The sequence below is a fragment of the Halococcus sediminicola genome, assembly GCF_000755245.1.
GTDB lineage: Archaea > Halobacteriota > Halobacteria > Halobacteriales > Halococcaceae > Halococcus > Halococcus sediminicola.
In genome coordinates this window covers 172,438-222,407 of the sequence record NZ_BBMP01000005.1, presented here as the reverse complement: position 1 = coordinate 222,407, position 49,970 = coordinate 172,438, and the positions used below count along the sequence as shown (strand labels likewise).

37 protein-coding genes and 6 pseudogenes (1 of these 43 running past the window's edge) are annotated in these 49,970 nt (G+C 54.1%); 24 read left to right on the top strand and 19 right to left on the bottom strand.

From position 1 onward, the window contains the following. Positions 1-270 precede the first annotated feature (270 nt). The 7 genes and pseudogenes from ACP97_RS02890 to ACP97_RS02860 all read left to right on the top strand — a co-directional run bounded on the left by ACP97_RS02890 (position 271) and on the right by ACP97_RS02860 (position 7,961). Positions 271-603: a DMT family transporter gene (locus tag ACP97_RS02890; protein WP_049996329.1), complete on the top strand. Its 333-nt coding sequence runs from the start codon at positions 271-273 to the stop codon at positions 601-603. 95 nt (positions 604-698) lie between these two features. Then, positions 699-1,919 carry a digeranylgeranylglycerophospholipid reductase gene (locus tag ACP97_RS02885; protein ID WP_049996328.1) on the top strand — a complete coding sequence of 407 codons (1,221 nt, stop codon included), beginning with the start codon at positions 699-701 and terminating at the stop codon, positions 1,917-1,919. Positions 1,920-2,033: 114 nt separating this feature from the next. Then, a pseudogene (locus ACP97_RS20710) lies at positions 2,034-2,246 on the top strand (transposase); the annotation flags it as partial. Between the two features lie 553 nt (positions 2,247-2,799). Then, on the top strand, positions 2,800-3,849 hold the full coding sequence (locus ACP97_RS19675; protein ID WP_049996326.1) for a hypothetical protein: 1,050 nt from the start codon (positions 2,800-2,802) through the stop codon (positions 3,847-3,849). After that, on the top strand, positions 3,827-4,780 hold the full coding sequence (locus ACP97_RS02870; RefSeq protein WP_079977524.1) for a restriction endonuclease: 954 nt from the start codon (positions 3,827-3,829) through the stop codon (positions 4,778-4,780). The genes ACP97_RS19675 and ACP97_RS02870 overlap by 23 nt, the downstream gene beginning before the upstream one ends. 197 nt (positions 4,781-4,977) lie before the next feature. Next, positions 4,978-6,213, top strand: a complete 1,236-nt coding sequence (locus tag ACP97_RS02865; RefSeq protein ID WP_049996342.1) for an AAA family ATPase — start codon at positions 4,978-4,980, stop codon at positions 6,211-6,213. Beyond that, positions 6,210-7,961: a 5-methylcytosine restriction system specificity protein McrC gene (locus tag ACP97_RS02860; RefSeq protein ID WP_049996324.1), complete on the top strand. Its 1,752-nt coding sequence runs from the start codon at positions 6,210-6,212 to the stop codon at positions 7,959-7,961. Before ACP97_RS02865 ends, ACP97_RS02860 begins: the two co-directional genes overlap by 4 nt. Before the next feature lie 45 nt (positions 7,962-8,006). Here ACP97_RS02860 and ACP97_RS02855 read toward each other — a convergent pair whose 3' ends face one another. The 3 genes from ACP97_RS02855 to ACP97_RS02845 are packed head-to-tail and all read right to left on the bottom strand — an operon-like array spanning position 8,007 to position 14,295. Further along, positions 8,007-8,387, bottom strand: a complete 381-nt coding sequence (locus tag ACP97_RS02855; RefSeq protein WP_049996323.1) for a hypothetical protein — start codon at positions 8,385-8,387, stop codon at positions 8,007-8,009. A 2-nt stretch (positions 8,388-8,389) separates the two neighbouring features. Next, positions 8,390-11,101 carry a DUF1156 domain-containing protein gene (locus ACP97_RS02850; protein ID WP_049996322.1) on the bottom strand — a complete coding sequence of 904 codons (2,712 nt, stop codon included), beginning with the start codon at positions 11,099-11,101 and terminating at the stop codon, positions 8,390-8,392. Continuing rightward, the gene (locus tag ACP97_RS02845) at positions 11,098-14,295 is read right to left on the bottom strand and encodes an AAA family ATPase (protein ID WP_049996321.1); all 3,198 of its coding nucleotides are present in this window, start codon (positions 14,293-14,295) and stop codon (positions 11,098-11,100) included. Before ACP97_RS02845 ends, ACP97_RS02850 begins: the two co-directional genes overlap by 4 nt. A 147-nt stretch (positions 14,296-14,442) precedes the next feature. Here ACP97_RS02845 and ACP97_RS02840 point away from each other — a divergent pair, with 147 nt between their 5' ends. Beyond that, positions 14,443-16,230: a DEAD/DEAH box helicase gene (locus tag ACP97_RS02840; RefSeq protein WP_049996320.1), complete on the top strand. Its 1,788-nt coding sequence runs from the start codon at positions 14,443-14,445 to the stop codon at positions 16,228-16,230. Then, complete coding sequence (locus ACP97_RS02835) at positions 16,223-17,383, top strand: hypothetical protein (protein ID WP_049996319.1); 1,161 nt, start codon at positions 16,223-16,225, stop codon at positions 17,381-17,383. The genes ACP97_RS02840 and ACP97_RS02835 overlap by 8 nt, the downstream gene beginning before the upstream one ends. 86 nt (positions 17,384-17,469) lie before the next feature. On the opposite strand, the gene ACP97_RS02830 is transcribed toward ACP97_RS02835, so the two are convergent. Continuing rightward, entirely contained in the window at positions 17,470-19,125 is a 1,656-nt protein-coding gene (locus tag ACP97_RS02830; protein ID WP_049996318.1) for a restriction endonuclease, read from the bottom strand. Between the two features lie 297 nt (positions 19,126-19,422). Between ACP97_RS02830 and ACP97_RS18920 the strand changes: the two genes are divergently transcribed. Continuing rightward, the gene (locus tag ACP97_RS18920; RefSeq protein WP_079977523.1) at positions 19,423-19,743 is read left to right on the top strand and encodes a DUF5783 family protein; all 321 of its coding nucleotides are present in this window, start codon (positions 19,423-19,425) and stop codon (positions 19,741-19,743) included. Between the two features lie 123 nt (positions 19,744-19,866). Here the strand turns inward: ACP97_RS18920 and ACP97_RS02820 are convergent, their stop codons facing one another. The 6 genes from ACP97_RS02820 to ACP97_RS02800 form a co-directional block, all read right to left on the bottom strand. After that, a complete protein-coding gene (locus ACP97_RS02820; protein ID WP_202593540.1) occupies positions 19,867-21,834 on the bottom strand; it encodes a CocE/NonD family hydrolase in 1,968 nt (655 codons plus the stop codon). 91 nt (positions 21,835-21,925) lie between these two features. Then, complete coding sequence (locus tag ACP97_RS19670) at positions 21,926-22,102, bottom strand: hypothetical protein (RefSeq protein ID WP_154019919.1); 177 nt, start codon at positions 22,100-22,102, stop codon at positions 21,926-21,928. 225 nt (positions 22,103-22,327) lie between these two features. After that, positions 22,328-23,158, bottom strand: coding sequence for a transcriptional regulator TbsP (gene tbsP, locus ACP97_RS02815; RefSeq protein WP_049996315.1), 831 nt, complete (start codon positions 23,156-23,158; stop codon positions 22,328-22,330). Between the two features lie 238 nt (positions 23,159-23,396). Then, on the bottom strand, positions 23,397-23,735 hold the full coding sequence (locus tag ACP97_RS02810) for a DUF6788 family protein (RefSeq protein WP_049996314.1): 339 nt from the start codon (positions 23,733-23,735) through the stop codon (positions 23,397-23,399). 115 nt (positions 23,736-23,850) lie between these two features. Continuing rightward, positions 23,851-24,867: a hypothetical protein gene (locus ACP97_RS02805; protein ID WP_049996313.1), complete on the bottom strand. Its 1,017-nt coding sequence runs from the start codon at positions 24,865-24,867 to the stop codon at positions 23,851-23,853. 426 nt (positions 24,868-25,293) lie between these two features. After that, complete coding sequence (locus tag ACP97_RS02800) at positions 25,294-25,524, bottom strand: hypothetical protein (protein WP_049996312.1); 231 nt, start codon at positions 25,522-25,524, stop codon at positions 25,294-25,296. Between the two features lie 623 nt (positions 25,525-26,147). Here ACP97_RS02800 and ACP97_RS19665 point away from each other — a divergent pair. After that, positions 26,148-26,241: pseudogene (locus ACP97_RS19665) on the top strand (IS5/IS1182 family transposase); the annotation flags it as partial. A 105-nt stretch (positions 26,242-26,346) separates the two neighbouring features. Further along, positions 26,347-27,078: pseudogene (locus tag ACP97_RS02790) on the top strand (IS5 family transposase); the annotation flags it as partial. A 104-nt stretch (positions 27,079-27,182) separates the two neighbouring features. On the opposite strand, the gene ACP97_RS20705 reads toward ACP97_RS02790, so the two are convergent. Beyond that, the gene (locus tag ACP97_RS20705) at positions 27,183-27,659 is read right to left on the bottom strand and encodes a helix-turn-helix transcriptional regulator (protein ID WP_049996309.1); all 477 of its coding nucleotides are present in this window, start codon (positions 27,657-27,659) and stop codon (positions 27,183-27,185) included. A gap of 926 nt (positions 27,660-28,585) precedes the next feature. On the opposite strand from ACP97_RS20705, the gene ACP97_RS02775 reads away from it, so the two are divergent. Next, positions 28,586-29,914, top strand: a complete 1,329-nt coding sequence (locus ACP97_RS02775; protein ID WP_049996307.1) for a hypothetical protein — start codon at positions 28,586-28,588, stop codon at positions 29,912-29,914. 274 nt (positions 29,915-30,188) lie between these two features. On the opposite strand, the gene ACP97_RS02770 is transcribed toward ACP97_RS02775, so the two are convergent. Continuing rightward, positions 30,189-31,589: a cytochrome P450 gene (locus ACP97_RS02770; RefSeq protein ID WP_049996306.1), complete on the bottom strand. Its 1,401-nt coding sequence runs from the start codon at positions 31,587-31,589 to the stop codon at positions 30,189-30,191. A 103-nt stretch (positions 31,590-31,692) separates the two neighbouring features. On the opposite strand from ACP97_RS02770, the gene ACP97_RS18915 reads away from it, so the two are divergent. Beyond that, positions 31,693-32,817, top strand: coding sequence for a transcriptional regulator FilR1 domain-containing protein (locus tag ACP97_RS18915; RefSeq protein ID WP_079977522.1), 1,125 nt, complete (start codon positions 31,693-31,695; stop codon positions 32,815-32,817). 191 nt (positions 32,818-33,008) lie between these two features. On the opposite strand, the gene ACP97_RS02760 is transcribed toward ACP97_RS18915, so the two are convergent. Continuing rightward, positions 33,009-33,329: a hypothetical protein gene (locus tag ACP97_RS02760; protein ID WP_237561075.1), complete on the bottom strand. Its 321-nt coding sequence runs from the start codon at positions 33,327-33,329 to the stop codon at positions 33,009-33,011. Between the two features lie 1,303 nt (positions 33,330-34,632). Between ACP97_RS02760 and ACP97_RS18910 the strand changes: the two genes are divergently transcribed. From ACP97_RS18910 to ACP97_RS19660, 5 genes are all read left to right on the top strand, one after another. Beyond that, positions 34,633-34,869 carry a hypothetical protein gene (locus ACP97_RS18910; protein WP_079977521.1) on the top strand — a complete coding sequence of 79 codons (237 nt, stop codon included), beginning with the start codon at positions 34,633-34,635 and terminating at the stop codon, positions 34,867-34,869. Beyond that, positions 34,869-35,165, top strand: a complete 297-nt coding sequence (locus ACP97_RS02750) for a hypothetical protein (protein ID WP_049996304.1) — start codon at positions 34,869-34,871, stop codon at positions 35,163-35,165. The genes ACP97_RS18910 and ACP97_RS02750 overlap by 1 nt, the downstream gene beginning before the upstream one ends. 265 nt (positions 35,166-35,430) lie before the next feature. Next, a complete protein-coding gene (locus ACP97_RS02740) occupies positions 35,431-38,190 on the top strand; it encodes a hypothetical protein (RefSeq protein ID WP_049996302.1) in 2,760 nt (919 codons plus the stop codon). Between the two features lie 740 nt (positions 38,191-38,930). After that, a complete protein-coding gene (locus ACP97_RS02730) occupies positions 38,931-40,142 on the top strand; it encodes a Cdc6/Cdc18 family protein (protein ID WP_049996340.1) in 1,212 nt (403 codons plus the stop codon). Positions 40,143-40,455: 313 nt separating this feature from the next. Continuing rightward, on the top strand, positions 40,456-40,611 hold the full coding sequence (locus ACP97_RS19660) for a hypothetical protein (protein WP_154019918.1): 156 nt from the start codon (positions 40,456-40,458) through the stop codon (positions 40,609-40,611). A 176-nt stretch (positions 40,612-40,787) separates the two neighbouring features. Here ACP97_RS19660 and ACP97_RS02725 read toward each other — a convergent pair whose 3' ends face one another. The 3 genes and pseudogenes from ACP97_RS02725 to ACP97_RS02715 form a co-directional block, all read right to left on the bottom strand. Next, a complete protein-coding gene (locus ACP97_RS02725) occupies positions 40,788-41,657 on the bottom strand; it encodes a universal stress protein (protein WP_049996300.1) in 870 nt (289 codons plus the stop codon). A 194-nt stretch (positions 41,658-41,851) separates the two neighbouring features. Beyond that, positions 41,852-42,238, bottom strand: a pseudogene (locus ACP97_RS02720) (transporter associated domain-containing protein); the annotation flags it as partial. Between the two features lie 46 nt (positions 42,239-42,284). After that, positions 42,285-43,522 (bottom strand): annotated as a pseudogene (locus ACP97_RS02715) (RNA-guided endonuclease TnpB family protein). Between the two features lie 58 nt (positions 43,523-43,580). Here ACP97_RS02715 and ACP97_RS20980 point away from each other — a divergent pair. The 5 genes and pseudogenes from ACP97_RS20980 (at position 43,581) to ACP97_RS20700 (ending at position 47,136) form a co-directional block, all read left to right on the top strand. Then, a complete protein-coding gene (locus ACP97_RS20980; RefSeq protein WP_272913429.1) occupies positions 43,581-43,715 on the top strand; it encodes a hypothetical protein in 135 nt (44 codons plus the stop codon). 320 nt (positions 43,716-44,035) lie between these two features. Beyond that, on the top strand, positions 44,036-45,070 hold the full coding sequence (radA, locus tag ACP97_RS02705) for a DNA repair and recombination protein RadA (RefSeq protein WP_049996297.1): 1,035 nt from the start codon (positions 44,036-44,038) through the stop codon (positions 45,068-45,070). 18 nt (positions 45,071-45,088) lie between these two features. Continuing rightward, entirely contained in the window at positions 45,089-45,493 is a 405-nt protein-coding gene (locus tag ACP97_RS02700; protein ID WP_049996296.1) for an SWIM zinc finger family protein, read from the top strand. After that, a pseudogene (locus ACP97_RS21220) lies at positions 45,490-45,867 on the top strand (deoxyribodipyrimidine photo-lyase); the annotation flags it as partial. The gene ACP97_RS02700 and the pseudogene ACP97_RS21220, both read left to right, overlap by 4 nt. Positions 45,868-46,284: 417 nt before the next feature. After that, positions 46,285-47,136 (top strand): FAD-binding domain-containing protein, encoded by an 852-nt coding sequence (locus tag ACP97_RS20700; RefSeq protein ID WP_237561074.1) that lies wholly within the window; start codon positions 46,285-46,287, stop codon positions 47,134-47,136. 166 nt (positions 47,137-47,302) lie between these two features. Here ACP97_RS20700 and ACP97_RS02690 read toward each other — a convergent pair whose 3' ends face one another. The 3 genes in view from ACP97_RS02690 to ACP97_RS02680 are tightly spaced (each overlapping or abutting the next) and all read right to left on the bottom strand, a layout consistent with a single transcriptional unit that may run on beyond the window. Further along, positions 47,303-48,619, bottom strand: a complete 1,317-nt coding sequence (locus tag ACP97_RS02690; RefSeq protein ID WP_049996294.1) for an ABC transporter ATP-binding protein — start codon at positions 48,617-48,619, stop codon at positions 47,303-47,305. Beyond that, positions 48,616-49,692, bottom strand: coding sequence for an ABC transporter ATP-binding protein (locus ACP97_RS02685; RefSeq protein WP_049996293.1), 1,077 nt, complete (start codon positions 49,690-49,692; stop codon positions 48,616-48,618). The genes ACP97_RS02690 and ACP97_RS02685 overlap by 4 nt, the downstream gene beginning before the upstream one ends. Then, a protein-coding gene (locus ACP97_RS02680) for an ABC transporter permease (RefSeq protein WP_237561073.1) crosses the window boundary here: on the bottom strand, positions 49,689-49,970 show its 3' end. The gene runs 846 nt beyond the window's last position; the window shows 282 of its 1,128 coding nt (coding positions 847-1,128); its start codon lies off the right edge, out of view; it ends in the stop codon at positions 49,689-49,691. The genes ACP97_RS02685 and ACP97_RS02680 overlap by 4 nt, the downstream gene beginning before the upstream one ends.

The window sequence follows — 49,970 nt, the reverse complement described above, 5'->3', positions numbered from 1 at the left end:
GCGTGTTGTAGCTTCCTTGATGGTCCGGCACAGTAGATGTGTGTCGGCTCCGCTCAGCGCGCTTTTTTTTTTTTCAAGCAGAAGACGGCATACGAGATCAGCCTCGGTCTCGTGGGCTCGGAGATGTGTATAAGAGACAGACCTTCTCCTCGTAACTTGAGAGCCCAAGTTCGCCCAGTACCGTCATCAATTGTTGTTGGGCACCCAAACGAATTGTAAGTGCTGTTTTGTTTCAATAGGCGTATATCGAAGACTTCGGGATATAGCGATATGCATCCGTACATGCTGCTCGCTGGTGCAATACTCTCCGAACTAATCGGGACAACTGCCCTCAAACTCTCCGAGGGATTTTCACAATCGATTCCAAGTATTGGTGTTGTCCTCGGGTACGGAGCGGCGTTCTATCTTCTCTCCCTGGCGTTAGATGAATTACCCATCGGTGTCGTCTATGGGACGTGGGCTGCGTTGGGGATCGTCGGTGTGGCAGGAATCGGTGCCGTTGTGTTTGACGAGCCAGTCGATTTGGCGGGCCTCCTCGGAATATCCCTCATTATTGGCGGCGTCTACTGTGTTACAGTCGTGTCACAGATGTCTGCCCTGTAAGAATGTCTAAAACTCATCATGTATGAGAAACAGCCGAAAAGTGCCACTGTGTTTCAACATCTTTTCGCCCGTGTTTGCACATTTGTGTACCAGCAATGCCCGATAGTTATGATGTGATTATCGCTGGGGCAGGCCCAGCGGGGGCACAGTGTGCGCGAGATCTGGCTGAGCGCGGCTACGAGGTCGTCGTTCTGGAAACCGAAGCAGAAGGTGAGTTCCCGGCTCAAAGCAACAAATCCACTGGCGGAACGTTTGCGTCGATGATGACCTCTTTCGGCATCCCGGACGACACAGTCATGCACGCGACTGAATCAGTGGTTCTCGAATCTCCAAATGAGCATTTCGTCCAAGGCCAGCCAGGCTTCGTCTTGGATTATGAGGCGTTCAAGGAGTTCCTTGTTGAGGATGGCCGCCACAAGGGTGCTGAGTATCGGTTTGATGCTCGTGTTCGTGACCCAATCGTCGAAGATGGTGATCTTGTCGGTATCCGTTATAATAGTGATCAGGAGGTCTCTGGCGAAATCATCATTGATGCTACGGGCCCGGCTGCACCACTGGCCAAAGATCTGGGGATAGCCAATCTTGAGCGAAAGAACCACGCGATTGGTATCGAATACTTCTTTGAGGGTGTCGATCTCGACCATCCCGATTTTGCTGACCTCACCGACGCGATGATGTTGCGGTTGGATCACAGATACGCCCCTGGGGGATACTCGTGGATTTTCCACACCGGTGGGGACAGAGCAAAAGTCGGAATCTGTCACATCCAGAACGAGCGCTATCGAGAGCACGCCACCCAAAATCGCACCGTTGACGGCCATCTCGAACATTGGCTTGATACTGATCCACGTTTCAAGAACGCCAGACGAGTCGCAGATAATCAAGTGCGGGGTTCGGCACATGTACAATTTCCTGGATCGATGAGTACCGACTCATTCATGGCGATTGGTGATACTGTGCCATCAGTTGATCCTATCTGGGGACAGGGAATCTACAAGTGTATGAAATCGGCTCGAGCAGCTGCAATGACAGCCGATCGTTGTCTGACGAGGAAAATCGACACCTCTGCTGAGGAGATGACAGTTTACGACGACCTATGGATGGATCAAGTAGCACCCAGACAAGACCGTCGTTTAATGATGATGAGGTTGCTATATCTTGCCTCAAACGAACGGTACGACCGGCTCATGCAGGACCTAAACAAGCTTCCTCGAGATATTCTTTCGGATATTAACGATGGGAACATGCGTGAGATCGTGAAACTGTTATATCCCAGTGATCTATCCTACCTCTGGAAATATTGGCGAGGAACGTAATCTATACTGTCACGCTCTTTAAGTAATACTTCTTTCAATAGTGGGCCAATCTCTGCCCAGCTTGGACGTTTTGCTATTAGCACCAACGTGGCTATGACTCCTAAGTCGCGCTGCTACAGATCGGTCAAACGATTCATGGCTTCGACGATCTCGAAGCATTTCGGACTACGGTTCTTCTACTTCGCGTTCGCCTGTCTGCTATACTCAATCAGGCGTGCGATCGATCTGCTCGTGCAGGTGCAGTTGACCGATGAATACAAGCATTCGCTCATTGTGACAGTCAACAATACACTGACGCTGTTGCAGAAGCGAACCGGAGTCGGATAGCACTCAGTAGTTCGGCCGAAAGCCGCAGTCTGAGCCACAGCTTTCTCCAGCGTGCCTCTCAGATGAGGCTCCATTCAGATCATCAACACGAATCGAACACTCGACCCCGACTCAGCAACTACCAATCCCGCAATTCCACAGTGATCATGCATCACAGACCATCTATACCCGCTGTAGTCTCATCTTCCAACTGATAGCATTGTGTATATAGCGTTCTATAGTTTATGATCGGTACTTCAGGAGCTACTGTGCTCAAGATGGCCGAAATCGACGGATTTGGCAGATCCCCGGTTTACTCGTGCTTAGTTCAATAAGCACACGTAGATTTATCCGCAGCCCCGCCCTCACCCACAGCCAACGCAATGCCACGGCCCAGAACCACGGTTACTCGGCCCGAAGGTGTGATTAGCGCTCGAAGCGGTCGTCAGGTGGCTTCGGACGCCGATGCAAGCCTGTCGGGGCCTCGCACTGGGCGGTTCACTACCAGCGAGAGGCCTGAGAATCAATCGTTCTCACGACAACTATTAAGAGACTTACCCAAGAAATAGTTCTCATGTTCCGTGATCTGGGAGTAGATGAACAAATTTCCTATCTTAAGGGTTGTCTTCCTCTTCGCCAGTTCGAAGACGTGACCTCTATGCATGAAGATTATACTGAAAATACTGTTGAGGAACTGATTAACGAAGGGAAGGATATACTACGACTCCAGATGAAGGAAGGGCGAGATCATTGGGAGTATCTTAAAGAGAATAGTGAGGTTGTAAGTGAAGAGGAATTGATGGAGAGATCATATCGTGAATTGCTATACTACTCTGTTGCTATGGGGAATTCAAACTTAGAAACCCACCCAATTCCGTGTTCCTTCAACGAAGATCATGAAATAGCTACTATCTTACAAAATGGGCAACATACTGTAGAACAGCTGAGAAACCGGATGATCGAAGAAGGCGGGGAAGGCGCTGAGGCAGCGCTCTCCGAGGTAGGAAGAAACATTTGGGATGTTTTAGAGGAACATCCTCAAGTTCGGTTTATACATTTTGAGGATAAAAACCACATTTATTTTGAATTTTGGATTAAGGCTAAGGAAGATAAAGTATTCCATGAAAGGATGGGAGAATTTGTAAACTTCCCTGATATAAGAAAGCTTGATTGCCGATTACATCTTGATGATGGTGTGATCGAACTTCGCGGGAGAAATGACCGCCATAAGGATCGTGAAAAAGTGCTCAACTACATTGAGCGGATTTTTGGTAATGAAACCGTATTGAACGCAGAATCGGATGATTTGGATATCACCGATTCCATAATTAGATATTTCATGAATCATCCAGATTTCATGACTATCCCTCATGCCAGTAAAGATGGGACTGCGGAGTCAAGTTGGACATCTGACTCGGATGTCCGGGACGATGATGAATATCCGAATCATCGCCCGCACAACTATGGAAACATGGTATTCAACTCAGATACGATTGGCCGTATCAGTTTCCAGTTGTCAGCGGATGATAACTCATACAGGATTTTTGACCAAAAAATAACGCCGGACAAACACCGACAAATATCCGAGTTCATTTGGAATAATGTCAACAATGCAAATATCTAAGGAGAACCTTTCATCTCCCTCAGTTACTCTTTCTATTCTAGAGCTAGGTCTACATGGCGGATTTATTGAGCAAGAGGATATAAACGAAGAACAATTAGATTTTTGCGAACAAACAGATTGGATAAAGAAAGTGGTCAGATTCAAGTGCGGAACTTGCAATAACTGGCACACTATCTCTCCAGGTGAAAAGATATGTTTGCAAACACAACAATCGGCAGATTCGATCGAAGAAAAGAAAGGATATCGGGTGATAGTAGATTCCCAGTTAGATCTGAAAATAGAGGAGGATTATGATCTTTTTCTCAAGGAATCATCATCATCGATTGAGACAGCCACGCTTCCTTATAAGTCGATAGTATTCGTCCCTGACGAAAACGACATGGTTTTCTCCGACAGAGCAGGCAGCACGATTGTATTACCTTTAGAAAAATTGCCAGAATTCGTTGATGAGACATCACGCAAAGATTTTATAGAAAATATCAACGAAAAAAGAAAACGCCTTGTAGACTGGGATCGGTTGGATCCGGAAGGTGGCGATTTTGAGAAAATTCTTTTTCGACTTATGAAAAGAGATGGGGATTATTTTAACGGAAAATGGGGAGGAAGTGGGCCTGACCAAGGGAAAGATGGGTTCTGCTCAATCGATCTTGGAGGACGTGAAACCAGAGTATTGGTTCAAGCCAAGTTCAACAATGAGGGCAGCGCGATAAATGATAGACAAGTAGAAAAATCATGCCGAAAGGCAGAGCGACACGATTGCCGTGGTGTGATTATTGGGACTGTAAAAACGAGTGGTGATCTGGAATCCGAATTTGAGGCAGGGACCCTACAATCCAAAAGCGTTCACTATCTCCGAATCTGGTCCGGCCCGGAAATCAAAGAAAAATTGTCCGAGCATCCCGATATCATCGCAGAACTGTTTCTAGAGTAATATCTGGCATCCAACGTGTTGTATAGAAACAGATGTTCTACAGGGTTGGTGGTCATTTCGACACATCGTGCCCATTCTTGCTTGGCCCATTCGTATTCGGTTGGTCGAAAGAGGAGAGTGACATGGCCGAACTCATTCAGAAGCGGTCCGTTCTCTACTGGATAGAGTTTAGTGCGTAGGCTATGAATCTCGTCAAAATGAGCTCCTCGACAAGTAGTTATACGGTAGAGGACGCCCAGAATGAACTGAGCGTTCTCCGTGAAGTCTCGAACAAGGTCGTCAGTGCAATCAAGGATGCCGAAAGCGATGAAGTCTTAAACTACCTTATCCGGGAACAGAAACTCGATGTCTACCACGAGGGTGAGCGAGGTATTGGACAAATCCGACGTGCTATTCTAAGATCCCCAAAAGCTTCGCACGATCTCAAGCAGCTCGTCAGCACTCGCCAAGACAATACCCCGAGCGACGTTCTCGTCCCTGAAACTGCCTACAAAAACGCCGTCACTGCCTTGCAGGTGGGAAAACCAGTCGTACTCTACGGTCCAACTGGGACCGGCAAGACGACATTTGCTAAGCAGCTTGCTTTGGATCAGAGTACCACTTACACGCTAAGCACGGCCGATCCGTCGTGGACAGCCAAAGAAATCATCGGCGGAATCGGACCGGATCTCTCACATAGTGGCGTCGGAGGGCGACTCAATTACCGTACAGAGCTCGGCTGTGTGACGGATGCGGCCAAGAAAGCCCAGGAATACGACATCGACTACTCGGTGATTATCGATGAGATAACCCGAGCGGACATCTCACAAATCTTCGGCCCACTCTACACAGCTATCGAAAATCGTCACCAAACCCTCATCGAGACGGACGACGGTGATCCGATCGAGCTCGATCCACGGGTGAGTATTATCTGTACGATGAACATGTCCGATCGAACCGTCAACGAGCTCGATAACGCTATCACACGACGCTTCGCTATGATCGAGATCGACGAATACAGCGAGGACAACCGTGCGACGCTGTTCAACGACTGGATCGATCAATTCCTTGGCGACATTCCGTTGATCGACGAGGATACCCTGTTCGAACTATTCGAGCAGGACTATCGGGGCATCAACGAGGGGTCGCGTACCTCCACCCGCGGGTCGATCATGCGGTTCGGGCCGATGCACTATCGCGATATCGCTGTCTTTCTCGGTAAAGCACTTCAGGACGATAAGCTCTATATGGACGATCCGGGAGAAGCGATCGGACAAGCATTCCGGACCTACATTGTCCCACGATTGCTGAACGCAGCAGCATACCCACAGATCGAGCAAATCAAGGAACACTACAATGCCCTCGATGAAGAGTTCGAGGACTACAACCTCGCGCCAGCAGCGGATTTGGCGGCACGCCAAGTCGAAGAAGAGCAACGCCGCATGGGGACATGAGCACCGCTCCGGACAGATACACCTACGGGCCAGACACTTTCGACATCCCCGAGCACGGCGAGATCGTCATTGAGGAGTGTCCAGAGACAATCACGGATCGTCTTCGGCAGGCACAATTCGACGAAGAGTCAGCGAACACGTTCATCAAGACACAGCGCCCGCTCGATGATCGAGACGCTATCGAAGTCGTCGAAGTGACCGTCAGCGGTACAGAAATACAGGTATCAGCCAACGATGTCGTCGGGCGGATCAGTCTCACTGCTGAAGCCAAGCTCAATATCAAACCCAAACTGCCGTGGCAGTCCGTCCTCGATATGCTGCTGGCGGTGTACAACCGCGGGCGCACGGTCGACTACCACGGTGTCCCCATCGAGCGCTTCCTCGCGGACGACATTGACCTCGAAGACATCTTCCCAATTCTCGCTACGAACTACCTCCAAGGAATCGAGACAATCCACCGCCGAGGATTCGTTCGGGATGTGGTTACCCAGCGCGTTGATCTCGAAGAACCACGCGGTCGGATTGATGTCGGTCAGACTCTCGTCAACCACGCTGAAGGCCGTCTCGCCCAGCACTGTGTGGTCAACGAGATCGAGCACGACAACCCCGTGAATTCGTTGCTACACTATGCGGGGACGATTCTGCTCCAGTTGTTCCGCGAGCACTCCGAACAGTACGATTACCCGGCATATCGGCACATCTTCTCCCAGATTCAACGCGAGGTCGACCACCTCGAACAGTTGGGCGTCACGAGTGACATTCGACGCTTGCCGGAGTACCGTGCGTTCCTGTTGAACGATCTCCCCAAACAGCGCCACTACTACGAACGTGCTGTCGACGTTGCGAAGGCGATCATCTCCTCCTCGATTGGAACGCCAATGAGTGGTGGAGCGCAGGAACTCTCTATCGACTACGTACTGAACATGGAGTCGCTGTTCGAGCAATACTCTCAGGTCGTCATTTCCTCTCAGCTTGAGCGTATCCAAGAATATGACGTGCTTGAGACGACGACGAACGTCTCAGCGACCCGTTCACCGAAAGTCGAACCGTTCGAGGGTGAGACGAATATCTACCACCAGCCCGACCACGCCATCGAGCGGGGCGACGACACGATAGCGGTGCTTGACTCGAAGTACTACGCCGAAGGGCACAGTCCAGTAACCGACTCTTCGGCCCGGTCACGGTTGTTCAGTTATGCGTATCTTCTCAATACTGACCGACTCGGCTTTCTCTGTCCACTCTTAGAACCCGTGCAGAGACAAGTCGTTCAGACGAACGCAGAGCTACAGGTGATCTCACCCGCTGAGGAGTTCTCGCTCGATACTTACAATAAGGCAGTTCACGAGTTCATCCATCGAGTGCTTGCTGAAGAGTACCCTACGCTCGAAGTATCCCGAGCGGTCAGCGAGAACGCTCTCTGCCTCGATGGAGTGAGCGAGAGTGCTCTCGACCGGATTGCCGACCCGAATGGCCCATTCGATTTCGGGAACATACGGCTGTTCACACTCCGAGTCCTCAAGCGAGCTGCCGACGAACTTTCAATAGAGGTCAACAACCGAAACGGGTTGGAGCAGAACGGAGAGTGGCTCCGCGAACAAATCAAAGTGCGATGCGAGAGCCGACCATCGTCTACGACAACCTGCGTACCTGTGTTTCGCCGTGAGAACGGTGAGGAATCGGTAGATCTCTATTTTGTCGAAGAGACGAGCAGAGACGTAGAGAAAGAAGGGCCCTTGAAGCTGCTGTGAACAAGCATTCGGGATCGATCCGTGCCCCGACTACATCGTCCTGTTTCAGAACGGAGCTACCAACCAGTCCCCCTGCTCTTTTCGCTCAAGTTGCGGACCAAAGACGTCCTGTAGCGAGTAGAGTTCGTCCTTGTAGCGAAGGTCGTAGGTTTTGCCTTGGCGGTGGAACGAGCCTTCGATGATGAATTGTACTGTTGGATTCTGGTATTCGAGATCGTTCGCTCGGCTATCCATCTCATCGGATAGTTCACGCGCTTTGTCGCCATCTTGGTAGGCCTCTCCGAGTCCGACGACACTCACCTGATCAGGAACAGTATCCTTCTGGAGACACTGAATGAATTCCTCAACCGGCATCTGATGGTCGAACGTCTCGTACTCTCCTTCGATGATGAGGTTGTATCCGGGGATTTGGCCTGGACCTGCCATGCTTAGTAACTCGTAATGTCGCGGTCGCCGAGCACTCGGGTATAGGTATCGTCGCCGGTCACGTCGGCGAGCCGCCCGGCGAGTTCGCGCAGGTCGTCATCGATGTCCCATTTCTCAACGTAGTTCTGCACAGCCTGCCCCTTCTCGTAGCGGTAGCGGAGGAACTGGAGCTTGTCAAGGTTCGAGAGGTGGTCGCCGCCGTCGCCGTTGACGCGCTCTTGGATGTACGCCTGGCGCTTCTCGTTATCCCACGTTCCGAGTTCGAAGCCGTCGTCCTGGTTGTAGAGACGCGTTTCCTTGAGTTCTTCTGGTTTGGCGTTTGTCCCGCGAGAGAGCTTGTTCACGTCGTCGTAGGAGACGTTCGACGTGTCGAGCAAGTCGATAAACACGTCTTCGACGCCAATGTCACTGGCCTCCTGGATGATGCCGTAGATCTCTTGGACGACCTCCTTCGCGGACATGATTTCGCCGTCGCGCTGCACCTTCCCGTGGTGCTTCGAGTACTCGCGGAAACACGCGCCCATCTCCATCACGCCGATGTCGCCGCGGGAGAGGTCACGGTTCTCTTCGAGTTGTTTGCGGGTTCGGCGGGCCGTGCGGTAGATATCGCGGCGGAGGGAGTTCCACGAGGATGGCTCTATTTCACCGACTGGGCGAGCGACGACAACAATGTCGAAAGAAACAGCTTCACCCTCAATGAATTTGCTAATATCTGCAGTTATTGGATACGTAGCAGTCACCTCGAAACCAGAGTCACAAAGGGATTCCAATAGTTCTCCCCACGACTCTGAATCACTATGATGATACGTGAATGCGAGAACACCATCCTGCTTTAGTGCAGTATGTAGGACTGAAAACGCCTGATTTAGTTCCGCTTCGAATGATTCTTCGTCTTTACCGAGGAAAGGATTCGCAACGATACTTTCCTCATTCGGAGTCCGATCTCCCTCAAACCACTCGTACTCCTCTTCGAGGAGTATCTTTTGCCAAACATAAAAGAAATCAGATATTTCTGAATAAATGATGTTATCATAGTATGGCGGATCGGTGAGTATCGCGTCGTACTCGTTCTCAGCATCAACATCTCGGATATCACCCTGTTTGATATCTTCTGGGCTGACGTTTTCGCCAACAGCGTGGCTGAACGTCTCGGTCTCAGTTGTCTCAGGTGAACTGAGTGAACTATTCCTTGGTACTCGGGGATACTCATCTGAATCTGGGTATTCAATATATCTCTCTGTGGGAGCGTTCCCCCATTCGACGCCTCGGATCACCATTTCCCACGTCGATTCAAAGGTTCCTGTACCATATTCAGCACCCCAAACATTACTTTCAGTAGGACGTGTTGGAGGATCAAATGCATTCGTTCTAAACAGATCACTTACCTGATTGGCCACTTGGCTGTAGCCAATCATCATCGTGTTCCTTCGTAGACAGTCTGTTAGCGCTAATAATAGGAATTCCTTTGAGTTCTGATTCTCCAGACCATCAATTTCACAGAGAAGTGTGCTGAGACAAAGTAGCTGACGTTCATTGAACATATCAGCCCATTTTTCATAACCGTGATCAAATAGAGGATTCCGAACAGCCGTCATATGTCCTTCCGGAATGTCTTCGGAGGGCACATATTCGTGTAGTTCTGGGCTTGATTCCCACTCCTCTTTGGCCTTCCTGAAGAGCTCTCTGTCTTCTTCTCTCACTGGCCGATAACCTTTCACCTCAGACTTGTCGTAACCGTGCTGATCGTCACACGTAGCACAGTGGTATTCGATTGCATAATATTTGAGATCATATCCACCCTGTTCTTCTATTGCATCTGTAATTCCATACTTCTGGCCACAATTCCTGCAAGTGTATTTGCTTCCACTAACCGTCCCTTCCTTCGGAACAAATGTATGCCCACAGTCCCCACAAGTAGACTCGCTTTGCCAATCCTCAATTAGAACAATCGATTCACAGTCCGGGCAGAATATGTGATATTTATCGTCATTCTCATATCGTCCTTTTGCAACCCGATAGTCCCCAAATAGTGAGACCGTTTCATTGCAAGAGACGCAGTCTATCTGTTTGGCCCAGAAACTGTTCATTACATCAGCATCGTGATCTTCTGAGTGATTCGGACAAGGAGTCTTATAATAACTTTTGAGCCTGTCCGAAATGGAATCTTCTATCGTTTTATAGTCATTTTTAAGAGAATTAACATCTGTTGATCCAGTATCCATCTCCTTCTTGGTAACAAACCAAGCAACAGGATTCAAATCACGCCCATGACATTCTACACCAAACCTAGACGCTTCTACTATTGATGTCCCACCACCCATAAATGGGTCTAGTATTTTTTTATCCTGTATCTGAACGTCTTTTGGATAGAGAGACCAAAGAGAGTCAGGCCGCTCATGGGAAACCGAATCTATAAGTTCTTGAATATCCAAATCGCCTGTTTGATAGTCACTGAGTTGAACATTCTGGCTGGGATCAAATACCTCTACGTCATTCGGGTTATCCAAAAGAGCGTGAAGCGAAATGGAACGGAAAACGCTCCCAAGACGACGAGCCCACCACTTGTGCATCGTATAGATGGGGCGGTACCATTGGCGAGCGCCTCCATATCCCTCCTTTTCTGCTATATCATTGAGTTGTTCAATAGGGAAACCGTTCTCAATCGGCAGTTTCTTTCGAACACTTTCCTCCGTCTGTTGTGAATCTTGACTCATTTCTGGAAGCTGATTTCGATTTTCAGGCTCGACGCCTCGTCCGGCATTTGCTCGAACAGATCCTGTACCTTCGTGTAGTCCTGCTCGGATCGCAACGTCAAACTCACCTGTGTTCGCTCGACATCGGCAGTTTCCTGAAGGGCACTTGGAACACCATCTCTGTCGGGCAACATGAAGGTGACGTCACCGTATTCGACGGCTCCCGTCTGATGGGTATCTCGCCACTTACTTCGCATTGCGGCGACATCGTCACCGTTGAACTCGAAGTGCCACGTCTCGGCATCAGCGTCGGCCTTCCGAAACGGATAGCCAGGCGTCCAGTCAGAGGCTCTATCCGAGCCGGTCGTGTTGACAACGTACTCGGGTTCGTCGTCCTTCCCGATGTTTTCCAAGAGGAACGTCCGCACCATGTACTCGGTGACGCTACTGTCGAACCGGTCAGCCACATTGTTCACAGTGAACTGGTCACCAGCCTCTAAACTCTCAATATACTCCAGAATCTGGTCACCGATCCGGTTGGAAACGGTCGGGACAATCGTCACCGATGTCGGATCTCGATCGCCAAGCGACCCCAGATACCGACCACTGACTTCGAGCACATAATCGTCCATCAAGAACCCGTTGACCGCTTCGCGGACAGCGGATTCGGTTTCATCGGGCGGCAGGAACACGCTTTCATTAGCGCGAATCTCGCCGATGATCGTATCGAGATTCGCGTCACCATCATCTACCTGCTCTTCAATACGGTCCTCTAGATAGGCCGCACCGACGACGGTCGCGCTACCGACATCGCGCAGCGCCGCGTCGGATTGGGGCTTGTTGAGAATCTCATTCCCGCGCACGATAGCGTACTGTTCCTCGCGGTTCAGCCGACCGATTGCACGCATCACGACATCGTGACTGTCGCCGTCGATCCAAATTTCTCCATCTTCGACGAGTTCCAACTCGAAGTCGCCGATATCAAGCGCCGTCATTCCACTGCCGAACCGCTGGCGCAACTCCTGCTCGATGTCATCGACGCCCCACAGGTCTACGTCGTCCTGCTGGACGAGCACTGTATCGAGAGAACTCCCCGATAGGTCGTCGCGGAATCCGCCAGAGTCACGAGCAAGCACCGGTTTGTCATCCAGCGCTTCGACGGTTGCATTCAAGACATCATTTGCGCTTCCGGGAATGGGAAGCTCTGGATCTCGAAGGAACTGCTCGTAGATTTCCTCAACCGAGATCTCACCACGTCGGCCCAGTAGATCCTCAACGATGGTCCAGATATGCGATTGAAGATCGAACGGGTCCGCCGCCGCGGAGTCAGCGATATTTGACGCGTCGAGTTCAGCCTCATCCAGAACGTAGACATCGAGATCCATCGGTGCTACTTTCTCCCACTCATAGAGGAGGTCGTCACCGTCGAGAACCTCACCGTAGAGGAGTTGGAGTTCCTCACGGAGTTCGTGCTCCTCCTGGTCTTTCATATCCTGAATTGAGCCACGGATCTCGTCATCAAGGGATTCGTCGGCAAGGACCTGCCTCGATCCTTCGATATAGCGTGCTTTGTCGATATAACGGGTTCCGGACTCGATGGCTTTCTCACCCGATGGTTGGATGAAGACGAGTGTATTGCGCCACTCGCGCCCACGGCCGTCGTTCGTGATAACATTCTTCACCTCTTCTTGGGCCCACTGATCGTCTTTCACGACGACCTTTACCTCGCGGTCGTCGGAGATGTCCTGCATATCGTTCGTTCGGAAGCCAACAGGATACGCATTTGACCCGAAAATGGCAGTTATGTAATCCGCTATCTCGGCCTTCGCAGAGGTTTCCGAGACATCAACCGCTGCATTTCGAATGAGTGCGTTCGGGTTCTGGCGGTCGCGGATTGCGTATTTCCCGTTAAGCTTGTGGAGGTGCCACGCAACACCGTGTAGGCGTTCAAGATTGAGCACTACATCGGAGACGAGATCGTCGGTCTGATACGCTCCTAGAACGATATCAGAAACCTCTGCACCCTCACCCTCACTGGGCTTCAGTGAATACAGGAGAATCGTATTCAGGATCCGACGTCCGTGGGGTACATCGTCATCATTGACTCGACTTTTGATGTCGCCTGTTGCCGCGTTCAGGCGCTCGTAATTGATTTTCGCCAATTCGTCCTCAAACTCGATGGCGTCGATATCACCGTGTGTGATCAGGTCCGTCTGATCCTGCATCTCAAGGAGGACTTTCGAGAAGAGGTAGATCATCCCGCGCGTGTTCTGGTTGCCCTCGTCGGCGTAGTACCGCGTTTCGAGCGCATCGAGAAGAACGGGATGGAATGGATAGAGTTCGTGCATGTCCGACAGCAGATCGTCGGGGAGATCAACGTGGTCGGACTGCTCGTAGGCTTCATAGTACCCATCGACGATTTCATCGGCACTATCCGCGGTGTCCTCGATCAGGCGGTGATGGAGGACATCACGCTTGTTCACCTGATTGTTCATGTTGACTTCGACAGCTTGCTCTCTGTTCAGGATATTGTGGACCTCGGAACCCTCACGGAGCACTGAAACAACAGTGTAGAGTTCGAGGTCCGAGAGCGCTGTCGATTCGAGGAGAGACTGTAGAAACCCTTGATTCGCGCTCTTTCGGTCGCCTTGAAGCGTGTCGAACCAGTCTTCGAGCTCGTCGACAAAGAACGCAATCGTCCGATCGCCGACAGCGTCCTGAATTGTCTGCATATCAGGGTAGCCACCCGAGTCATAGCTGCCAGGATCGTACTCCAGCGCTTCGAAAAACGGCTCCCAAAGGTGCTCGTACTGTTCGTTCTGCATCGCGACCGTGATTGGCGTCGCGGACTCTGGGAGTGCTGCTTCAAAGCCTTCAACCGAATCGCTAGCCCAATCGGCTGCAGCAGCAGGATCATCGAAGCAGTGATAGAGAGCCACCATCTGGTGAGATTTCCCGCTCCCATAGGGACCATAGAGGATATGAGTCCCTCGTGGATCATCCCCAGTCAACGAATCCCGCAAAATCGTCAGGGCTTCGCGCAACCCATTACTCATCAACGTTCGCTCGAAAAAGAGATTAGCATCCGATTCGAATTCCGAGTCCTCGTCGACGTTGTAGAGTTTTACTTGACCGTCAATTTGGCCCTCTTCGCGGAGTTCACGGCTCAGCGTAACCGTATCTGAAATCGTTCTTGATAGCGCGGTTTCGGCCATATGAATCGTATGTTGTGGGTGGATCAGACAGTACATAAAATCCGGGGACCGCCAACCAACAGAAATCCAGAGGTATTGTCGCTGTAAGAGGAAGGATAGACAGGATGCCACGTGATTTATACGTCTGTCAAGCAGTAACTCCGCGTAATGTCTGGGCACGACCTCGTGGACGTCGAAATTCACCACGAGGAGGTCGATGACCTCCCCCAACGGGTTGAGCAAGAGGCACACGAACAAAACGAGGATGTGTCGAATTCAGCGGAAGAAGCGCACCTTCGGACGATTCAGGCTGCCCGTCTGCACGCTGGACAGCCAGATACGGAGCTACGCTCACTTGTCGAACTCGACGAAGAAGGTGCGGTCAAACTACTGGAACACCAGGTTAGTGCCGCACACGAAGCGCTGTTCGAGATGAATGGGACAGCGTTGCTTGCCGATGAAGTCGGTCTCGGGAAGACCATCGAAGTCGGGATGATCCTCAAGGAGATGCGCTCCCGGGGAACGGACGACTCAGTCCTCGTTCTCACTCCTGCACAACTCGCTAAGCAGTGGCAGGGCGAACTGCTGGAGAAGTTTGGTCTCCAGTTCGTCTGTAACTACGACGACGAATTTGGGGGATTCGATGCTCATGACTACATCATTGCGAGTATCGATACCGCCAAGAGCGAACGCTACAAGGAAACCGTTCTTGACCGGCACTGGGATGTCGTGGTGCTCGACGAAGCCCACTACGTGAAAAACGAGGACACTGAGCGATATGCTCTGATCAACGATCTTCGGTATGACTATGCGTTTTTCCTCACTGCGACGCCGATTCAAAACGAGCTCACGGACCTCTACAACGTGATCTCGCTGCTCCGACCAGGATTATTCGGCACTCGCGATGCGTTCCATCATTACTTCACGAATTCAGGTCAGGAGACGCTCATCAATCGGGATGAGCTTCAACGACGGCTCAGCGAGGTGATGATCCGCAATCGGCGCGCTGAGACTGACGTCGACTTCACCGACCGGAACATCGATACGCGAACGTTTACTCCATCCGCGGACGAGCGTGCGCTGTACGATGCTGTTTCGGAGTACGTCAAAGGTGCATACGCCGAGAATCAAGGCCAGAAACTCGTCTTGATGCTCCTCCAGAAAGAGGTCGTGAGCAGTCCAGCCGCTCTTCGAGGCACCATCGAAAAGCAACTCAATAATCAATCGGAGCTGACGCACGCTGCGGAACTCGAATCAATTCTTGATCTCATCGATAGCATTGATACAGTCACAAAGCACGATCGGCTCTTAGAGATTGTTTCTGAAGCCAGAGAAAACATCGAGAAGGGACGCGTAGTGGTATTCACCCAGTTCCGGGCGACCCAACGCGAGTTGATCGAGAAGCTCACCGAGGGGGGTTTCACAACACATGTATTCCATGGCGGTCACTCCAGTGAGGAAAAAGAGGAAATCATCGAACGCTTTCGCGACGATGGCGGTGTACTCGTCTCGACTGATGCGATGAACGAAGGACGAAATCTCCAGTTCTGCAATCTCATGGTCAACTATGACCTGCCATGGAATCCGATGAAAGTCGAACAGCGGATCGGACGCATCCATCGTATCGGACAAGATCGAGAGGTCTACATCTTTAATCTCGCACTGAATGATACGATTGAGGAGTACGTCCTCGAGCGCCTCTATGATAAAATCGACCTGTTTCAACAAACCGTCGGCAAACTGAGTACCGTTCTCAGTCGTCTCGAAGAGTCTGGAACGAATTTCGAGGACGAGATATTTGAGCGATTGGTCGACGCGGATTCGGCTGTAGAGCTGGAGAATGACTTCGATACAATGGCTGTCGACCTCGAAGAGCAGCAAGATCTCGCTGACAAGGTGGACCAGTTCAACAATACGGTATTCGAGGGATTCGACCTTGGTGCAAGCGATGCCTGATGGAGCGCTCTCGATCACGGAGCGAGCCGTCGAGCAGTTCACCGAGCAGTACCTTTCAGCACTTGGCGCAGAGATTACAGTCGACGGTGATCAATGGGATGTGTCGCTTCCCCCGGAGGCAGATACGATACTCGATATCAACGGTGCAACGCTACTGCTCGGAAGCGACTCCGGTGAGTCCGAGAATGGAGAGATTCCAGTACATCCAGAGAGTCAGTTCGTTCAGGAGATGCTGGCAGAGGCAAAGAAGAAACAGGCGATTGGCTTCACTGCTTTCACGACCGAAAACACTGAGATAGCACTCCCATCCTGGATTACCGGCGGGGAGTTCACGGTCGAAAGTGCCGATTTCGCTCCATACTATGATCGTGAGGCGCTTTGTGTGCTCTTTGACGTTGGTATTGAAACAGTGAGCGAGTACCAACACGAACTCCTCCGCCCGGTGGCTGTCGATCTAAGAACGAACGAAATACTCGATGGACTCGCCGGGACATATCTGGAGGCTACTACCCTCGATAACTCTCAGCTCCAGCCTGCCACAGGGAGTTACGATGCAGAAAGCATTGACACTGCGTTAGCGACAGCCCGTGAAGCGATTGAGCAGGAAGTCGCTCCCATTGTCACGGAGACGCGGGAGAAAGCCTCCAGGGCTGCCGATGTCGAGTTGAGCGAATACCGGCAGCTACAGGAACAGCGTATCGGCGAACTCGCAGAGGAGATCAGTACACTTGAGGAACAAGTCAGTCGGCTCAGCGAGACGATTGAGCAGACTACCGACCACGAAGAACGTATTGAGGCACTCCGCGAACGAAAATGGGTGCGGCACAAGCGCGATGAATTCGAAGAAGAACAGGCTGAACTGACGACCGCACGCGATGAAGGATTTCCCGAAAAGCATCGAGAAGTGTATGACCGGCATTCTCTCAGCGTTACAATTGAACCCGCAGCGGTAACCATCGTCTCATTTGAGAAGGGAGAAATCGATATCGGCATTTGCGATGGGAACCATTCTCAGTCATTACGACTACCATATGGAACTGGTGTCGGAATTACTGAAAAATCGAAATGTGAGCAGTGTGGAGACCCGCTCAGCGCGGACAATCCTGGCTCGCTCTCGAAGAGTGGTCTTATCGGAGAAGGGTGCTGTAAGTAGACGCGAGAATGACAGTATAATGTCGAGAATAGCTACTCCCACTTCTGCGCTTTCAGATTTATCTGATGCTCTCCATCACTCGACAATTACATTGTCTTGTAAACCATCTCTTTGATGAACTGCGTCATATTCTCAAACTCAGCATCAATATCATCCTCCGAATCGGCCCCTGATTCGTTATAAAACGTATGTTGCCCGTCAACGACAAACTCTCCCTGATCAGTCTGAATATAGAATTCACGCTTTATGAACCCCTTTTCCATACGAATTGAAGTAATCGTATCATATGGGATCGTCCTAATAGCATCCTCACCGGCGTGGCCAATTAGGAGAGCTACTCGGCGGTTCGTTGCGATAAGATAGCCGCCATTGTCGGGCTCCAGACTTTCTTGTGGCGTTGTGACCGAATCAACTCGGAACATGAAATGTGGTTGCTCATCCTTAGCCAGATAGTAGATTGGGGCCTGACCGAGTGTCTGAGGATGACTTATCCCTGGTTGTTGCTTTGTGAGGCGATTCCGTGTCACCAATTTACCCGTTGAATTATCAACAAGTTTAGACACGTAAATGTCAGATATGTGGTCTGTACTCTGAGGAACTTGCTGTGGAGAGGTGTATTTGCCAACCGGTTCGTCGCGCCGGTGGTTCTGTGAGTTTGTGGACAACCCACCGGAGATCTTTTCGGCTTCCGTCGATGCGTATTTCGTAACTAGCTCACGCGCGTCAAGCTGATCGATTAGTCTAATTAGGTCATTACCGTCGATGAGTTTGACATTTAGTTGCTTCGCGGTAGCTGTAGCTTGTTTAGAAAATTGGCCAGTAGTCACGATGATAACAGCATCTACGTTGTCCTCTTGCTGATGAAGGCTCGAATACTGCTGTACGTCCGGCGCGCCAACGTGGTTTTTCTCACCGTAGCGCTTTGCTTGGATGAGTTGTTTCTGTTCGAATGGTGCATACTTGACTGCGACAATATCTATACCACCATCTCGAGTAGCATCCGATACGGTCGCTTCCCATCCTTGTCGCTCCCACAGATCAGCAATCAGTTTCTCAAACTCGTAGCTGTCTATCTTGCGTAGTTGCTCAATGAGACTTTCACTAGGGGAATGTGACTCTCTCGTGGTTGCTGTTTGTGATTCTGACAATTCTACAGATGGTTCAGTGGTATCAGCGATACCCGCTGCGGAGTCTAGCCAAATCGGCCTCAGCGAATCCAGTTCAAACGTATCACTCGCATCTTCAGAAGTGCTGTCGCGTTGTGTAGCAATGTAGTCTCTGATCTCAAAAATTTCCTCACTCTGGACTGAGTTCGTGACGTAGAACTCGATTGTTCCACCGGAGAACTGGATTTTGATTAGGTGTTTCAACATGCCTGCTGAGCACTGGACATCATCAATGTCGGAATACCGTAACACATTACCGCGATCGCCGTTTTCGGTACCGATAAGGAAGAGAAGTCTTGTATCTGTAACGACTAACAAATGCCGGTAATTCCCACTTGATGTAAAGTTGTTGTTATTCATAGAGACACCTTTCTGTAAATTTGGGAAGATTGCATGAGGAGATTCCCCGTCAGTCAGTAAGCTCGCTATCGTGTGGTCTGCGAGGTAACCTGTCTGAGCGAATCCCACTGTTGTTGAAGTCAACGCCTTGCCGGAGACCGAGTCACCAATAGCATTGTCAACCATATCGCTGATCGCTGGATCGTACGACCTGTCCTCAGTTCCGAAGATTCCCATTGAGACGATAATTTACCAGGCTAGTACTTGAATCTGAAGGGTGTCACCTAGTCAAATATTTGTTATTTCTTCAGCCGGTATGCGGTTATCGAGCGCTTGATAGCCTCCCGATCTCTTCTAAGGCTTTCTCCTTGGTGGCTATCTGATTAGTGGTTACATCAGCTGTTCGATATCCGCCTAGGAATAATTAGATAACTATCGACGGACGTGCTCATACAGGTAGGCCACTACGTGACAGAAGAGCGATCTGATGAACCTCACCCAATCGTTTACCCGATAGCTGTTCTACACATGTCCATGACTACGTTCGATCCCGAGAAATTCGAGGAGAAGTACGTCCACTATTTCGATGAACTGCAGGAGGCGTACAAGAACGCCTACCAGCACATGCATGACCGGTATGACTCGACTCTCCTTCGCTTGATTGACCGCCAAGTGCTCGACGAGAGCGAGCCGTTCTATGAGGGTGATGATGAATTTCGTATTGAACTCCCAGACAATCCTCATGATCGTGTTCAAGACATACCTGATGAGGAGAAGTTTGATATCATCCTTGACGAGTTTATTACTCAAATAGAAACTGAGTTGCAGCGAGTCTTTGAGTTTGAAACCAAGTGAGCTAGGAGTGTCCAGAAGATACTCCTTCTTGAGAATCTGTTTGCCCTCCGCGTTTGTAATCGTGTCGCCGTCGTTGTTCCAGATCGCAGGCCCGAACTCTAGAATAGACGACACTGATCTAATTCAATCGGAAAACGCTGATTCAAGGGCTGACTCCCCGTCAACAACTGGTATGCGCACTGAACTGCGCTTGAGATCGAGCATTATCTTGACGCGCGTTTCGGGCGGTTGTAACATTCCATGACCAGGGTCAGTCGACAGGAGCACAATGCCGAGCCGGTTGCCGGCCTTAAAGACTCGGTCGGTCGCTTGCAGATTAAATTCAAGATGATAGGGGCGTCTCGGCGGATGGAGGGCGAACGTCTCACTGACTGACTTGCGGTTTTGCGGGTCCATCCAGCCCCGGTTGACAATATCAGCCTCGCCGTTTTCGTTATACTCGACCAGCAGTACCGTGACATTCGCTGCCGGCTCATCGAACGAGAGCGTTAGGTCTGGAAAAACAGTCCCGCTGACCCGAACATCCTCATTGAGTGGTTCGGTAGTATAGACAAGCCGGTGGTCGGATTCGTCGGCCTCAGCGTGGCTCTGGATGTAAATTTCGGGATCGTCAACGAGACTTTCCTCAACTGGTTTGCCGGTTGGATGCTCAAGCGTAAGCCCACCTTGTGTCCGCCCACCGGACGTGAAATTGATGTCGACATGCTCAGTTTCCGGGTGGGGCCAGTCAGTCTCGGTAGTCAACGAGCCATCTTCGCGCTCAATCGTGATGGGCGATTCGTCCATGACGCTATTGTCAACGCCAAAGAGCCAGTAAGTGTACCAGCGATTGAGCAGATCGACCCAAGGCTCCTCATCAACGCCCCGCCGGATCGGGTCGTCGTGTCCCCCCTGGTGGAGCCACATTCGGTACGGTACAGTATTTTCTCTAAGTTCGTTTACGAGCTTGTATGCATTCGATGTCTCGACGTTGAAGTCGTAGATACCGTGACAAATTAGCACGCCAGCGTCGATATTTTCGACATCCGGGAGGTAGTTACGCTCATCCCACCAATCATTGTAGTTGCCAGTAGTACGGTCCTGCCCTTCTTCGACAAGCTCTCGAGCTGAATCACAGTCCACACCGTCCTCTCGACTCATAATATAATCGAAGAGCCCGCCCATATCTAGGTTTGATGCAACATGTCCGTTCGCGCGGTAGTAGTCGTACCAGTTGGAAATCGCGGCAATCGGTACGATTGCTTCGAGGCCATCAACGCCAGTTGCGGCGACGCCGTTGGCCAATGTCCCGTTGTACGAGATACCCATGATAGCGGTCTTCCCGGTCGTCCAGTCCGCGTCGTACTTCTCGCCGCCATCCCGCATGTCGTACGCGTCCGCACGGCCGTTCAGCCAGTCGACAACTGTCTTGATCCCCTCGATCTCAGTCGGGCCGCCGACATCAGGACAACCCGTTGACTGCTCAGTCCCAATCGACGCGGGATAAGCCCAGATGAACCCGCACTGTAACAGGTACTCTTCAAAGAACTCCGGGCCGATATTAGGGCCGTCTCGACCAGTGAATTCCGCCAGGTGGGAGTAGTCCTCGTAGACTTTTCGGGACCGGCCCTCAACTCCTTCTTCGAGATCCCGTCCGGGTTTATCAGGCTCGTACAGCTCCTTCTCAGGTGAATAGCCCCATGCAGGCTGATCTTCTCCGTAATACGGGCTAGGTTCCATAACAACCGGCAGTTGCAGGTCGCTATCCAGAGTGGACTCAGGCCGGGCGACCTCAACGTGCACTCGGTCGGGTTCGCCCGACCCGTCTGTGTCGAGCGACGTCTCAACCCAGTAATCCTCTCGGATTACGTCCTCATCGGCGAAAACAGGCTGGGCTTTACCGTTCTCAAATGTTGGTCTATTGTCAGTTGCCGCAGCTGGGATAGTACCTAAAGTGGTCCCAACGCCCGTTGCTGCGGTGGTTCTCAAAATCTGCCGCCGAGTGATCCATCTATTGTGGTCGGTTTGCTTCTGGCGCTCTTTTCGTGCCATATTGAGTTGTTTTAAATCTTCACCTCTTAGTTCTTCCCCAATTGATGGGTTTTTTGTCATTTTGAGTCCTCGGATAACTATAAGCATCAGCTGCAAGACCCCGCGTTCGCCAATCTCTGGGTGAATCGTAACTCGCTTACCGCTGGATCGCTCACTTGCCGACCTCGCAGATCTCGTTGCCGAGCACTTCAGCGACTATCGACACTCTGACGAGTTCAAGTTTCAGGAGGGAGGCACCCGCACCACCGTGCTCGCCGTGGCGCTCGCTTCGCTCGCTCTCCCGGTGGTCGCCCGGCTGCGCTGCTGCGACGATATCGCGCGTGCTCACTCCGCACGGTTTCAACTTACTGGCTCCGGCGCTTCACGCCGTCGCCACCGCAACCGTGTCAGCACCGCTGAAGAATCCCGGCTTGGAGGACCGGCCAAAGCCCGACCGCGTACTCATGGAGCGCCCGCCCATCTCCACGGTCCTGCTCGCGCACAGCGCGCTCTGTGAGTTTTGTTGATAAAAATAGAGAGGGCTACCCTCGAAGAGCCGCTCGATACATACCTGTTAGGCTGGAACCGCCGATAGCAACTCCCAAACTACACTCGGCAATTCTTCGATATCCGCTTCTCGGAGACGCTCATCGCCCACCAGCAAGCGCAACCGTGGCCGCCCAATATCGATCGGCACTTTCTCCGTCTCAAGCAATCCCTGTTCTTCGAGGCGAGTTTTCGTCCGCGAAAACGTCGCCTTGCTCGCCACACCGGTGTCCTCGCCCCATTTCGAGATGTCGTACAGCAGCTTCTCATGTCTGGCTGCCACGAGCAAACTCACTCCCACCTCGTCCAGAACGGTCTCATCGCGCGTACTCCCGAGCGAGTCCAATACTGCCTGGAAGTCCGATTCGACCTCCGAACCGAACTCCTCGCCAAGCGACTGCTCGACACGCGAGCGTGCCGGCGTCCGCAGATCGAACTTGTCGCCGCCCTCCCACACGCTGCTCCAGCGCTCGCGCGCCGCTTCGACGAATTCCGCATCGTCAGTCCCGAGTGCGCCGACGAGTCCTTCTGATATTATAATCGATACCACCGTCTCATCGGTCACCAACAGCGTATTCTCTAAGTCCTCTGTGGCTGCCCGTATTTCGAGTATCTCTGCCTCGATCAACTCCGCTGCCGTGCTTGCCAGCACGAAATCATCCCGGAGCCATTTCAGTACGTCTTCGTCAACGAGCAAGCGTACTTCCGGTGACTCTTCACTCTCGGTGAGTATTTCGACGAGTCCACTCGTTGCCTGTTCGCTGAAGTTGACCGCGAGAATTTCCCCAACCTCTCCATCGAGAAGGGCGCGAAGACTCTCATCGACGGACGTCTCTATACTGTGTGATGCTGTGGTCATACAGTATCAGTAAGCGATGAAGCTATATCCACATTGTGCCATTATCTTAGTTCACTCGACCATGCATCAATAGGATAGAGGTTCACACGCGACGGGTTCGGGATTCGCTCACTTCGCCAACAATCTATCACAAAAACTCAATCGGGCCTCACCAGTGGCCGGGCCGGCTGCTGAACATCCTTATGTAATTTTTCGTGGGAAGTAAATGGGGATTGTTACACAAGGCGCGGCGGCCCGCTCATGGTTTCCCGAGATACTCCGAGGTGAGCGTTCCGTCCTCGCGGTAGTAACGATAGAGATACGGCCCATGCTTCTCGCCGTCGGTCATGCACGCACATGACTCGTCGCCACAGGTCACCATCTCCTCGACCACGGTTCCCTGCCCGTGGGTGGATTCGTCAACTGGCTCGGCTTCTTCAGGAAGATCGCCTTCTTCGACCGGCCGCTCTCTCCACGCGAGCAACTCCTCGATGTACTTGCGGGTCTCTGCGAGCGTCTCGCTGTCCTGTTTGGGCAGGCCTTCGGCGAGGTACTTCGGCAACTGCCCCGGAGGGACCGGCGGGTCCTGTTCGACCATGGTTGCCTTATGTAACAGTCGAGGGCGCATAAAGCCACCGAGTGTTACATAAGATAAACGGCACTCCACGGCGATGAAAGCCGATCACCGGGCACGAACTCATAGAACTCTCGTTTCAGCCTTGTTCTGGTTGCGTCTCGAACGAACTCCCCGGCGAGAACTCAGTCAGTTCCTCGATCTCTTGTTCCAACCGCTCGACTTCCTGGCGGAGGACATCTGCTTCGGGATCGTCGCTGACCGCCACCCGGTCTTTGAGTCCCTGCAAGCGCGTTTCCTTGCGCTCTTCGTCCACCTCGGCCTTGCGTACGTACTCGCTTTCGCTCACGTCGTAGACGTCTAATTCGGACACTGGGACGACATCCAGTGCTTCCTTGACCTTGCTCCGGTCGACGCCGAGCAGTTGCTCGCGGCCGATGCCCGTATCTGCGAACGCTTCGAGCACTTCCTCGTCGTCTTTCAGCGAGCGGTTTCGGCGCGTCGTTCGCTGGACCGACCCATACTGACCGTGCAGCGGCCGGTCGTGCCCGACACGCTCCAAGAGGACGTCGGTCACGTCCTTTCGAAGGTCGTTGGCGTTGCGCTGGACGTCCGACAATAAGGTGTAGAGATTCACCAGTACGGGCGTGTCGACGCTTTCGAGAGCGGTCATGTCCTCGCGTTCGAGCGCGTCGATCAGCAAGAGCATATCCGAATACACGTCGATTTCGGGCTCTTCGCGCTCGCTATCCTGTTCGTTGTCCGCACCCGCTGTCATCGACAGGTGCGGTGCATCGTCGAGCACGGCGTTTTCGTCGGCTTCTTCGAGTTCGGTCAGCGTGTTCTCGCGTTCATCAAGCACGTAGCGCGGGTGGAGTGCAAGCACCGCCGCGTACGGTTCGGCTTTCGGTGGGAGGCGTTCGAGCTCGTAGCCGTCGACGGCGTCGCGTGTGTGCTCAGCGAGTGCTCCGAACTGCTCGCGTTGCAGCGGTTGTGAGTCACCCGAATCGATGTCTTCGATGATGATGCGCTGATCTTGGACATCGGTGATGCGGAATCGCTTCGAAGCCAATGGCGTGATCAGCGTCGCCTCTTCAGGAAGTTCCTCGCAACGCTCGATCAGCGTGCCCCACGTCGCACTGAACGGAATCGCCATACATCCCACTCAGAGAGGCGCTGTCTAAAGAGCCGTGGCCCACACACCCGCTTCCGAGTGTAAGTCCGGCTTCTTCCGTATTCCGAGTCCATCAACCGTCGATCTAGATGCTCCCCCGCTCCGGCTAAGAGAAGCCACTCAGTTCAGGGATCGATCTCGTAGTGTGCGATCTCGGTCGAGGCGCAGAGTGGGCATGACTCAGCCTCCGGTTCGACGTTCGCCCCGCAGTTGCGGCACTCGACAACGGACTCCTGTGTCGAGTGTGAGAGCATCCGTTTGACTGTCTGTATCATGAAAGGGAAAGAGAGCGTGTGACAGCGCTCTTTCGAGGTCCAGACTGTGGTCCTCGGCGTAGATAGCTCTCAGCTGATTATAGAAGCTTTCGAAGCGCACTGAAAGTGAACTCTCCCCATTTCGAGGTGCTGGTCACTCGTCAGTTGGGGTAATGCGAACCTGCTCGTCGGCGAAGTAGATGTATCCACGGCTTTCGAGCCGGGCGAGCGCGTCTTGGGCGTCCGCTTCGGTGAACCGCTCAACGTTGGTGATCACGTCGGAGGCCTCGTCTCGCGGAAGGGCTTCGCCGGTCCCGCCGGCCGCTTCCGTCAACAGCGCGAGCGTGTCTTCGGCGAACGGCGGTATCCGCCGCTCTTCATCCATATGAGTTGTTTTAGCCGGCTGTATATCAATCTGTATCAGCCACGAGCGCCCTTTGGAGAAGCCGATCCACTACTTCAAGACATATCAGGGATCACAGCCTCCACCGGAGATATCCAGTCCATTCCAGCATCAGGTGAGGCGTGACCGACTCAGAGGGTAAGTTCACCGATAGTGTTATCTTCGGATACATTGAAGTATAGCCTATGGTTTCCACGAACGGAGAAGACGGGATTCAACAAAAAACTGGTGCGGGGATGTCAATTGGACTCGTCCTCGGTGTCGCCATCGGTGTTGCGATGAACGAGTTGGCTATCGGGGTTGCTGTCGGGATCGCACTCGGAGCGGGTCTCGAGTCTGCTTGGTCTCCAAGACAGGAGTCGTAGTTCCTTCATCGTCCAATCAACCAGTGGCAGCGATAAAACGAGACATGTGTCCTGTATCTCGCACGCTGATTTCAACAAGTCGATAGCCTGTGATGGGAGGACTCGGAAGATCAGTGCTAATCCCCACAGCGCGATGTAAGAGCGGTATTCCTCATGCAAAGAACAGGATGCTCTGTAGGATCGCTAGACGGAGCGGCTCTGATGAGGTTATCGTGGTAGAAAGCGAGGAGGCGGATTGTTATGGCATCGGAAATCCGCCTCTTCACTCAAGAATCGGTTGCGAAAGCTAAACAAGTTGTCGCTAACCCCGACGAACCCGCCGACCCCGATAGGATCTAGCGTAACCTTTTGACGTTCAGGATCGGTGAGTAGGCGGCGATCAGCGAATACTGCCAGACTAAGCGAAACCGAGCATCGAAAAGTTCTGCTAGACCCTTAACGGGGCGGCGGGTTCGCCGAATGGGCGATGCTCACGCTTCATGCGATCCGTGTCGAACTCGGGAAATCATACCGCCAAACCATCGATCTTCTCGGCGAGATGCCTGGCATCCTCAAAGAGATCGGTTTGACGCGGTTGCCGCACTACACAGCCCTCCGCGATTGGTTCGAGATCATCTCGATGGGGCGCTGGCGTGCGTTTCTCGGCGCGTCAGCCGAGAAACGCACTGGCCATGCTGCGGTCGATGCAACCGGCTTCGACCGCGATCAGCCCAGTCGCCACTACGTTCAGCGAGCGCACTACCGCGTCCGCTCGCTGAAGGTCACGACTCTCGTCGACGTCGAGACGCTCTACGTCACCGACGTTCACTGCACCACCGCGAAGAAACACGACGCGAAGATCGGCCCGCAGGTCGCCCGGCGCAACGCCGGCGACCTGCTCAGTCTGGCCGCAAACAAAGGCTACGACGCGAAAGCGTTCCGGGACGAACTCCGCGAGAACAGAGTTCGTCCACTTATCAAACATCGGCTGCACAACTCGCTCGATCACGCTCACAACGCCCGCATGGACTCGAACAGCTACAATCGCCGCTGGATGGTCGAAACAGCCTTCTCAGCCATCAAGCGCACGCTCGGCTCCGCCGTGCGTGCGCGGAGCTGGCATCTGGAATTCCGCGAGATGATCCTCAAATACGCCATCTACAATCTTCGTCGTACTATTAGATATCCGTAAACTCAACCGCAGTATATCGGTTTCTGCTCAGCGGTGGGGTGAGTGAAAACGCCAAAATCAAGCCGCGTATAACGGTCCTACAGGGCACTTGATTCTACTCAGTTCTATTGTTGGCTTTCGTCACGCTCGATATGGTCAGGACTAGCCTCCTCGTCAGCAGGATCGGCAACTCGCTCGGGACCACTAAGGTTGTACTCGGTATCGCTCTCGGAATCATTATCGCTAGTAGCCTCAATCGGATGATTGTCACCGCTCTCGTAGACGGTCTCACCGACCGAGATCGGTTGCCCGAGTTCGGCACTCAGCCGTTTCAGCCGTGCGTCGTGATCGTCGCCAGGAATCGGTCGCCAGAACACGCGGGCACGAGCACCGACCTCGCGGCTTTCGAGCGAGCCAGCGGCGACGAGTTCGTTGAGCTTGTTCAAAGCCGTTCGACGCGCACAGTCGAGTGCCTCCATGACGTCACTCGACGTGAGCGGTCGAGCGAGATCATCACGCCTGTCGAAGACCTCCAAGACCGTTTCAGGTAGGAGTTCATCATCGTACTGACCGGAGTCGTTTCGAGGGCGGTCACCACTCATGTGCGATCGTAGTAGCTCATACGTAATAGTCCTTGTCACTCGTGGGTTCCCACGAATGCATATTGTCTTCTCAGACTGTATCGATGGTTTTATTACCTATGCCTTTGTGGGTTTAGGTAGAGACAGACCGGTCCCATTGGGGCATTCTCTGTGAGAGGAATGCCCGCGCGCTGAGACGCGCGGGCTGGCTGTCTTGAGGCCCAACAGCCATGTGCACTACACGCCTAAGCGGTCAAAACGGTGTCGCACCGATAGCGAAAGCAACCACGATCGAGAGCGGTGGTAAGCAACGATGAGCGATGAATGCTGCCCGAGCTGCGGGTCGGGCTTTTATGGCTATTTCGCCCGGCAGCACGGCAAGTACTGTCCTCAATGTAAACACGGAGGCAGCCGATGAGCGTCGAGATACACTGCTCGATCACCGTGCCAATCGAGCGCGCAGTCACCGGAGCTACGATCAGCGATGGTGAGCACGCGCTCTGTGGGCGCTGTGGGCAGCCGGTCGGCGAAGGGTCGCCGGTGAGTATCTATGCCTACTCGATGTCCGATGAGCGTGATATCACGGTCGCGCGGATCAGCTGCAGCGATTGTGCGCCCGATACTATCGCTCACCCGACACTCGGTGGCACCGAGTGGCTGGTGCGGGGAACTCTCGGGCTGCGAAGTGACGTCGTACATCAATCACATCAGCTTGTGTTCGTATCTAGTGAGGGTGTGATCGCTACGTCGCCGCCAACTGAGAGTTCAGAGGAGCAACTGGAGACATAGGCTATCGGAGCACTGCATAGCTACACGTGAACCTTCTTGCTAGTTGAGAAATACAGCATGCGAGATACAGAGGATCTATTCAGCATAACAAAGACCCACCATTCTTCAAAAATTTGATAATCTTCAAGGTATTTATTCGTCGCCTCAGATGCTAACCTATGGGTGATAGCGCGCCTCCAGTAGATTATCCAGAAGTACTGGAAGCTATCGGGGTAATGGAGGTAATACGGAAGAGCGAAGAAGACACATTTGTCGAGAATTTTAATAAAATAGCGATTGAACCTATAGAGGATTTACCCGGAACCGATGAAAAGACGCACCAGCGGGTTACGAATACAGTGAGTACAATAGAGCATGAAATCTCTGTATGCGGTCTTCTGGACAAAGTTCTCGAAGGAGTTTATCTCCGGGGTCAATCATCAACGAATGAATTAGTCAGATGCGTTGTTTACGGGGTTATTGATCGAAAGAGATTTGCAGAAAAGCTACAGGAGAAACGTGCAGATGATATTGATTACATCGGACATCAGTACCAGTCTGCGGGCGAGGTCTTGATCGAAGAAATTGCTGAAAGCATTAGTGACCTGATAGCCGACAATTTGGAAGTTGGTATATTCACAAAGAATAGAGAGTCATGGAGTTCTGGCCGGTTGTCAATGCATCACCCAAGTTTTTGGTCTTTCGACTTCTCGGACTCCAGTTTAGACTCGTTCGAGAAATTCATCAAGGAAGAAGATCTCTTCTGGTATGGTATAGACGATATTCACGTCTCAGATCTGAATGAAGAACTGATGCAATATGATAATAAAGAACGGTATGTATTCCCCGGTCGGAGGCATTTCGAGAGTTCTGTGGGCAGTTTTAGATTTAGGAGTATACTTGTGAATTTCCATTTAGAGGGTTCTGAAAGTCGTTACAGTAGAGACAACGACCCTACTGGTTCAATATATACTCGTAGAGGATACACGCGTCTATCAATGATTTTCGAGAAGCTGCTCTGGTCTCTTTATGGATACTATAAGTTCCACAATCAAGAGGACCCCGAATATGAGAAAAAATCATATGATTCGGTTGATTACGAATGCCTGTATAAAGCCTTGAAAGCCATTCAGAATAGTCGGCAAGAAGCGAAGGAAGACTGGAGACAAGTATCAAGACAAATTGACAGTATTAAGCACTCTTTCAGGGAATCCCACCCCTTCGGTGAACGCTCTGGTTTTGTAGCCAGATTAGTGGATAATGCCACCGAGATCGAGACTTACACCGAAGAGGAATCTAATGACTTGATTGAGAAGTACAATGACGCCGTCGAGTTAGTCCGTTCTGACATCGAACTAAATTCTACCATAGAAACAGTTGAGCTCCAGAATAAGATCAAATCACAGAATGAGTCGGCGAAGAGACTACAATGGATAGGTGGTATTCTCACCCTAGTGATTGCGGTGTCCAGTGCAATTTCCCTCTTGATTCAGGCTGGCTACCTATAGTAGCAACTCACGTTGATACCGGGCTACCGAACTCGATCCCTCGAACTATATCATCTCGTTTCAGGAAATGGGTGGAATGTCCGCTGTCTCTACCGATTCCGGGGAAGTTTGAGTGAGAGAACAGTTCATGCTGACTACGCGCCCTGTATCTCGCACGCTGATTTCGACAGGTCGACAACCTGCAATGTATGAAATCTAAAATCAGTGCGAACCCCTATAACAGTCCACTATCGCCAGCACTAGAGTACCTCGGGGGCAGCTTATCGACAAACAATTATCGCTGACGAAGGGTCATTGGCAATCCGTTCTGCGTTTTCGTCGTCATCTCTGGTTCAATAGCCATCTCTGTCTCATCACCGGTCCATTCGAGATCGAACTGCTGACCGATCGTTGCGAGCGCGAGCGTTGCCTCAAGCCGAGCGAACTCTCGTCCGATGCATGTCCGTCGTCCACCACCGAACGGGATGAATGCATAGTCGTCTAACTCTTCCTCAAATCCGTCTGTCCAGCGCTCGGGCCGGAACTCCAGTGGAGCGTCGTAGTACCGTTCGTCACGATGGACTGAGATCACCGAGAGGTGTACCTGCTCATCCGCCGGAAGCCGATAATCGCCGACATCAACCTCTCTCGTTGTCTGCCGAGGGATTGTATGGATAGGAGGGTAGAGGCGAAGCGTCTCGGTGACGATCCGATTAGTGAGATCGAGACGACTCATGTCATCCAGTGTCGGCGGGTTTCCATCAAGCACCGTATCGAGTTCCTCATGGAAGGCGTCGCAAATGTCGGGTTCGGTCGCCAGCGAATACAGAGCGAACGCGATAGCGGCTGCAGTTGTCTCGTACCCGGCGAAAATCATCGTCAACATCTGATCCTCGATTTCTTCGCGACTCAGATGGTTCTCACCTGTTGCCTCGCCTGCTTCAGACAGCTTCGAGAGCAGTGTATCACTCTCTGAGCCACCTGATTGGCTTTCAGAAGCGGATTGTCCTGCTTGGTCGGCGAGCGTTACTACACCCGATTTCTCGGTGTTGGCATGTTCATGCTCCGCCAGCAATTGGCGTATTTCGACTCGCAACCGCGATTCCGAATTGCTGAATTTGCGGCGGGATGGTGTTGGCACCCAATGAGGGAGCAGCCACGAAGTCGGAACGAACCACTTGTTAAGCCCGTCCGATGCATCTCGTAAATCGTCACCTTCGCCGGGTGCCAGATTACGACCGAACAGCGTTGCGAACAGAATCTCAATCGTGAGATCCTGCATTTCCGATTCGATATCTCGGATTTCACCATCTTCCCACGTCGAAAGGCGGCGCTGGGTTGCGGCAACCATGTCGTCTGCATAGCCGCTCACCCGGTCGGGATGAAACAGTGGCTGGAGAATATCTCGCTGACGACGCCACTGCTCACCTTCAGTTGAGAGCACCCCGTTTCCAAACACTCGATTGAAGTCATCTGTCTTCCTGAACGCATCAACATCCGTAACGAGCGCCTGATTCAGGTACTCCGCTCCTGCGAGAACGTACACATCTGTCCCCGGCAATTCCATACAGTAGACATCCCCACATTCGCTCGTAGCACGGTCAACAAACCCGAACGGATCATCACCAAAATCAATTGTATGACCAATGATAGGATGGCCTTCAGGCGAAGGCGGGAGCTGTGTATTGTTACTCATCAGTCAAGCTTCGTCGATAGAGCATTAAAAGACACGTTGATTCCAATCCAGAGAGAAATCGCCAAGTAAATCCCAGAGACCATCCGGTGAACTTTATACAATCATGTCCACACAAACACACCCGCTATCTGGCCGTGATCTCGACATTCGAGAAGTCATCAATGAAACCCTTGACACAAAGCGATTAGAGATTTTGCGTGCGGTCAACGATCTCTCGCTTCCCACCAGTCGAGACGACATTGCCTCCCACGCAGAAATATCTCAGAAGACAGCAGCAAAGCACCTCTCAGAACTCCATGAATACGGAATTGTCAAAATCTATCGAGAGAACATTGAACCGACCGCTGGCGGAAAATTACTCTTCGAAGCAATCGAGGATTGCCTCACAAAAACTACAATTACAAGAGATGAATTTGCGAAACTGATTCGGACTGAGACACCAATCTCGATCCTCTCAAACCTTTGTGGAGAATACCAGAGCATAGAGGAAATTCACCGAAGGGCATCCGTATCGGCTACTAAGGAGACAGTCAAACGCCAACTCAAACAGTTCGACAAGCCGGATCATGATCTAGCAGATGAAAAAGGTCACACGTATCGAATCACCGATACTGGAGAGAAGACGCTGCTCGCCTACGATGATTTATCAATCGCGGTTGAGCAGATTATCAAGAAAGCGGAATGGCTCCAGCGCCTGCCGCTAGAGGATGCAACTGTTCCAGTTCCCGAGCTTTCTGATGCAACAGTCATAGCTTCGGACACAGCCAGTCCCTCTAATGTACTCGGGGCCGCTCTCAGACTCTGTGATGTTCGTGTGGAGCAATTCCGGTGTGTCTGTTCAATCTATAACCCAATCCTATTCTACGCCTACAAGAGCATGCTCGACTTCGGCGTCGAGGCTGAGGCCATTCTTGATTGGGGAAGCTATGTCAAATCAGATCAAGATACGGGAACAGACTTTGCCGCTCACGCCAAATGTGAGCACTACCAGCCGCTCTATCTCGAGGATTCCCATACACTCGGCATCGGCATATATGACGACCGAAAAGTCGCGGTCGGCGCATACAACGAACGCGGCGAAGGGAAGCACATCGCTATGATCGTGAGCGAAAATCCAAAAATCATCGAATGGGCTGAAAGCCTGTATGATACCTATCGTGAAATGGCTCACCGACCAGAGAAAAAACCACCAGAGACAGATAGTGGATTTGACGGCCGGCAGTGGTGACTCACGCCTCATAAGTGGCTTTCAACTCAACTAAATCTAAAGCAAATTTATTTCATACCACATATGATTTCGGATTCGGAAAGGGCTGTACGATAAGTCATCTCAGCGCTTCGTGATGGATAGAATCGGCACAGATGATACGGTGGAAATCGGGAATGGTGAGTTCACCCCTTCGTGGACAGAAGGCCTCGCTACTCTCCAGAAGCATCCATACCGGCGACGAACTCCCCGGGTTCGGCATTCGAGTCGTGCAGATAGCGCTCGCCAAGCTCTGTAACACCGTAGTAAGTCCTCGCCTCATCAGGGAAAGGCCGGTCAACCAGTCCATGCTCAGAGAGCGGCCCACGTACTCTCCGCGAGACGTGGTTTGCCCCCGGAGTAGCCTCCTCCCCGTATCGTTCCCGGATACCGAGCATGATAGCCTTCGGTGGGAGAGGGAACCCAACCTGATCAAGCACTCGCAGGATCTGCTCGTCAACTCGGCTCATCCACGGCACCAACGGCGACGGCATTGATGCAGGATTCCAGTATCCCTCCGCTTAACACCGCTGGACTGGGCCGGCAGACACATCTTTTGATTCATCAATGAATAATATCTATGCACAGGTTTATCAGCAACGGTCTCAAACCGGGTTATTGTCAGAGTCAAACGTATGCATCTAATCATCCGCCATCGACGCAGGCGATGTCAACAAGCGTCGAGCAGCGGGTGCGCGGACGCTCGGCTTACGAGCGTATCGTGCCAGCGCGGGAATCAACGTCGTAGCCTGAGTGACTGGAACTCACTCGGTCTCGACACCCGCGCTGACTGTCTCTGGCAACATCGGAATGCTGAGCCTTTCAATCCATCATCCAATGAGCCAAAGCAACTCATCCTACAGGACAGAGCGACCTAAAGGTATTGCACGCGAACATCGACATCGGCAGTCAGCAAACACTGGCAAGACAGCCGAAACCACCACAGAACCGGCATGCTGGCGACACTCCGCCAGTGACTGGGAATGGCACGAGGTCCAGTTCACGGCCGCGTACGCCACCATTCACGATCCGTGTTCGGAATGCTTCCCTAACGGTTCGCCTGCAGTAAGTACACTCGAAACCGTCGTCCGAAGCTGTAGCTACCCGGTCAAATACCATCGGCCACGAGACACGGCCGAAACGAGTCCCGCCGGACTATCGCGTAAATCGAACAACCGTGGGTCCGACACTGGTCCTCAATTTTGCCGCGAGGCTATCGACACGTGCGAACCGATCGACAGCGTCACCGACCTGCAGAAAGGCGACGGCGTCCTCTGGCAGGGCCAATCGACTCCGATGCTCGTCGTCGAACCCGCCAGCACTCCGGATGGCAGAGTAGCACTCGTCGGTCCGAATGGCGGTGAGTATCGGATCGAAGGCCGACCCGAGTGCGCACGGGCATACTATATCAGCCCCGGCTATGCTTGCCAGCGCGAGCTCCGCCGCGTCGTGCCAGCAAGCGACCACCACGGATCGGAGAGGGCCTAACGAGGAGCCGAGTGGATGCTGCACACCCCACCCCGACGCTCTCCGGTCGGTTCGCGACGGTCTGTCAGAGCGTCATACAAAACCCTAAATACCAACCGTTGCACTGTCAGCCTAAAGCAGGGGCTACCGAATCAGTGTCGACGAAGGAGGCTGGACACTTTTCCTTCGCGGCCCACGGCAAATATAGCTTTCGCCCTACGCGCAGAGGCGTTGCTGTCTCACGTTGGGCGGGCAACTCGGCGACGAGCATCGACAGCCGCGGGTACGACGGCTCTCCCGGCCGTCAGCACTCCAATCACGGGCCGTAGAATGGCCACACGCGACAGCACACATACCCACCGACGTGAGGGCGTACAGCCAGCCGACTGCCACAAACAGTCAGCCGACCACCACAGCGACCGCGACCGCGCTCGACAAGCCCGGGCGCGACTGTACCGCTCGAAAGAGGCCACACGGTATCGCCATTGCGAGCAGGCGACGCTCGCTGCCGATGACGACCAACGTACTGGCCCTGGAAGCGGCGACCGACAGGGGGAGATCGCCTGATGGAAATCGACGCCTTCGGGCGGATCGTCGACGCTGATGTCCCCACGGCGATCCAGTGTGCGGTCTGTCGCGGCACTGCCGACCGCCTGTCGAGCGCGTGGCAAGGCGAGGGCATCGCCTACCACAACTACCAGTGCCAGGCTGAGGGCTGTCCAGCCACCGGCACGATCGTTGACCACGACAGCGGTGGGTACCGCCGTATCGGTCCTGTCTTCGGCGACCGCGATCTCGCCGTCCATCTCGCTACGCGCGAGCAGTCCGAGACACCAGTCGAAACAGTGGAGAGTCGCGTATGAACGGTTTCACGGCGACGAACCCACACCGGATTTCCGCTGTAACAGCCGAAATTTCTCGAGCAGGAGGCTGGGGGTAAGCCAAGATGGCGGCTGTCGGTTTCACCCCCACGATCAGTGATGACGCTCGCGAGCCGTGCGTGCTCTGTCGCACCGAGAGCGGGGCAGACAGCGCCAGAAAGAGCACTGCCCGCGCCGGGTGCTATCAGAGCAATGGCGGCCACAGGGAGGCCTGTGAGTTCCTGCAGACGATCGGGAGCGACGGTCGATGACCGGCTCTGGCTCCAATCCAGAACCCGGCATCGCGGTTACCGGCCAGTACCCCGCCGAGGCGGACGTGGTAGTCCGACCCGGCGAGAACAGTACGTGGGCACCGACGAAGCTCCATCGAGAGCTCTTCGATACTGACGGGAGCCAGCTTGCCGACCGCCTATACGAGAGCGTCCGAGCAATCGGACGGCAGGCCGCCTCGATCGAGAAGCTCTACGCCATCCTCGAACGCAACGATGTCGATGCGCTCGACGGTGGGTACGCTGATCTTGCCGTCGAAATTGCGAAGGGGAGAGACGGTCTCAGACACGAACTCGTTCGCACCACTCGTCAGTTGGGTGGCCAGACGAGCCACGACGTCCGGACGAGTCTCGAAGATATCGATAGCGGTGACCCCGCACTGTTCGCCGCTGCCCAGAGCGTGACGCCCACCATCGCCATTTCACTGGACGGGTTCACGAGCGTGCGCAGTGATCAGCGCCAAGCGGTTCTCGCACTCGTCCGTGCCTACGCGCGTGGCTGTCGCGTCGTGCTCGTGGCCAGCCCGATCGAGCGAACGTTCCTCTGGCGAAAGCATCGCGAGGAACTTCCCGCCAGCGTTAAAGACGACTGCAAGCCGCGCCTGGGAGAGCAAGCAATGCCAGCCGCCGTCGAGAGTCGCGTTGAGGACGCCCGTGAGGCGTTCGATCCCGATTCCAAACCCATCGCGATTCTTCGAGCGATTGCCGACGAAACTAGCGAAACGACCACCTATAGCGCGCTCGCCGACGCGATGAACGTCGGCCGTGGGACGATCCGCAACCACGTCTCGCAGCGACTCGTCCCGCACGCACTCGTCGAGCGCTTCGATCATCGCGGCACTACTCACGTCTCGCTCTCGCACGTTGGTCGTGAGTTCTTGGCCGCTCTCGACAGCGAAATCGGCGTCCAGAGCCAGCTTGACGACTGCGTTAACGCGACCGGAAATCTCTCCGACGATAGCCGTGTAACCCCGCCCGCACACGAGGGCCGTCACCGCCCATCGGCGGAGGCGGAGGAAGAAGCTGTCGCGGAATCGGACGGTGCTGGCACAGATGCTGACCGCAATCGCCTGCCGTTTTCACACCAAGTTCGGTCGGCTGCACGCCATCGCTACGCGGCTGCCGCTGGCTGTGCTTCCGAAGGAGCGATGACGCTCTGTGACTACCCGATTGCAGAGAAATCCGATCGGGGCGAGCCACATCACTACTACGACCACGAGGCTGATCGGCTGCTGGTCGGTGCCGAATACGATAACCCCATGCAGTGGTGGGTGTGTATTGCACTGGCGTTAACCAGTACTCGTACGTTCCGCCACGCTCTCACCCACGAGCGTTTCGAATCGGGGAAACTCGGCGATCTGCTCGCCAACCATACCGACCTCCTGCGAGATCTCCGCTGTCTCGGCTATCTCAAAGACGTCGATGCGACACCCGAAGCCTATACAGAGGCACTCATCGAGGCCGCCGAAGACCTTCGGAAGCTCACGAAACACTACCGCGATGGCAACTACGAGAACGAATCACGCTTTCGTGGTGAGATCACTCGCGAAGCGCTCGGGCTCGCCGGAACCATGGTTCACCTGCTAGATCTCGCCGACATCGACGTGGTTCGAGAAGCACGCATTCCCCGCTACTCGAAGGATTTCAAGGCTGACCAGAAAGCGGACCTCGCCAAAACGCTCTGTATCGGCGCGTCGATTCAATCCCGATATGGTGAATTCGCCGCCCACCGCCAGCTGTTCGAACTGCGGAAGCAAAAACGCGAGAGTACGTTCTCGCCGACAGTCGATGCTGACGACCCGTTCGGCGAACTCATCGGGTCGTTCGTCCTCGTCGGCAAGAGCGTCGAGAGCATCGCTGACCGCCTTCGGCGACGCCTCTCGAATTGGGAACCACACGACGATGCACCGGAGTTTGCGATTCGTGTGTCCGTCGAAACCGCCACAGAACGACGACACACTGCCGCTACGATGACCGTGGCGTGTCGCCAGAAAAACCTCAGATCGACTCGTACAGCGATCTCGCTGTTCGCAGCGCTCGCTGGAACGCCCTACGATGTAGCGAGAGCAGTTCACAGCTTAGAGTCGGAGACGAAAGCACCGAACCGGGAGATTCGTCTCGACGAAGTGCGCTTTGCGCTCTCGACGCTCACTGCTGAGCGGATACTGCCAGAAATGTCGAAGCCAGCGCTCTCAAGAACCATCCACACGCTACTGGTAGCGGAGTCACCCCTCATACAGAGCGAACTTGCAGACAGGGCCGACGTCTCAGCACGCTGGATCCGCAAGCATATCGAGCGCCTCGCAGCGTTCGATTTTATCCGCCAAACTGACGGAGGATGGCGGTTCGCGCTGCCATTCCATACCGACGAGGAGCGTGGCAAGACGATCTATCCCTGGTTCGTCTCATCTTCTGAAGCCGACCGAGAACAGGATACGCTCGTCCGAGAGGTGGTCGCTGAGGCAGTCTACGACTTGCTTGATGCGGGGCAATACGCAAATGCCGACGACCCTGTAGGGGGATTGTTTGCCAAGCCTGGAGAGCGAATCCCAGCACTGCAAGAAGCGTGGGAGTGGCTCGATCCGTGGATATCGGCGGTCGAAATATTGGTCGACGCCGATTCGAGTCGTGTGTCTGCGGCCAATAAGTCTCCATTTTACCGTACTGACTCGATAGCCGTGATTGGCGCCGAAACCGATCAAGTGAGCATTGTGGCGGCTGCTAGAGGAGATAGATGACGCTTCGGGCCTCAATGGTAGGACTGACCTGAAAGACGCACGAGCACTTTTGAGAATACAAATACCAATGATCGCCGTGCACAGTCTCCCAACTTGGTGCCATACCTTGTGTAACAATCGACCCATTTGAAAAGGGAGTTGCGTACATAAGGTGCTGTGAGCGGCAAATGATCTCCCCATTTTTATCCTCAAATATTCAAAAATAGATAATGAAGAGTATTGAGCTCGTGTTCGCTGTAGTCTCACGGCCACTCAATGAATTGACTAACTGTGAAATCCCACTGGGGCTCAAACTTGAATCACGGAAACAGGAAGTCTCGCGCTCAATGGAAGTACTCAAGCGCGAGCGGGACGGATCGGGGTACCTGACCAATCTGAGGGATTCTTGGTTTTGATCGAAGCCACACAGACACACCTCGCACCGAGTGAGTTGCCTCAGATGAGTCCGTGTAGATCCGACCGTATAAAGAGAAGAGTGGTTTCGGATGGAAAGAGAATACAAACCTTCTAGCGACAGAGTTTCGCTACAATTTTACCCCTATACAAAGATTTATATTGGGAATTAGAAATCCATGGCTCTACATAGTATGATTCTCACTCGGTGCGAGGTGTGTGTCTCTCGCAGTAGTAGTATATAAAGGTAGAAAATAAGAACCATTAGAGCCTCACAAGTGTGATTGTTGAAGGTCACTCGGTGCGAGGTCGCTATGCTTAACTGGCTGGGAATAGAGGGAGTGCGTATGGTTGACACTGACGACATCTTTGGTGGAGGAGATATCTTCAACCGCCGCGAGCTTCTTCGGGTAGGGCATGTACCTGGACTGGATCGAGTCGTAGGACGAGATAGCGAAGTCACTGAGATGGGACAAGCTCTCGGTCCAGGAACTCGCGGAGGGCCTCCTGATTCAGTGATTATATATGGAAAAACAGGAACTGGTAAATCACTCGTATCACGGTGCACAACACGGGAAGCTCAGCGAAAAGCAGAAGAAAACGGAGTTGTCCTCCGACACGCCTACATAGATTGCTCTGATTACACAACCGAGACACAAGCAAGTCGAGAATTGACATACCAGCTTGGACAAAACGTCGAGGCAGATCGAGATGTCCCGCGAAAAGGGATCGGAGCAGCTACCTATCGAGACATTGCTTGGGAAATCCTCAATGAGTACAAGGTGGACGCGTTTGTCGCTATTCTCGATGAAATTGATAAGCTAGACGATGATGAGCTCCTTCGTAGTCTCTCTCGAGCCAAAGAAAGCGGGAAAGCAGACTGCCATATTGGTGTAATTTGTATCAGCAACAAAGTTGAGTACAAAGAGCGACTCGACGAGCGGATTCACTCGAGTCTGCAGGACAACGAACTCATCTTCAACCCTTATGACCCAGAGCAACTTCGGGCAATTCTAGACAGTCGTCGTGCAGCATTCCAGAGCGGTGTTTTAGAAGATGGCGTGATACCAAAAACTGCAGCTCTCGCCGGACGAGAGCATGGAGATGCACGAAAAGCAGTCGACATGCTCTACGAAGCTGGACGGCTCGCAGAAAAGGAGACAGCATCGACAGTAACCGAATCTCATATCGACGCAGCATTGACGAGAGCTGAGGTCAACCGAGTGAAACAGCTCATCAGTGGTTCTCCACCTCATGTGAAATACATCCTCCAAGCACTGGCGCTACTTACTAAAAGTCAGAACAGCACAGCCTTTCGAACTTCAGCGATTTACGACTTCTATCAGCGTCTCATAGATCGGGAGGGAATGGATACAATCTCACAGGACCGTGTTTATCGACTTCTGAAAGAGCAAGCATTTCTCGGCCTCTTGGAAGCGAACCATACAGGAGGGGGAGATTACGAGGGAGCTTATCTCGAACACACACTCATCACCGAGCCGGAAGTCGTCCTGGAGGCTCTTGAGGACTCCTCTGAGCTCACACCTCGTACCGAGTGAGCAGCTATCTACTGGACACACCTCGCACCGAGTGAGCGACAAAAAGTAAGGCAAGTAACAACATTTCAGCTACAGACCAGAATCATGACTTGTAGTTGTGCTGTGCGACCAGCGTCGCGATAGAGAAGACAACGGAGAAGACACCGCCACCTAAAAGAAATAGATTGGACAGTATCCAGTCGAGGATTCCTGTCGCGACGACGCACAGCAGGCCCATTGCCTCGAAGGTTAATGACGTTCGCGAATCCATCCAAGAAGGTATTGAGGTGGTATCAGTCTCGAAACCTTGGTTATCGAGGGCAGTTCTTACGGCGTGCTACCGCGTGTCATATATTACCACGCCGAGCCGAAGGGCTTCACCGCCCTCGACACCGACGAGCGTCGCAAGTTCGTCCGTCGGGCGACGGCAACACTCGGCGACAAGCCGGGTCAGTGCTCGCCGTACGTGTTGGCCGAAGCACTGCTCTGACTTGGGCAACGCACGCTCGTCAACGCAATCGCTCACGCCAGATGAGTTTGCTGTCGGTCTTACCCAATTATCGGCCGGACGCCTCGCCCCATTGAATATCTGATGGCTTCTTGGACTCTCCGAGGCGCTTGGTCACCAGGTACTCATGACATGATTGGTTTGGTCGACCGTCAGGGTTACTCTGGCTGGGTGACAGTTATGACGGGAACTGGTGCCGAGCGAACAGTCTTTTCAGCCACACTACCGAGCAAAATACGATCCGTGCCACGCTTTCCTGTCGTTCCCATTCCAACGGCGTGTATGTCGTTCGATTCGATACTGTCGAGAATTTCCTCGACGGGCGACCCGTGTTCGATATGACGGACGGTATTGGCCACCCCACACGTTTCGGCCTCAGAGACGACGGTCTCTACGGCGTCGGCTGCGGCTTGTTTGGTTTCTTTCCCGAAATCCGCCGACCGGACGTCCGGCCCGAACGTGGAGTCTTCGACGACGGACAGCACATGCACAGTTGCATCTAGGGCTGCCGCAAGCCGGGTAAGATACTTCGCGGCGTGCGTCGCCGCAGTACTCCCATCAGTTGGGAGGAGGATGCTCTCATAGGGGAACGTCAATTGTTCATCGGGTTGCATGCGGACTGTGAGCACGGGAGTTGACGAGAGACGAACGACCTTCTCCGAAACGCTTCCGATGAGGTATCGTGAAATCCCTTCACGGCCGTGGGTTGGCATCACGATCAAATCTTGGTCGTATCGCTGGGCGTAGTCGACGACCGTCGGGGCGGGATTACCTTGGACGACATCCGTCTCGTACGAAACTCCGAGCGTCTCTAGTGTTTTCGCGGCCTCGTCGACGATGTCCTCACCCTCCTGCACCAGGGCATCGACAGTATGGCCCTCGACCACCGTAACACTGTCACGCTTTATGTCGGCGACGTAAAGCACGTGGATAGTCGCGTTGGCCCAGTGGGCGATCTCGCTGGCGTGATGGAGTACCTCCGCTGCGCCCTCGCTATCGTCGAACGGGAGCAGGATATTCTCATACATCGTAGGTAGGGGTGGGTTTCCGACTCCCTAATGGTTTTCACCCGTTTCTCGATGGGAATAGCTTCCAACTGTAGAAGTGTGAACAACTGATTGCACGGTCGCACGTCTCCGTGAACTGATCGACCGAGTCTCAACGACAGAACAGAGTTACCGAAAACAATGCCCACACGACACAGCCGCTGAAACGCTGCCCGTCAATCGGATTCATCCTCACTGGTCAGTGATTCCTCTTCGACCAGTTCGGTGGTAGTGCGATCGACGCTCACCTGAACTTTCTGGATACGAGTGTCTTCGACCTGCTCGGCCCGCAGCGCCACGTTCTCATAGTCAAACGTCTCGCCTTGCTCGATGAGACGGCCCGCACGGTTGAACATGAACCCCGCGATAGTCTCGAACTCTTCGCCCTCCGGCAATACGATGCCGAGAGCCTCGTTGACTTCGTGGATGTTGACCGAGCCATTCACTAGGACGGTATCGTCGCTGACGAACTCGATTGGGTGTTCCTCGTCACCGACCAGTATCTCGCCGACGATCTCCTCGAGCACGTCTTCCATCGTTTTGACATCCTCCCCCGGCCTGAAGGTCGGGGAATCCCACACGGTGGGAATCCGGTCTCCCGGAGAGGTTTCAGCCCGCGAAGGTCGAAAGCGTCATCTGCCGGGATGTCCGGCTCGTCTTTCGGTGGGCTGTGGTGCTGTCAAGGGCACTCCCGTCCTGTGGCGAGTCATCGCCCGCCGATTTCAACGGCAGGCTCTCTCCCCACGGGTCAACGCGACTGGCGATGTTGCTGGCCGCGTTCAAATCCGCTTGGTACTCCGATACCCAACAGTCGGTGTTCGTACAGCGGAACTCCGCCTGCTCGCTCCGCCGGCCAATGTGGCCGCAGGCGTGGCACGTCTGGCTCGTGTACGCCGGGGCGACGAACTCGACGGCGATACCGGCTTCGCGGGCTTTGTCCTCGATCCGGTCCTGAAGCCGGGCGAATGCCCATGAGTGCAACCGTCGGTTCATATACGCGCCATAATCGAACCGTTCGCGGATGTACGAGAGGTCTTCGAGGGCGATAACCGGGTGCTCGAAGGACTCGGCGTACTCGACGGCCCGCCGGGATGCCTTCTCAACGATGTCGGTGAGCGCGTTCTGGTAGTGGTCGGACCGTTCGTCGGTGCGCCACTCGGCGGCATCGCGCTCTTGAATCGCTTGAGCGTGGTGTACATCTCTTTGCGGAGGTGTCGCGCCCGACCGCCGTCAACGAACATCGGACGAACCGGAGTACCGTCGTCTCGGCAGGCACAGCCCGCCAAGAGCTTGGATTCGCCGATGTCGAAGCCGACGTGGGTGGGTTCGTCCATCTTGCCGGGTTCGGGAACCTCGCGCTCGACGATGACGTGGAGAACCCACCGCGTTCGGCGTTCCTGAAGCCGGAACTCGCCAGCGGAGAGGTCGCCATCAAGCAAACCGAACCACAGACCGCGTTGTTCGGGATTGATGTGCAACGGCATCCAGAACCCGTTGCCACGACCGGCCTGCGGAACGTACCAGCAGAACTCGGCTTCGCGGTCGGCGGAGTGGTCGAGACGGAACCCGCGGTTCGTAAACCGAACGGGGTGGTCGTCGGCGAGTTCGGACGCGCCGTAGGTGTCCCGAAGCTTCGGGACGTAGCTCTTGAGCGCGTCCTTCGCATACGAAGTGAGCGTGTACGGCGTCACAACGTCGTTGACCGCTGCTTGCGTGGTCGCCCGTGCGCCGAACGATTTGCGGAGCGCTCGCCGGTAGTTCGCCACTGTTCGCTGAAGCCCGCGCTCTTTGCCCGTGGTGGGTGTGACGAGCGTGGCTTCGAGGGTCTTGGTGGCTGTGGCGGTCATTCTCCGACAGTACCGGATACGACCGCAACACACATAGGACTCACGGATAACACAATGCATGGGGAAAGAAGTCCGATTCACCCTAAGCGACGAACAGCACGAACAGCTCGCGGCGCTGAAAGACGAGCGCGGCTACACATGGAAGGGAATGATGCTCGAAGGCGCGAAGCGGTTGGATTCCGGCGAGCAGTAACGTCACCGTGTAGCGGTTGCGAAGAATTGCGCGCTCCTCCACGCCGTAAACGGCGTGGTATCCGCGCTGAACGGAGATTGCTATGAGACCGGTGACACAGCTGTCGCCGAGGAAACTATGGACGTACGAGCCCACACGCCCGCCGATCTTGAATCATATCTCACCACGGTAGGATTCGACGGGTGCAAGTCGAGTGAATGTATTCCTGACATCCGACTCAAAGCTACTGCTCCGCGATTTCGGCTGTTTCAATGGGAGCGGCTCCACTTTCACAATGCTGTTAACGCCGACTTATCCCTCAAGAGGCCGTTCTCTAATGTATGGCAGCAACCATAGACTTCGAGAGCCTCCCGGGGGTTGGGCCAGCGACCGCTGACAAACTCATCGATTCGGGCTTCGACTCCTATCAGGGCATCGCGGTCGCTAGTCCCGGTGAGCTTTCGAACACAGCTGACATCGGCGAAAGCACTGCAGCGGACATCATTACCGCCGCTCGTGATGAAGCTGACATTGGTGGATTCGAAAGCGGAACGGACGTTCTCAGCCGCCGTAACGAGATCGGTAAGCTCGGCTGGCGGGTCGACAAAGTTGATGAACTTCTTGGCGGTGGTGTCGAAACGCAGTCGATCACCGAAGTCTACGGCGAATTCGGGGTCGGCAAATCCCAAATAACCCACCAACTCGCAGTAAATGTCCAACTCCCGACCGAGCACGGTGGACTTGAGGGACGCGCAGTGTTCATCGATACCGAGGACTGCTTCCGTCCCGAACGCATCGGGCAGATGGTTCGTGGGCTCCCCGATGAGGTGCTCGCCGCGACGATGAACCAGCGAGCCATCGACGGTGGGCCGACCGACGAGGCAGCGATGGATGCGCTGCTCGAATCCGTCCTCGAGCGGATTCACGTGGCTAAAGCGTTCAACTCGAACCATCAGATGCTCCTCGCCGAGAAGGCCCAAGACATCGCTGCCGAGTACGAGGGTTCGGAGTGGCCAGTGCAGGCGGTCTGCGTCGATTCGCTGACCGCCCACTTTCGCGCGGAGTACGTCGGCCGTGGCGAGCTCGCCCAGCGCCAGCAGAAGCTCAACCGCCATCTCCACGACCTCTCGCGGTTGGCCGACCTCTACAATACCGCAGTACTGGTGACGAATCAGGTCCAGAGCAACCCCGATTCGTACTTCGGCGATCCCACCAAGCCCATCGGTGGAAATATCCTCGGCCACAAGTCGACCGTTCGCCTGTATCTCAAGAACTCGAAGGGCACGAAACGTATCGTTCGACTCGTCGACGCTCCGAGCCTCCCTGACGGCGAGGCGGTGATGCGGGTCGAGACTGAGGGACTGATGCCTGAATGACCACCTGGAGCTAGATTCATGAGTACATCCACATCGTACGACGAAGCGCTCGCAACGCAACCGTTCAAACACGCAATCGACAAGCGCGACCGCCGGGCACTCACCGAACGGCTGACTGTCATCGAATACGGCCCGGATATCTACCAAGTCTACAGTGAAGAGGGAATCGAGTATCTCGTCGATATCCGAACGCCCTCCTGTACGTGTCCGGACTTCATGTATCGGGAAGCGGATTGCAAGCACATTCGCCGCGCCCGCATCGAAGCCGGCAGCCGTGACCTCGACTCGCTCGATGAGGAGGTTCAGGAGGCCCTCGGTAAGCTTGATGAACACATCGCTAATCTCGCAGCCCAGCGCGCCGAACTCGTCAGCCTCCAGCGCGATCTCAACCGATTCAAAGAGAGTAAATCTCCCTCACCGTGACTACCAGCGACGAGACAATCGTTGTTTGGCACCGGACGGACCTCCGGGTCGAAGACAATCCAGCACTCAACCGAGCCGCTGCACGCGCCCGCGATGAAGAGGCGACAGTCCAACCCGTCTTCGTCTTCGACCCTCAGTTCTACGGTACGGATTCGCTCGCCTGTGACGGACGGATCGCATTTCTTCACGAATGTCTCTCCAGCCTTCGCGAGCAGTACCGTGAACGTGGATCGGAGCTCGCGTTTCTATATGGCGCCCCTGCTGAGCGGCTTGCTACTCTTCTCAGTGACTCGAATGCCGAGAGGATGTATCTCTGCCACACCCGCCATCCGACTGCCCGCTACGGTGCCCGGCGTGACGATGAGTTCGAAGCACGGATCACTGATTTGGTTCGGGCCGAAAACCAGCGAGACGGCAACATCAAAACCGAGGCGGTTCCGGAGGGAGCAATCGTCTTCGATGCCCAAAAGCGAGGAATCGACTCGCGCGAAAGATGGGCTGAGCAGTGTGAGACATATCTGAGTAGCGAATGTCATTCGTCGCCTGATTCAGATCTCCTCGTTTCCAAAGCGGATGCTTGCACAAGCGATGTCACTATTGACGAGATCGAAGCCCAACACGATATCAGCTCTGCAAAACGAGACGTCCCTCGTGGTAGCCATCGCGCGGCCCACCGTCGTCTCGATTGGTTCACTCGTGCGAAAACCATGGATCAGTACCCCGGTGGGATTTCACCACCAGCCGAAGCCGAACAACGAACCTCACGGCTCTCGCCGTATCTCCGATTCGGCGTGCTCTCGGTTCGGCAGATCTATCAGGCGGGCATCGAACGTGGCGGAGCCGAGCGCGCCCGTGACCTCTTCGAATCGCGATTGTACTGGAACCGCCATTTCCGCCAGAAGCTTGCTGACAACCCCACACTCACAAAAGAAGCCGTCAACCCTGTACTCCGGGGACTCTATGCGGATAGCGACGAGCGTGATTCGGAACTCATCACCGCGTGGAAGGAGGGACAGACTGGATTTCCGATGGTCGATGCATCGATGCGCGCCCTCACTGAAACCGGCTGGCTGAACTTCCGAATGCGGGCGATGGTCGCCTCGTTTTTCGGCTACATCTTGAAACAATGGTGGCGCATCGGTGCAGATTTCATGTACTACCATCTGATCGACGCAGATCCAGCGATCAACTACGCTCAGTGGCAGATGCAATGTGGCCTTGTTGGCTGCCACCCGAATCGGATCTACAATCCGTGGAAACAAGCTCGCGAGAACGATCCCACTGGCGAGTTTATCCGCGAGTACGTTCCCGAACTTCGCGATCTTCCCGAGGAGTTCCTCGCTCGCTCCGAGCGAGCGCCGATTCACGTCCAGCACGAGTGCGGCGTCACAATTGGCAATGTATCAGATGCTGACTACCCCTATCCAATTGTTGACTTTGAACGTGAGGCAACTATAGCTCGCGAGCAGTTCAGCCAGTTCGCTGACCAGGCTCGCGCGGCACTTGATGATCCCGAGACCCGTCGCCGCGCGTCGCTTTCCCAAGACCGTCGCCGACACATGAGCAATGAAGCCGAAAACAAGAGCGTAGAAGACGGACAGTCAATTGATGAGCAAAGTCAGCGCCGTTTGGCAGACTTCTGATGATATTCAATAGCGGGCACGGTCTAGTTAAGACAGATCAGTTGATTTCGGCGGGTTAAGAAATCGGGTTGATCAAGAATCGATGCCAAGAACTGAAACAACCACTGGTGAGTCAGAGAGACGATTCTATTCTGTTTTTCAGGCCGGTAGGACATCGGCTGAGAGATCAATCTATAGGTAGAGATGAGTCGGCTATTGCTGTCCTCTTCATTTCATCGTGAAGGTGGCACGCTGCCGGATGGCCCGCATCCGTTTCCTGTGGTGCTGGGTGCTCTTGTTCACAGACGGATGCAAATTCTCTGGTGAGGCGGCTCTCAGCAGCATCCACATCGCCAGCCACAATCTCGTCGAGAGCTGCTGAGAGGGTTGCTTCGGCGTCATCATCAGCCACCGAGACCGGAATATCGTACTCCTGACGAAATGCCGTCCGCAACTGCTCGTCTGTCACTTGCTCGGTGGTTGCGGCCTCACCCTCCGCGACGAGGACCTCCCGGTGGGTATCGAGGTCGATTCGCCCGTTCGTCACGTCTACACGCAAATCCAACACACTCCGCCAGTGCTCCTGCTCGAAAGTGTACTCCTCCGGCTGAATCACCGCGGGACAGCGCGTATGGAACCGACAGCCGCTTGGTGGGTCCGCCGGGTCCGGGACATCGCCGGAGAGTCCGCCGGCCTGTCCGCGCGCGTATGGGTCCAATGTGGGCACCGACGAGAGTAGCGACCGCGTGTAGGGGTGCTGAGGGTCATCGAATACCTCGCTTGTCGGTCCGATTTCGACGATTTCGCCGAGATACATTACCGCGATCCGGTCACAGACCTGATTGACGATACCCATGTCGTGGCTGATGACGAGCATCGAGAGGTCGAACTCCCGCTGTAGGTCCGAAAGCAGTCCGAGAATTTCGGCCTGCACCGAGACATCGAGCGCGCTCACGGGTTCGTCAGCCACGAGGAGATCGGGATTCAGTACCAACGCTCGCGCGAGCGCAATGCGCTGTTTCTGCCCACCGGAGAACTCGTGGGGATAGCGGTTGTAATCTCCTCCGGATAGTCCGACACGTTCGAGCGCGCCCTCGACTACCTCTCGACGGCGCTCGGAATCGCGCAATCCATGCGTTGTTAGGGGTTCGGCGACTGCTTCGCCGATGGTCAGCCGCGGGTCGAACGTCGATGACGGGTCCTGAAAGACCATCTGGACGTGCCGGCGTAGTCGCTTGAGGGCAGTTCGGTCGTACTCGCCGATGTTCTCGCCATCGATCGCAACCGTCCCAGCGGTTGGCTCTTCGAGTCGAAGCAGTACTCTCGCCGCGGTCGATTTCCCGCAACCGGACTCGCCGACGAGTCCGAGCGTTTCGCCGCGATGGATGTCGAAGTCGATACCATCGACGGCGCGTACGCGCCCGGTCTCGCGGTTGAGGAGGCCTTCGGTGATCGGGTAATGCTTTTTCAGCCCGCAGACCGAAAGCAGCGGTTCGTCGGTCATTGATTGCTCCCGTCGATTCGCTCGGATTCGACTTGACGGTCGCTTCGTGCACCACCCATTGTCGCACTCGTACGGACCTCCTCATCGACGACGGATTGGTCGTGGTCGTCATCGTAAAACACGCATGAGGCCCCCCGGTCAGAGTCGTCGCTGACCGCTTCGAGCGGCGGCTGACTCCCCGCCGTACAGTCTCCGATTGCGTGCGGGCAGCGCGGGTGGAACCGACAGCCATCGGGCGGGTCAACCAAACTGGGAAGCGTTCCACCGATGGGCTCGGGCTGGGTGTTTCGACGCGGGAGCGACCGAAATAGTGCTTGCGTATAGGGATGGGCTGGGCTCTCGAATACGTCGTAGACGTGCCCACGTTCCATCACTTTCCCCGCATAGAGGACGAGCACACGGTCGGCCATCTCTGCGACCACTCCGAGGTCGTGGGTGACGAACAGAATCGCCATATCGCGTTCGCGTTTGAGTTCGTTCAGTAGGTCGAGGATACGCGCCTGCGTCGTGACGTCGAGTGCCGTCGTCGGTTCGTCGGCAATGAGCATGTCGGGGTCGGCGGCGAGCGCCATCGCAATTACGACGCGCTGCTTCATCCCGCCGGAGAACTCGTGGGGATATTCGTCGATACGGGATGTCGCCTCCGGAATACCGACCCGGTCGAGTAGTTCGACGGCGCGCTGTTGTACCGTTGACTTCGACTCGTCACGGTGGAACTGGATCGCTTCGGCAAGCTGTGTTCCAACGGTATATACGGGATCGAGTGCGTCCTGCGGGTTCTGGAAGATATGAGCGATACGGTCGCCGCGGTATCGTCGGAGGGTTTTCGTCCGCATTTCGGTGAGATCACCGCCGTCGAAGCGTATCGCTCCGGTAATATCGCCCGGCGGCGTCGGGACTAGCCTGGTGATCGACTCGCAAGCCACGGTTTTCCCCGAACCGCTCTCGCCAACCAGACAGACCGTCTCGCCCGAATGGATATCGAAATCGATGCCATCGACCGCTCGGACGGTGCCCTCGCTCGTCTGAAAGTGGGTTCGAAGGTCGTGTACCGAGAGAAGCGGGTCGGTCATGGTTCCCCCCGCGGGTCGAGCACGTCGCGTAGCGCATCACCGAGAACGCTAAACGAAACGACGGTCCCGATCAACAGGAGCAGCGGTAGCAGCCACACCCACCACGCTTGCAGGAAATAGTCGCCTTGGAATCCCCGAGCAACCGTCTGTCCCCACGACGGCAGGGCGATGACACCCAACTCCAGGAACGCAAGGGCCGCCTCGGCGAGAATTAGTAATGGAATCAGATGGGTCGTAGCCGTGATAATGGTATTCGATACGTTCGGAAGGAGATGTCG

Bases quoted from the DNA above. Each gene is read 5' to 3' on its own strand.
- ACP97_RS02890 (WP_049996329.1), top strand. From the start codon at position 271: ATGCATCCGTACATGCTGCTCGCTGGTGCAATACTCTCCGAACTAATC.
- ACP97_RS02885 (WP_049996328.1), top strand. From the start codon at position 699: ATGCCCGATAGTTATGATGTGATTATCGCTGGGGCAGGCCCAGCGGGG.
- ACP97_RS19675 (WP_049996326.1), top strand. From the start codon at position 2,800: ATGTTCCGTGATCTGGGAGTAGATGAACAAATTTCCTATCTTAAGGGT.
- ACP97_RS02870 (WP_079977524.1), top strand. From the start codon at position 3,827: ATGTCAACAATGCAAATATCTAAGGAGAACCTTTCATCTCCCTCAGTT.
- ACP97_RS02865 (WP_049996342.1), top strand. From the start codon at position 4,978: ATGAGCTCCTCGACAAGTAGTTATACGGTAGAGGACGCCCAGAATGAA.
- ACP97_RS02860 (WP_049996324.1), top strand. From the start codon at position 6,210: ATGAGCACCGCTCCGGACAGATACACCTACGGGCCAGACACTTTCGAC.
- ACP97_RS02855 (WP_049996323.1), bottom strand. From the start codon at position 8,387: ATGGCAGGTCCAGGCCAAATCCCCGGATACAACCTCATCATCGAAGGA.
- ACP97_RS02850 (WP_049996322.1), bottom strand. From the start codon at position 11,101: ATGAGTCAAGATTCACAACAGACGGAGGAAAGTGTTCGAAAGAAACTG.
- ACP97_RS02845 (WP_049996321.1), bottom strand. From the start codon at position 14,295: ATGGCCGAAACCGCGCTATCAAGAACGATTTCAGATACGGTTACGCTG.
- ACP97_RS02840 (WP_049996320.1), top strand. From the start codon at position 14,443: ATGTCTGGGCACGACCTCGTGGACGTCGAAATTCACCACGAGGAGGTC.
- ACP97_RS02835 (WP_049996319.1), top strand. From the start codon at position 16,223: ATGCCTGATGGAGCGCTCTCGATCACGGAGCGAGCCGTCGAGCAGTTC.
- ACP97_RS02830 (WP_049996318.1), bottom strand. From the start codon at position 19,125: ATGGGAATCTTCGGAACTGAGGACAGGTCGTACGATCCAGCGATCAGC.
- ACP97_RS18920 (WP_079977523.1), top strand. From the start codon at position 19,423: ATGACTACGTTCGATCCCGAGAAATTCGAGGAGAAGTACGTCCACTAT.
- ACP97_RS02820 (WP_202593540.1), bottom strand. From the start codon at position 21,834: ATGACAAAAAACCCATCAATTGGGGAAGAACTAAGAGGTGAAGATTTA.
- tbsP (WP_049996315.1), bottom strand. From the start codon at position 23,158: ATGACCACAGCATCACACAGTATAGAGACGTCCGTCGATGAGAGTCTT.
- ACP97_RS02810 (WP_049996314.1), bottom strand. From the start codon at position 23,735: ATGGTCGAACAGGACCCGCCGGTCCCTCCGGGGCAGTTGCCGAAGTAC.
- ACP97_RS02805 (WP_049996313.1), bottom strand. From the start codon at position 24,867: ATGGCGATTCCGTTCAGTGCGACGTGGGGCACGCTGATCGAGCGTTGC.
- ACP97_RS02800 (WP_049996312.1), bottom strand. From the start codon at position 25,524: ATGGATGAAGAGCGGCGGATACCGCCGTTCGCCGAAGACACGCTCGCG.
- ACP97_RS20705 (WP_049996309.1), bottom strand. From the start codon at position 27,659: ATGAGTGGTGACCGCCCTCGAAACGACTCCGGTCAGTACGATGATGAA.
- ACP97_RS02775 (WP_049996307.1), top strand. From the start codon at position 28,586: ATGGGTGATAGCGCGCCTCCAGTAGATTATCCAGAAGTACTGGAAGCT.
- ACP97_RS02770 (WP_049996306.1), bottom strand. From the start codon at position 31,589: ATGAGTAACAATACACAGCTCCCGCCTTCGCCTGAAGGCCATCCTATC.
- ACP97_RS18915 (WP_079977522.1), top strand. From the start codon at position 31,693: ATGTCCACACAAACACACCCGCTATCTGGCCGTGATCTCGACATTCGA.
- ACP97_RS02760 (WP_237561075.1), bottom strand. From the start codon at position 33,329: ATGCCGTCGCCGTTGGTGCCGTGGATGAGCCGAGTTGACGAGCAGATC.
- ACP97_RS18910 (WP_079977521.1), top strand. From the start codon at position 34,633: ATGGCCACACGCGACAGCACACATACCCACCGACGTGAGGGCGTACAG.
- ACP97_RS02750 (WP_049996304.1), top strand. From the start codon at position 34,869: ATGGAAATCGACGCCTTCGGGCGGATCGTCGACGCTGATGTCCCCACG.
- ACP97_RS02740 (WP_049996302.1), top strand. From the start codon at position 35,431: ATGACCGGCTCTGGCTCCAATCCAGAACCCGGCATCGCGGTTACCGGC.
- ACP97_RS02730 (WP_049996340.1), top strand. From the start codon at position 38,931: ATGGTTGACACTGACGACATCTTTGGTGGAGGAGATATCTTCAACCGC.
- ACP97_RS02725 (WP_049996300.1), bottom strand. From the start codon at position 41,657: ATGTATGAGAATATCCTGCTCCCGTTCGACGATAGCGAGGGCGCAGCG.
- ACP97_RS20980 (WP_272913429.1), top strand. From the start codon at position 43,581: ATGGGGAAAGAAGTCCGATTCACCCTAAGCGACGAACAGCACGAACAG.
- radA (WP_049996297.1), top strand. From the start codon at position 44,036: ATGGCAGCAACCATAGACTTCGAGAGCCTCCCGGGGGTTGGGCCAGCG.
- ACP97_RS02700 (WP_049996296.1), top strand. From the start codon at position 45,089: ATGAGTACATCCACATCGTACGACGAAGCGCTCGCAACGCAACCGTTC.
- ACP97_RS02690 (WP_049996294.1), bottom strand. From the start codon at position 48,619: ATGACCGACGAACCGCTGCTTTCGGTCTGCGGGCTGAAAAAGCATTAC.
- ACP97_RS02685 (WP_049996293.1), bottom strand. From the start codon at position 49,692: ATGACCGACCCGCTTCTCTCGGTACACGACCTTCGAACCCACTTTCAG.